The organism is Acetobacter sp. DmW_136 (genome assembly GCF_008690365.1).
GTDB classification, from domain to species: Bacteria; Pseudomonadota; Alphaproteobacteria; order Acetobacterales; family Acetobacteraceae; genus Acetobacter; species Acetobacter oryzifermentans.
This window is the reverse complement of the sequence record NZ_VHON01000001.1, coordinates 1-55,986: the sequence shown is the minus strand read 5'-3', so window position 1 is coordinate 55,986 and position 55,986 is coordinate 1. Positions and strand designations below refer to the sequence as shown.

Below are 55,986 nucleotides of genomic sequence, written 5' to 3'. Positions count from 1 at the left end.
TTATAGCTTACGAAAATTTCTTTTGTGCAAAACAGACTTTTTCATAATCTAACCCGATGTACAACCCTTCTGTGAGATTTCCGCGTCGATATTTCCTTGCCTCCAAGATGAGCCTTCAATTTCTGATCGTGCAATTTGCAACGACACCCCACAGCCCATTTTCTGCAAGAGACGTTCAGGCGAGACAGCACCAGCCAATGTCGCCCGGCATTTGCGAATATAGGTTTCAGCAGACGTATCAGAAGCACCACTGAAGCGCATACCGCCGCCTTCACAAGAAGCGGAAAACGTGACGAGTTGACGCATGACTTCCCAGTCAGATCCCATTGCAATCAAAGACCAGTCTCTTACACGTCTTTGCATCGTGCGGTTGTTCGTGGAGTAGGATTCATAAAGGTTGTTATCACCACCCAGTTCGAAAAAAAGATACTGGTCGATATAAAATCCATGTTCAGGGAAAGCAGTGTTCAGACTGTGTGCAGAAAACCGCGTGGCTGCGAGATCGTAGACAATGCGATAGGACATATCCGATATTTCCTTCTTCGGAGTTTTGAACCCCTTCAGGACAGACCGGAGCGGCCTAGCGGGTCATGCGCGGCGCGCGGCACCGGCACCGCAGGCCGGCAGGCGCAGCCTGGTGGCCGAGGAGCCTCCGCTTGACGCGCTAGGCCGCTTCGGTCAGCGACTTCTTCTGCGTCAGAAGGGGATTTCCTGCACCTCATCTTCTCCCATTGCTTTTTCTGTTAAAAAGGCGCTTCTCCCATTTTTATGACGTGAAGCCTTCTTACGCTGAAGTTGTCACCATCTTCTGTTACGTCTGCGCTGCGTTTTTCGTGTCCGCCAATACGTGCGTTGCAGAGGCCGCAACTCTGGCCACCGTGCTGTCACATCGGCATAAGCAACAAGCTGTTCCGAGGCACAGCATCCATAGCGATCAATGCCTCGCACAATCGCAACGCGCCCTGTTTGCGGTGTCATCTGAACAAAAATTCCATCCTTTTGTTCAGGATCAGAGGGCAAACGGAAAAGAACATTATTATAGGAATTATGCAGCGCACGCCACCTGCCCGCCAGAGTTGGACAGTCCATGAGCGACATCAGATCGTAACGGGGGAAGACATGCTATATGGCCAAGGGTAAATCCGGGACATCATGCCAGAACCTGATCCTGTTGTCGGGGATTGGCCAGTTCAACCCGCCGGGAACCTCACAAGAAACAATTTCGGTCATCTCGCAAAGATAAATGCGACGACCGCCTTTCCAATGGGCAAGACTGACACCTTCAAAGCAGTCAAACCATTCTGTACTCTGGATCTCAAGTGTTGGATATTTTCCAGCCAGCGCATCTCCAAGATAAAGCAAGGATGACCCAGAGCCACTATACATGGTGGTCTGCAAGGTTGTTTCATCAACAAACACGATGTCGTCGGGATCTTGGCATTCCGCGCGATACTTTTGAACAAGCTCTTTAAGGAGCACGGACGGTCCGGTTAATGTCTGTACCGTCATGGTCGAGATGCTCATATTCGGGATCCTTTATGTGTGATCCCTTTTCCGCACTGCACAGACAACTGGCCGGGGCAATGGCGCGCCCGTAGGCGCGGGCCGCCTGAGGCCGAACCATTGCGGCGGACATGTTGCTCTGTGCAGTCCCGTTAATTATTCACGGCCTGTTCAACGGCTTATGCCGTGATTCCAGCATATGAGGATTGGAATCAGCGACAAAACACTCTCAATAACGATCCCAAGTGCCTGCTTTACATTCCAGCCGAAGAACCTTGCGATAAGAAAAACCACCAGAATGAACGCTGTCCATCTCAGGCCTTTCATAATCCGGTCATGTATTTGTTGTCTTTTTTCCTGAGCCAGTTCTTTCTGAGTCTTACGTCTATGATACAGCGTCATGGTGCCGTTTGGAGCTCTACGAACCCACACGACACGCCCTCTTTCGAACTGTTCAAAACATTTAGTGAATGAATCTCTGAAACTGAGACCCGGTTGCACTATGACTGACGGATCTGTCTGCGGTTCGAGACGTTGATTGTCGGGCATGGTTTCAATGATCCATTACTTCCGTTTTCTTCGATCACCCATACCCAAACATTATGCGACGAAAAAACGCTCACGCCGAAACCGCAGCACAAATGACGGCTCTAAAGCAAAAAGGGATTTTTCGTCGCATCAGCGCGCTCCAAGATAATCCGCGATAACGGAGGAGTATGTAATGCCACCAAAATCACGAAACAATCACAGGGCCGGTAAGAGCAAAACAACGAACGAGCTGACAATAAAATCCCCTTTGGAGATTACAAACATCGTCATCGCACCAAACGGCTCACCTCACAAAACAACGCATTACCCGCGCACGTCAGGCGACAACATGTCCAAACATCAACGGTATTATGCTCGGAACCGGGAATTGGTCTGCGCACGTCAGCGCGAAGCAAGACGCCGTAAACAGGCCCTGCGTGGTGCCAAAAAACAGAGTGACACATAATGCGCCGACGTTATCGATCTTCCCTGAGAACTGCCAGAGAACACTCTCTCTTAAAAGCTTTCAAATCTGACATTCAAGGGCGTAAGGGCGAGACTGATGTCCGGAACATTCTGGCGCACTCCCACCTTGCCTGTCTCCATGATATTGTGCTGCCAACCCGAAGTGGTCGCCCAACACAGATTGATCACGTCGCTTTGACCGCTTCTGGCATACTCGTCATTGAAACCAAACACTTACGGGGCAAATTGACGAGGGATGTTCGGAACGATTATTGGCGCCAAACACTGCCTGGAGGCTGGTCTGAACAGATCTACAGCCCACTGCGACAGAATGCCGGTCATTGTGCTGCGGTCTACGAGATTGTCCGGCACATAGATCCTGGCATTCAGACACTCAACAGAGTTGTCATGACTGGATCTGCTGAAATTGCCCCGGAGCTGTCTACCGTTGTGCACACAACCGACACGTTTACAGAGGAACTGGAGCACTTACGGAACAGCTCTGTATCAGAGCTGCTCCTGCACGCATGGAAGCGACTATGTGAAGCCGCAAGAACTTATGAGGACTTACGAAACGGAACAACACGATCCCCATTTGACTGATCTGCATCGGGGTCATCTTCACGCACAAGAATAACTTTTTCCGCCGGACGTCCAAAATTTCGCCGCATGTAATCCATGAACTCTGCCCGATCCGCCTCGTTCAATGGAAACTCTGCTTCGTAAGAGTCAAACCCGCTACCCTGATAGAGACCACAATCGATCTCCAGCGTTTCCATATAATCAAGGCCATCACATGTCGCGTTGACAAAACCGAGTCTGGACGGCTCGTAACCGTCATATCCAAGCTGCACGATCCAGCTCTCCCCCAGATAGATCACGTCTATCATCCCGTCCTCGGCATTGATCGGGGGCCACAGGCCGATTTCTACGCCTTTGAACTGGCCAGGGAACATCTCGCTCAAAGCCTTTGCCAGCCGTGCTGTCTGCGGGCGCATGACAGTAAAATCATGCACGACAGGAATGGGTGCGTCTTCGCGTTCGGCTCGAAAATAAGCTTCCACTTTATCCTCTGGCCACGCTTGTTCGATGAGCGCGTCCATTTCCTCTTCCGTATAACGATGGCGCGCCGGATCCTCTGGAGCTTTAGGGACTATTGGTTTTTTGGTGCGAGATGTTTTCTTGGATGTCATAACGTGCCTGTTATGGTTGACTAAAAACGAGGGTTTGAATACCGCAAGACGTCTGGTCTTCTCAGTTCAAATTGCGACAGTCTGATGTGACTCTATAGCTCGAACGCAACACGACGTTGCCGTTGTTGTCGCCAATCAATTCACACCTTACCCATGATGGCTTCCGGTCTGGCAGGGGCGGACGGAAAAGAATCAGGGATGAGCCTGTTTCACTACTGGCGCTGGAACGGATTTCATATCCAGAATCCAGTAACTGCTCCAAAGAAGCGGATTGTTCAGAGAAGAGAGTTGGAACCGCGTGTGGCGCATTTTTTCTGGCAAACTGGCTTGTGCCACTGCTGATCATATTTTGTGCTGAAGCATGCTGTGACAACGTCACCAAACCAGCAAAAGCCGCCAGAGTGAGGCTATAGGAGAATAATTTCACGTATCAGTTTTCCTTCACAGACAGAATTTCACCACAGGAGATGGGGGCGCCATCTCCCCAACCCGCCTCTTCACTTCCTGCATGAGGACAGCGGCAATTTCGTGGATCAGTTCCATCATATGCAGAGCTTCAGATGGACGCGGTCCATACGGCCTGTTTGAAATCAGGGGAATATAATAATCTTTCTATATCAACATGTTATACGGTAAATCGCAACCAAATAAGCTTGTTATATTTCAATGGTTTATGATGAATTTGTAAAAACATTCAATTGGATAGAAATATTCTTTTCATCTTTCGAGCAGATTGATCCACGTAGCTTATGTGGAAACCATCTATATAAAAAACAGACCTTACTCATAGAATAAGGTCTGTCCAAATATAATATGAAATTTGAGAATACTAAGCAGAATATGCTTTCAACTTAGTTATCTGCAATTTGTCCGCGCAGTAAGGTCCAGCGGCACGAATGGTCAGGGAAAGGATGCCCATTTTTCCATGCGTCAGATGGTCTCCAAGAGGCAGCACCGCATCACCCTTGGTCCATGCACAATCTGTCCAATCCGTATCGTGCCAGCCTTCTGGTTTTTCGTCCTGAAGATGGGTCGTAATGTTGTGTGGTTTTTTGGCGCAGAGCAGGCGCACATCCGCAACGGCTACACCCATGTAACGGCGGTCATCCACAAACGGGCCAATGGCATCTGCCGGGCGACTGGCGCGGGAGACAATGCGCACAGATTTTGTATTAGGCGGCAGCATGAAGCTGTATTGCTGGCCGTTATGCCGCATTGGGCGAATGGTAGCACCTGTTTGCGTAATCAGGCGCAGATCTGGATCATTGGTTGTTTCAATTTTTTCTGCAGAAGGTAAGCAACCAACAACGCTGTTTTCACGCCATTCAAGGGCACGGAACAGAGGCTCAACAAAAGAACGCTCAACGCATAGCGGCGCTGCAGCATCGTCTTCCCAGCTTTTAGCAATGCTATGGAGTGTGACAATCTTGCCTTCCTGGCGAAAGGAAGAGCGGTTACCTGTATCCAGATAGCTTTCTGTCAGCATGCCATCTGCGGTGATCACGGAATGCTGTTCTGTTTCCACATGATAGTAGTCGTACGAACTGATGGATTTGTCATAGAAAATAGACACGCCATTCACCAGCATACGTGCAGGCACAAAGCTGTCTTTAAAGAACAGGCAATGTTCTGATGTAATCAGCATATCCTTGTAAGGCACACCATCAGCAATGGCGTCTTTAAGAATACGCACAGGCCAGCCAGCTTCATCATCTGGTAGATCGGAGCGAACGTTAACGTGTGCTTTGCCAACCCACACAACTGAACGTGTAATATCCTTGTAGTTGCGCCAGTCAAATGTCACAACTTCATCACCAATCTGAATGTCTTCTACAGCTACATCACCTTTCGGCGTGCTGATCATGCTGCCAGCAAGAAAACAGGCACCAATGTAGGTGTTGCCATCAGAAACAGTGATTTTCAGGGGGTTTGTATCATTGGTTGATGCATTAACAATGTAAGCACCGTTGTTAAGTGTAACACCTGATGCAGGAGAAACAGCGAACTGTCCAATTACATGGCCATTTGCATCTTTAAGTGTAACAATTTTTTCTGAACTATCTGTTCCAAAAAGACCACCATTTTCAATGGTGTAAGATGCAATCGTGCTTGTCGTATTCTGGAGCTCAATCGTATCCTTGGAAGGATCATAATTTTGGAAAGTCGTTGCGTGTACTGAACCAGACGAGAGAAGACTGATAAGCGTTCCTCCACCGTTAATAATAACAGTGCCGCCACCAGTGCCGAAATTAACAGTGGCACCCTCTAAAACACTAGCCAATGCAGAGCCAGTATTTAATGTTCCTCCATATTCAACATTAATTGTTGAACCATTTAAAACACCAGCAAGAGCGCCCCCGCTTGTTCCTGTGAGTGTGGCATTGCCACCAATAACATTGATGGTTGAACCCGTAACAAGGTTTACCAAGCCAGAGATGGCGGTAGTTCCACCAATATAATATGTGGAGAGTTCAGCTGCACCTGCACCAATAATAAAGTTTCCTGTTGAACCTGGAGTACTTACAAAAGTTTGGGCACTTAATGCGCTAATGAGAACAGTAAAATCCCCAGATCCTGGTGTAAGAACGTAACCACTTCCAAGAAGCTGCACTACGCCAAGAATATCAAGGCCTGGATTAATGTCTTTCTGATCTAATATGACGTTTCCGCTGGAATCTGTAATTTTCACATCCCAGTCAGAGATTAAAGACCCATATGGCTGAGAAACTGTCCATGTTGTTTCGACAATCTTGTTGCCGCTGGCGTCAAGAGCGGGATTGCCCTGATCATCCAGTTCATAGGTATAATAAGTACCTGAGCTGCTCATAGTATAAATCTCCGAAAATCTTGAGTTTTGACAGTCTGGTATAGACATTAGGGGATATACACATAGGAGGCCCTTATGCCAGTTCCTGAAGTGACCCCCAGATCGCGCGAAGTAAAACTCTTTCGGAATAATCGCAGTCAGGCCGTGCGGATTCCGGTCGAATTTGAAATGCCGGGAGATCGTGTAATGATCCGCCGTGACGGTGACAAACTCGTTCTGGAGCCTGTGAAGACGCCTTCCACGCTGAAGGAGCTTCTCATGGCATGGCGTGAAGAGCCGCAGCTGCCTCCCGAAGACGATTTTCCCGATATTCAGGATGTTGCCGCCAGACCAGAAGGTATCCTGTGAGCATCTACCTTCTTGATACAAACATCAGCAGCGATTTCGTGCGCAACCCTTCCGGCTCCTGTGCACAACGCATTGAGCTTATTGACCCAGATGATCTTTGCACCAGCATCATCGTGGCCGCAGAATTACGCTATGGATGCGCCAAAAAAGGCTCCGAAAAGCTCTTGAACCGGGTCGAAAGCGTGTTGGCGTTTATCCCTGTGCTGATACTCGATATTCCTGCCGACTGTGAATACGGTGGCATCCGCGCCGAACTCGAAGCAGCAGGGCGGACAATCGGCATGCTGGAGAAGTTTTTTGCGTGATTGATAGATAAGGTTAAGGGATCCAAATAAAGAATGATGTTGATACGAAGTTGACACATTAAATCCCACTCATATAGTATCGACCGAGTTGATTTGGTATGGAGGACGCAATGAAGGCTGTGGTAAAAAAATGGGGGAATAGCGCATCCATTCGTATCCCAGCTTCAGTATTAGCCGCGGCTGGATTGAAGTTGGATCAGCCAGTGGATGTGCGCGAGGAAAGCGGACGCATTGTCATTGAGCCGGTCACAGTCGTAGAATATGATCTAGCGGATTTGTTGGCTGGGATTACCCCGGAGAATATTCATCCTGAAGTGGACTTCGGAGCGCCTGTTGGCCGCGAACTCCTCTGACATGGTTGCCTACGTACCCGATGCTGGCGAAATCGTGTGGCTCGATTTTTCGCCACAAACCGGACACGAGCAGGCGGGACATCGACCCGCAGTCGTTTTGTCATCGGCGGCTTATAATCGGATTGGTCTGATGCTGTGCTGTCCACTGACGACCAAGCTGAAGGGCTATCCTTTTGAAGTTGCAATCGACACTGATCGACCGAGCGCGGCGCTCGCGGATCAGGTGAAGTCTTTCGATTGGCGGGCGCGGGGTGCGAAGAGCAAAGGGCGTGTGTCTGAGGTAGAGCTATCGGAAATTCGGGCAAAAGCCCGTGCACTGATAGGCAGATAAGAAAATCGCCATGGATCACAACAAAAACAATGCCTTAGGTTGAAAGATAACAACCCATGAATCTTGCCCGCGCGATTATGATCCGCAAAGAACGGAAGCGCCAGCGTCGAGAGGGGGCGAGCCGAAGGGAGAAGCTGTCCGTTTTTCCTTTGCTGTGGGACACCCTTGCAGCCGATCGGCAGCTTCAGCGTACATGGAAGGCTGAAGGTGTGCCCTTTTGGAAGCGGCTGCTGCGGGCCTTTCTAATTCAGGGATAAAATCCATTTGAATGTGCGCTCGTCGCATCATGGACAGGCAACATCCATGTATGACAACGAGCAAAAATACCTTATCTTCTGATCGCCCGGAAATACGCCTTTCCGGGCGCCGTCTGTCCCAGTGCCTTATGGTGTTGGGTTGGTCAGAACGTCTCGCGGCCGAAAGATGTGACACACATCGCACCCAGTTACGCCGTGCCCTCGCCGGGACATCCGCATTGCCCCCAGACATTTCCGCCTGGCTGCTTGATCTGGAAGCGGCTTTTCTGGCAAGGCCTACACCTCGCAGGCGGATCAATGATCCGATATTTCGGGAATTCGTGAAAGAAAAGTCAGAATTTCAAGCATAAAGAAAGCCGCCAACTGGCGGCTTCCCTGTATCTATCAGAATGATGAAACGTTGTCCTTAATGTCCAAATTTGAAACCGAGCTTTCCATCATTCATGATATATGGTGCGCAAGTATTTCCAGGATGGACCTCTGAATATTCTTTAAGCCATTTCGTTGGTACCCAGCCTGGTTTGAATGCGAAATTCATGCTTTTCACATAACCATTATCTAATTGTTCTGGGTCATTAACAGCAAGAATTGCTGCCGCTGGGGCAATAACTGGAGCATGATCATTGGGCGCTGAGCGAAGAGGAATTGGATTATTGAAATCCATCATCACGCTATCAGGCGCATCAATTGCTAAGCATTTGTAGCCTTGCAAAGGTTTTACCGGTTTAGGGCCGGCAGCGAGAGCGTGTGAAGATACACAGGCCAGACTCATTCCAGCGAATGCAACAAATGACAATTTACGAAAAAACATCTGTTTTCCTTTTTATGAGCTTAATATTGGAGATGAAGCTGCCGAACCCATTTTCGAAGCCACATTAGCCCGCCATTGGCCGACGGTCTCGTTTGATGAAATGCCGTTGCTGGCCATGTGTGAAGCGGAGACAAATTCTGACATCGGCGTATCGTCAGTTGCACGTGCGATTGCTTGTCCAGCAGTAGGACCAAAATTGTAATACGCACGTGCGTCAAGAGCTGTCGGGTTGCTAATTCCCGCGTTTTGTAGCGTGGTTGCCGCATCCTTGAGATACTGTGCTGCTGCAACTGCCTGCGCGGCAGGATCCTGCTGGCCAGATATTCCCGTGTTGGTGATGGTGGAGGCTAGACTAGGGTTGGAAGCCAACGCTTTCTGAAGAGCTTCATTGTAGGTGCCATTCGACATTTGAAACGCACCAGTAATGGATGAATTACTGTTTGCTGTATAAACGTTGCGGCATCCTGACTCCACGACGCAGGTTGCCGCCAGAGCGTCAGGATTAACACCAAGGGCGCTGGCATTCTGGGCGGCAGCATATCCCCATGACTGGGAATACATTGATTGGAGCGCGTCTGTGCCGCTACCAGACGATGTTGTGGTTGTTGAGACCACGGAGCCGCTTCCACTGATCTGCTGGGTGGTAGAAGAGGTTGGCGGTGTCCAGCCACCCATACCAACTTCCTGATAGGTTGCATTGACCGTGGGCGGGAGGCCAGCCGGGACATTGACGGTTTGCGCCAATGCAGGATAAATAAGAAAGGAACAGCCAAGCGCTGGCAGGACCTTCCATCTGTGAAGAGTGGATCGTCTCTTTTTCACGAGCATCTCCCTTGATTGCGATGCAGTGATTTTCCCAGACCATCATGCGACGGAATTGAAAAAAGAGCGGGCAGGGCAGGTGTGTCCATTATGGTCACACTTTCATGGAAGCCGGCCAAGCACGAAACCGATGACGACCAGCAACATGGCCCAGAAGATGATGAGGCCAGTGGAACGCCATTGATATCGGTCACCGATCAGTTTTGCCCGCCGCCCGATCTCGGGTTCCAGAGACTGAAAAACCCTGCTGACCACTTCCAGAATGCGCTGTTCAACCATTCGTTCGTTGATCTGGCTCAGCGCCTTCGCGGCATCAACGCCATCCTGCAACGTCAGTTCGATGGAACGACGCTCCGCCTGAAGCAGTACAAGAGCCTCATTCAGGCACCGGGGCATCGCATCGAGCGTCCGGTTTTGTGCTTCCAGCACAGCAAGAATTGCCAGAAAGAAACGCCCGTTGGGTGTCTCCGGTCTGACAGTGAAGTGCTGAAGCGCGTGCTTCAGCTCCTCAATAGCCTGTGTTGGAGTTGGCGCGTTCTCGGTCTGCTTGTCGCTTGGCAGGCTCATGGTCACTCGAAGTCTCTCGGAACGGGTAGACCTTTAGGCATGTCGGGAAGAAGACTGGGATCAATTTGCGCCAGAAACTCAGGGAAGGAGCGATAGAACCAGACTTCGGCTCGCATCCGATCGAAAAGACCGCTGGGAGGATGTCCCGCGACATTCTTGTCATCAATGAAATCCGCATAGGACAGACGACGATCCGTGATTTCGTCCATCCCATCCAGTTCAGGAAGGAAATAGATCCCACCATCCTCATCGGATTTATCAACCGTGGCGTTCATGACAGCCTGTGTCTGACGGATTTTATCGAAATGACTGTTGTTGGTGTAACCTAGCGGAAGCAACCCACGGTTCATCACGATGATACTATTTCCGGGCAGGAAGCGCCGTTTCTCCTGAAGATCCTGCAGGTAGTCAGCATCAGCCAGTTCAGTGCCAAGCATATATACCACGACAACCTTAATCCCCAGTTTGGCCAGTTGCGGCACAAGAGGGGTGCTGTTGATGATTTCGTGGAAGGCCGTCCATCCGCCCCCGATGTCCAGAATTACGTCCTTCTGTCGCTTCACCATGCCTTCGATCTGCTGTTCCAGCCAGGATTTCTGTTCCTTGAGATTGCCGGTAGCGGGTTTCTTTGCATTGGGATGGAAGTGCGAGATGGAGTGGGAGACATTCAGGTGGTCCGTGTTCCAGACCTCCACATCGCCCCCTTGACGTGTAACGGTTTCCGTCAACGCATTCAGGAAAACAGTCTTGCCGGTGCGTTGCCGACCAACCGCAGTCAGGAGCACGGGGGGTTTTGTACGGGCAGGCTTGGCGGGTTTGGCCTGAGCTGGGTCCACTTTGGTTGCAGTCATTGAATTGTCCTCTTTTGGTAAGGCTCTTCTCAGTAAGGAGTGTGCCGTTCAGAAGGATTTCATCGTGTCATCATGCGACCAGATAGGATTTCTGGAAAAAATTCAAAAAGCCCGCTCAGTCAGAATATTGTTCTTCTTCTCTCTCGCGAGGCGATTTGAATTTCAGCTCTTCGTCGGGAACATCCTCACCAGCAAGGAGGCGGTCATAAATGGCCCGTCTTTGCTTGATGATCTCCCGTAGCCCTGGGAGTTTTGCTTCCCCTTCCTTTGCAAGCATTGGAGCCCCTTGACTGTCGTTCAGCCGGATCTGTTCTTTTGCCATCGTGAGGTCGAATTTCGCCTGACCAAGGGTGAAGCGGGCTTTGTCAATTTTCTCCTTCATAGTCTTGGAGGCGTATGCCGGCAGTTTGTCGCGCTTGACCGTCAAAGCCTGACTTTGTGGAGCTTGCTGGATGGGTTGAGCGTCAGGTTGGGGTATCTCAACGAACTCGGGTGTCCAGTCAGCAGGTAGTCTGCTGGGCATGATGGGTCTGTCGTTATTTTCATTATTCTTTGACTTTTCCATGCCTGCGGTAGCAAGGGCTTGAGCCCGTTTAGCTTTGGCTCGACAAACGAGGTGCCATGTTTTTCGCACACGTTGTATCGACTTGGTATCAGTCTTGATTGGCACGCCGTCCTCAATGGCGAGTTCTATGTAAGGCAACCACATTTCACCTGGTAGCCGCATTTCCAACAGTTCTGCGTGGTTTTCAAACAGCCACTGATAGAGTTTTCCTGTCGTGCGTTTGCGCGGTTGCGTTTTGAGCCGTTCTTTCAGTTTTGCGAACTTCATGGGTCTCTCTCTTGGCCTCAGTGTCCTCTGAGGGTGCGCTTCCAAGATGCGACCGAAAACGATATCCGCTTTTCCGTTCCACGATTGTGAGGCTTTCTGTTCCATTTCCGTGGGGGTTCCGTTCCTCGTGGCGTCCCCTATCTGTGGGGTTTTCGTTCCGTTTCCGCCCTATATGAGTCCCACGTCCGTTCCACCAAATTTAGGGCCTTCATACACCATTGCACCCTTAGTGCGGCGGCTACGCCGCCAGGATTGGGCAGGCGGAGAAAGGGTATGATTAGTAATCACACCCTTTGAGAGCTGAATTATTTGAGTGAAACTTGGTGACGTTCTTTTTTATGAGGTTCGTCGCATCATGCTTCGTCAGATTTCCTCATGTTAAGTCATGAGGGAGCTAAGCTATGAGCGGATCAAATGATGTCAAACTGGCATTCGAAGGCAAAATTTTAAAACCACAAGAACACCGTGGCCAACGATGGTTCTTAGCCAAAGACGTATGTCAGATTCTTGAGCTGCGGAGTGCCAAAGGCGCGACCAGACTATTAGACGACGATGAGGTGTGCTTGTTGCCAACTGCGACAGCAGGAGGAACACAAAACCTTATAGCTGTGAATGAAAGCGGTGCGTATCATCTTACATTTACGTCTCGGAAACCTGTAGCCAAGAGATTTCGGCGCTGGGTTTTTTGGTCCTGGTACGGGATCATTTCTAACAACTGTCTTGGTTGCTTTTGCTGGCCTTGGATTAGTTCGTGCAATTGCAAATACCAAATTTATCAATTTTTTAACCAATGTCGCGGGTCTTACGGCCATGATTGTTGGCGGAAAGGTATTATGGATGGTCGGATTTGGAATGGCAGGAGCAAATATTCTTGGAAACCAGGTCGGAGCATGGTTGGCAATCAGATATGGCGGCAAAGGTATCCGATCTCTGCTGGTTATTATGTCCTTGGCCCTTACCGTCAAGCTTCTAGCCAATCCCGATAATCCATTGTGGAAAATGTTTTAACCTTAATGGTGAATGAATATTGAGAATATCCCCTCTCGTATCCCGTTCGCCCTTCAGCATCGGTAAGATGCGATATGAAGATGTTTGCGAGTTCAGAGTTCACAGCGAAGATAGAATAGATATCAGACCAAGAGCCGCCATAGGTAGCGGACAGGCTCTTGGCTTATGATATTATAACAAATTCTCCAATAAACTTAAATCCCAAGTTGTGCTGAAATCGGGCATTAAAGGGAATGATCAAAAGCAAGGCATTTATGATCCAATATCAATCAAAAAAAATGGTGATATTGGAAGAAATCAGGTTCTTAATTTCTTTATGAGTTATGTTTCAAGGCATGTGAGGCAATCCGAGAGACCGTTCCCGAACTTATGCCAAAAGCTTTTGCAATTTGTTCCAATTTTTCGCCATTTTTTCTTTTTTTGATAATTTCAAGTCGTTGTGATGGTGTGACAAGACTTGGTCGCCCCATCTTTTTCCCTTGCGCGATGGCTCTGGCGCGTCCTTCGGAAGTGCGCGTTCGTATTAAATCTCTTTCGACATCAGCTAAACCTCCAAGGACAGCAAGCATAAGCCGACCCGTGCTGGTAGTTGTATCGGTCCATGGTTCTGCCAAAGAGTAAAACTGAGCTTTTTTTTCGGTAATACTTTTAACTATAGCGAATAAATCAAACGTACTGCGTGCCAGCCGATCAAGGCGAGTGACCACAAATGATTGTCCCTCTTTCAGATTACCGATGAGTTTCTGAAGTTCTGCACGGTTTGCGTCTGCCCCACTAGCTTTTTCACGATAGATTCGACGGCATCCGTAATCTTTGAGTGTTTTAACCTGATGTTCCAGAGTCTGCCCTATCGTACTGACGCGAGCATACCCAATTTTACAACGTGATTTGGATGTGATCATGCAAGTCTAAACTCCTGAAAATACAGAGGAGTTTCTTGCTTTAATCCTGATTTATGCAAGTTACCAAATGGTAGCTTAGTCAGTTGTTATTACGCGAGAATTACTACGCGACAAAAGTCGTTAATGCAACAAAAACCTCAAAATGATTGAAACATTTTAACACAAATATTTACAGAAATCAGGAATAATGGAAATGTCATATACATGGGTAGGTGGTGCTTCAAAGAACTGGGGTGACGCAGCGAATTGGGAGGTAGATGGTTCATCTGCTTCGTCCCCGCCAAATTCCGGTGATACTGTTGATATTAACTCAGATACCAACCCCGTCATTTCGCTTACAGCAGGAAGTAAAGGATGGGTTCAGAGTGGTACGTTGAATGTCACAGGATCAGGCACAGTTACTTTTGATGGAGGCGCAAGTAGCACCGATAGTTTTGGCTCCGTAAATATTGCCAGTGGAGCCACGATAAAACTTGAAAATGGTGCCGATCTCCAGACTAATACCGGGAAAGAAGTGTCTGGTGGCACTGTCATTATTTCCGGTGGTTCTACGCTGGAATGCGGTATAAGCGGGACAACAATACAGTTTGGTCCAGCCGATGCGAGTGGCTCCACGAAAAATCAATTAACCATTCTTGATAATGGTAGCAGTGTCTCCAAGATCGAAAATCTTTCTCCTGGTGATATTATTAATTTCCCAAATGCAAGTTGGAACAATGGTATTCAATTTAAGGATACAGGTGAGAAAGATAGTGGTGGAAACACTATTTATGAAATACTTGATGGGTATGGAGATACCTCTCCGCTTATCTCTTATGTAACTTTAGCAACTGGCATTACGACATCTGATTTCCAATGGGATAATAGTACTTCTTCCATTGTTTGTTTCTTGCCAGGTAGCATGATTCGCACATCCCAGAGGGATGTCGCTATTGAGGATATGCAGATCGGAGATCATGTGACTGTTTTCGATTGGCAAAGAAATGAAGAAGTTTCTCGGCCAGTCGTCTGGGTCGGTAAAGGGCATGCAACAGTACGTCCCGAACTTCCCGATGATGAAGCTGGATATCCTGTTCGCATTTTAAAAGATGCTATTGCTGACGGTGTTCCCTATAAGGATATGCTGATCACCGCCGAGCATTGCCTCTTTTTCAAGAATAGATTTGTTCCGGTCCGTATGCTGGTCAATGGAATGTCTATTTATTACGACAAATCTATTCTTTCTTACGACTACTATCATCTGGAAACAGAGCAGCATTCTGTCATTACTGCTGACGGTATGTTGACAGAAAGTTATTTGGATACCGGTAATCGTTCATCCTTCCGACAGGAAGGGAAAATTGCAACTCTCCGTGGTATTGTAAAAAATTGGAAAGATCACGCTGCGGCACCTCTGGACGTAAATCGTTCGTTTGTGGAGCCTCTATTCCACGCTCTTGAATGGCGTGAAAACAACGTTGTGGGCTGCCTGGTCGCTCCACAAACTTCTGAAATGACCAATGATCCCGATTTGCGTCTTATTACAAAAACAGGCGCGGTAATACGTCCAATGCGTAAGACAGAACATCATTACAGCTTCATGTTGCCACCAAATACAGATGCTGTAAGGGTTATCTCTCATACAAGCCGTCCCTGTGACGTAATTGGTCCGTTTGTGGATGATCGTCGAAATATGGGCGTGGCAATCGGAGAAATACAGCTTCAGTGTGCCAAACAGCAGATCAACATTACAAGTCACCTCCAGTCAAATAAGCCAGCAGGCTGGCATGATACAGATTGGAAAGATTGTGCCTGGACAAACGGTGATGCAGATCTTCCTCTTGAGGATTTTCTCTCGCATGGAAAAATGGGCATTCTATCCATAACTGTACGTGCCGCAGGTCCTTATCTGATCAACACCCAGACAAATTCTGACATGAAGGAAGTGTCAGCTTAATCATTATTATTAAGCAGGATATGATTGGGGCTTTCTCTTATGTGGGAAAGTCCCTTTTTCGTCGCATGATCATTGATGATCCTGTTCATCCGTTTTGAGGAACAGGACATACTGGAATGACAGGCTCTGACGAACCCACCCATGCCGCGTGGCGTGCTCATGTGGATGAGCAGTTTGATGCAATCCATGAATCACTTCGCGCACTTCATCAACGCCAGACACTTATTCTCGAACTACTGACCCCAGAAGAGCGGGAAGGCCCAACTCTGGATGACCTGCTCGCACGCATTGTCACCTTGATTGCCGATCAAAGGCCCGTTCTGCGTCGCATTGACCACACTACAGGCACGGCTCTGGATCTTCTTGAAGGACGTTCACCTCGCACATCCCCGGATACAAATGCGGATGAGGGTGCCGAAGAATGATGACATTCCGGAAAATCTCTGCGGGCTGTAGAGGTCAGGTTATTTCGAATTATTACCTACAAGACATTCCTGACCCTGATATTGATTTTCGTCTGGATCCGACCAAAGCACCAGATAGCGATGGCGCACGTCTGACAAATTACTATACAGGCCGCGACGGGCGTGCGTCATGGCGTCCGGATATGTCGTGGCGGGCGGCTGAGGCACTAGGCATTGATCGCTTCAAGCCACCAACCCGAGAGCAGCTTTCCCAGCTCTATGAAGCTAGACGGGCCGATAATGGGGAGGAATGGTCAGCACACCAGCGTAAAATCAGCGCATATGATCTGACATTGGCCCCTCATAAGTCTGTGACTCTGGCGGCAGAGTTTGCGGAAACAGACGCAGAGCGTGCCGCTATCTGGCATGCCATGCAGGTCGCGAACGACGAGACTATGCGGTATGTCGCCCGTGAACTGGGACTGGCCAGACGGGGCCGGGGAGGGAAGGACGGCGCCGAAGAAGGACATGTTGCGTGGGTAACTTACCGTCATACGACAGCACGACCAACAGTCGAGGCGTTAGACCCCGAGAGCAATCAGACCTACCTGATTGATATGCCGACCGGTGGTGATCCTCATGCTCATTTTCACAACACGATGTTCAATATGGTTGTCACAGATGACGGTCATGTTGGATCCTTGGATACAAAACAGCTCCGATCTCGTGTCCACGAGTTTGGTGCTTACTTCCAGGCTATTCTTGCCCAGGAATTGCGTAAAATTGGTATTGCCCAGACGTATGACGCCAATGAACAGGCAACCGTCATCTCAGCGGTGCCACAGGAAATTTCCGATTTTTTCAGCAAAGGTCGCCGCAACGTCCTGAAAGCCGCTCAGTCCTATGCCTCTGAACAGGGGCTGGAATGGGATAAACTGTCCATCGAGCGGAAGCAGAAAATGCTTTCCATGGCAGGATTAGCTGCCCGATTGGGTAAGGATCTGGACGCTGACGACCACGATATTTGGAAGCGTCAGGCGAAGGAGCTTGGTTGGGTTGAGCAAAGCCTGATGGGTCCAGAGATTGATCCGGGCTTAGATCGACAGCAACGACTTGATCAGGCATGGCGTTTTGTTGCCAGACATCTGGAAAAGGAATTTGAGACGGCTGCGGTCATAGATAATCAGAAACTCCGAACCTATGCCGCGCGAGGGCTCATAGCGACAGGTATTGAGGGTGGAATTTCTGATATAGATGACGTCGTTGACTTGACGGAAAAGCGCGGGATCGAAGTGCGTGGCCAGAAAGTGCAGCTTGTTATCAAGATGAAGGGCGACCGCGAACGGGTCACACATACCGAGCAGATCAGACTGGAGGAAGATCTGGCCATTCATATTGCTCGTGCCGCGGCTGACAGAAGTGGGGCTCTCGGAAAGAAAGCCATTGAGGCTGCCATTGCGCGCTCAGGGCTGGACTTTACCACGGAGCATGGCCAGACACAGCGTCAGGCCATTCATACTTTGGGACAGAGCGGCAGGATAGCCATGCTGACAGGTGTAGCAGGAGCTGGGAAGACTACCCTTCTGAAGCCACTGGTGGACGCGTGGCGCAATGATACACAGGCTAACACAGCAGGAAGGCGCATAATTGGTGTGGCCAATGCATGGCGTCAGGCTGACACCATGAAAGACGCAGGTATTGAGGAAACATATGCCCTTTCTCCTTTTCTGGCCCGTATTGACCGTGGCGATCTCAAGTTGGATGAGCATACCGTCATAGCCCTTGATGAAGTCGGGCAGGTGGCACCGCGTCAGATGTTGCGGCTTCTGGAGCTGCAACGTGATACGGGACTGACCTTACGTATGATGGGTGACAGAGAACAGGCACAGGCTATCGAGGCTGGTGATGCTCTGGAGATCATCAAGCGGGTTCTGGAGCCAGAAGATCAGGCCGAGTTGCTTTCAACCGTACGTCAGAAAACAAAGCGCAATCGTGAAATTGCAGCGCTCTTTCGTGGTGAAGAGCCTAGTGATGAGCAGCTTAAAGCGCTTGAGACCAAGGGCAAAGCCGTCGCCGCCGAGACTGATGCGGATCGTGACGATGACATCAGAAACCGTTTTCATACTGAGGAGGTCAGGCAGGCCATCGAGATGAAGCGCCAGGACGGCAGCATCAGTTTGGTCACCGGAGACCATCAGAATGTTCTGGAGACCATCGCTCAACATTATGTTTCTCGTAGAGATGCCCTGAAGGCTGAAGGTCCTAAGGCTGATGGATCATTCAAGACGATCACTATGTCAGCGCTGACGAACAAGGATGCTGCTGATCTCAGTCTTGCGGTACGTCTGGTACTGCAAAAGCGCGGTGAGATCGGTGCAGACCAAAAGATCATCAAAGCCATAGATCAGCGTGGCGAAGAATATGACATGGCTCTTGCTGTTGGAGATAAAGTGCGTCTGTATCGTCGGGTCTGGGGTGTTGTTGGAGATAAATGCACTTGGGTTGGGAATAACGGAGATATCTGTGAGGTTCTCAGCGCATCTGACAAGGGGCTGAAATTGAGGCTTTCTGATGGGCAGGAAGCACAAGTGGAATGGCGCCGTTTATCAGATCCGCGCTCTCATCGCGTTCTGTTGGGATTTGGTCATGCCATGACAATTGATGCGGCACAGGGGCTTACCTCTGATGAGCATATCAACGCCATGCCACGCGGTGTCGATCTGGCGACAGGGTTCACGTCCTATGTTGCGGAAAGTCGTGCCCGAGGAACAACCTGGACGATGATATCTGATGGTGCGACCTTTGAGGCAGTCAGGAACGGTCGGGCTCTGGGAGATCAGGAACCTATCACGAGTGACCAGTTGTGGAATTATGTTGCCAAGAAGATGGCACATAAGCCCTACAAGGCTCTGGGTATGGATCTGCCTTTTCGGAAGAAAAAAGATCGAGACAAGAGAGTCCGTGAACTCATTGAGATCGGCCGGAAAATAGAGAAGGCCCGTATTGAGGGCCGGGATATTGGGCGTGAGAACCAGATGGCACTAAGAGGCCGCCAGATTAACGCTGCACATCCCGACTTGATTAGTCGGCTTGATAGTGAATTGAAGAAAATACTGGAACAAGCTTCCGAAGTGATGAGCCGTCAGGAAAAAGATATTCGTCATCAATACGCAAAGATCGTGACCATGAAACCTTCCGGCCAATCATCTCCCTCTGTGTCCTGAAACTTGCAACAGGATTTGCTGATGTCATAAGACTTAGAACGTGTAATTCAGGTTCCTATGAATGTGAGCCATAGTCCGAAATTCAGACTTGCTTTCACGGACGTAGAGAATGTGTTTGCATGACAAAGAGGTGAACTGTTGGACGCTCTGCATCAGATCAGGAATTTGCAACAATGATGTACAACTGTCCTTGCCGATCACGATGGGGCAGGTATTCCTAAATAATTTTGACTCATGAAAGGTTTGAGGATGTTGAAAAAAAATATTCCCGTTGCCTTGGCTCTAGCAACCTTGGTTTGTGCGACGATACCAAATGCAATGGCTGATCAGCCAACAACGGAAGCACCAAAAGTTCCAACGAAAAATGAACCGGTCAGCACGCCGATGTCTGACTTGTTGAAAGACGGCCGGGTAGAGGCTGCGATGATGGACATAACTGGGGGAATTTATATCATTGAAACTAATAAAGGTCGTTTCCGATGTGAAGTCGAAAACATGAAGGGAAAACCCGCTACGTCTCAATGCTACGCCATCAGCTGATCGTTTGCTTCATTGATTCAAAGCAAGATCTGGTAATGATGGTATGGGGTCTCCGTCTGCGGCATTCCATGACCACCAGTTGTCAGAACCAAATACTCGCGCGTAGTAGATTTCTTTCTCAGCTTTACGTGCGAGATATTTTTCATCCGTTCGCCCGAATACTTCCATTGGACAGCCCTCCCTTTCTCTGACATCTGTCAAAATGAAGTCTGGCCGGACAAGGTCTCTTGTCGCATCGAAGCGGAGAGGCTTAATGAAGCTCCGTTTCTGATTGACGAGTAGATCTGCGATCTTTGCCTCGAAACGGCTTTCGACAGGAATGAGTTGGTCAGTTGTTGTCATCAGAGCCGCATCAACAACCTGAACGGTACTGAAATTAGTGTATTTTCCCTTTTTTATCGGGTCTATGGTGACGAGGAACAAGCCAAAGACGGACAGCCCTTCCTCATTACGAGAAAATTCTGCCAGTTCCCGTGGATATGATCTTTCCACTCGCTCCCACCTCGACTGTGAAATCGTCATGAACATACGGTAACCGTCACGAATTCCAGCTAATTCGATATTCTGTCCTTTGCCATAAGGATTGGCCTGAGCGCTGCTCAAACGCCCAATCACATACAGTCTTAATTTTTCTGAATGATTTCTAATTGTCCTGTGAGTAGAGTGCAAAATATTCCGATCATCTGATACGACTGGACACAGTACCTAATCCAGCCTGATGCCATGTTGGATCTTGATGTTTCGAGATGTTGCGTAGGCTCGTCTGAGGGCTTTGGAATCAGTTCGGTGTCCATTAAACTGCGGTCGCCAATAGTGCAGGCCGGCACGCTCCCACACGAGGTGCAGCAAACCAAGAGTGGTCATGCGTCTCTGCGTTTTGCCGCCAGATCTTGTTCCTACAGGCGTGGAAGACGGAGCTTGCGAATTCACAGGACTGTTGCGTTTCAAAGAACTGATCAGTTTAACACTGACTTCATGCTCTGTGTCCTCTTTGACTACGCCTTCCACATAAGCAGCCTGCCCGCTTTTTTCGGGGTTTGGTTTATAAAATGGACAGGTTGGCTGGTGATACGGCCCCGTATTTTGCATGCATGCAAAATGATACGTTTCACCACGTTGTTTTATCTGTAGCTCCAGATAACGTCCCTGATGGACGCACAGGCAATGTGCCTTTTCTCCGGGACCTGCTTTGCTATTGTCAGCATGCTTTGCCTTGAGTCGGCGCTGATATCGCTCTGGGTCTGTCTGTTTCCATTCCAGAGACAGTTTCTCTCTACCAGGGAGAACAACAATATCATTCATGCAACGAGCCTTTTTGAAAGTGTGTGTATCTGACGGGCTAGTTCTGTATGGTCAATAGTTTGCGGAATATCGTCCTCAAATCGCTTTTGGGCATCCTTCACGAGATCGTAAACACCCAGCAGAAGCAGCGCCTGCTTACGCGCGATGCCAGGGCGTGGATCAATCGCGCGTTCTATCGCGTCCAGTGTCCCAAGAAGCACACCATCCAGGGGCGGGCGGGGAGAAGGAATTTTTTCATAGCCGGGTTTTGGATTCATGGCCGCGTCACGCAGCATCAGCGAGAAGGGGGTTCTTTCCTCTTCCGGTCGTCGAGAAGGGAAGTTGACCAACGTATTGTCATTCCCTGGAATAGCTTCGACGGAGAGACCGACAGTCGCCTGCGCAATGATCGGAAATCTCCTTCCAATAGCTGCGGGTGTGTTGCCTGCCGATTTGACCTCTGCAACCAGACGCTCAAAGGCAGGTTCCGTTACTGGCGCATGGAGCTCCGAACGATAACTGCCGTTTTCGATGGTTTCCAGCACAGCTCGGGTTTCATCGTCCGGTGCACTGCCATCCAGCACCAGCGGAGCGGACAACATAACAGGTTGCGCTGTACGGATGACGCCTGTTCGTCCGTTGACGGCCGCGAAGAATGTCTTGGAATGGACGACCTTGCCACCAAACATGGTGATCGCCTCGCCTTCAAGAAGGGATTGTAGATCTGCCCATGGAATTCGTGCGACTTCGCGGATTTCTGCACCGCGACCTTCGCGATAACTGCCTGCCGAATTGCCCTCATAGTGAGTGGCTTGTGTGACTTCCACACGGTCTGCCTGCTTTTCGATCCACTCGCGCGTCCTCATGGCGTCCTGCAGACGCATGGCATGGGTCAGATTGGCATTTCCCAAAAGCGTAAATGCCTTATCTCCAATCCGGCTGGTCAGGCCCGGCAGATCCTGAAATCCCAACCAGAACATGCAGTTCAGGCCGCGTCCCATAGCGAGCATCCGGTCCATGCCATCTGTGGCGTAGGCACTCAGTTCGTCGAAGAAAAACTGGTAAGGCGCATCCCCTGATCCGGCCTTGAGTTTGAAGATCTCGGAAGCAGGACCATTGAGGCGGGCACCAAGGAGTTGAGCCATAACAGCCCGCACTGATGCTACGATGATCTTCCCCAGTCCTGCCAGCGTGTCAGAAGAGTTCTCCAGTGACGGCAGGATCACGACCAGAACACGACGGTTGAGCACCACATCACGCATGTCGATATCGCCGTTTTCACATTTGAAAATATGCCCAAGCGAAACAGCGAACTGGGTGAAGATTTTGGAGAAATACATGGTCGCAAAGCCATGTTGCTCAGAAGGACGGCTTTCTTTCTGCTGATTCCATTCCAGCCCGATATCGTAGCCGGGAAGCTCACCCAGATAGGCCTGAAAAGGATAGAGTACATCATCAGGAATGTCTGGAACCGGGATCTTGATGGGCTGTGGCTGACCGGGGCTGCGGACAAGGAAGATCTTGTGTCGGGCCAAGGTTGCCAGCCAACGCAATTCCGTTGCGAAACGGATGGTTTCAATGTTGATGGAGATACCATGCCGATCGCGCATCCAGACCAATGCAGGCGTCAGTGTTCCGATCAGATTGACGGCACGGTCGCGGAAGACGCCGTTGGCATCGTTGGAAACAGGTTCACCCAACTGACTGACCAGCATTTCGCGGATGGCGTCAGCATTGCCTGTCGCAAACGGATTAAACGTATTTGATTCCCGGATGGAGCTGGCGGTCAGAAGATTGAGGGTCAGGAGTTGATCATCCAGCCCGAAGCGTCTGAGGAGTGCTGCGACATCACCATAGACCGTATTGTCGCCTTTCCCATCTATCAGCAGAAACCCAGACCCATGAGAGAGGGGATTGGCCATCAGGGAGAGCGCCGAGGTTGTTTTGCCGGCCCCTGTTGTTCCAGGCATGGCGGCATGCTGGCGGCCGGCATCAGAGGAGAACCAGAGTTGCTGGCCTGTATGCGCATCAGTGCCCAGATAGATGATCCCGCCCGCTTTCTTGGGTTTGCGTGTGCTGGGATCGAGATCATGTGCATCAGGAAGTTCTGAATATCGCGGCAGATGAAAAGGAAGCAACGGCTTGCGGGTAACAACCCAACACGTCAGGAGAAGAGCTAGAGGAAGGGTGAGACCGACCAGGGCGGGGATAAACCAACTCAGCCCGGCCACAATCAGGAGCACAAAGCCTGACGAGGATGTCCGCATTTCCGCTGTAAAACGCTCGAACAGCGGGCGGGTATCACGGTAGGTCGCACCCCGCTTGATTTGTTGATGGCCAAGTGGACCACCAATCTGACGTTTCACCATCGATCAGGGCTCCAGACCGAACGGAGAGTTGCTTTTGGAACTGGTGTCAGATGAGCCGGGTTGGGGCAGACCCACGACTGGCGCGCCTTTTATGGTCGGTGCAACGCCAGCTGTTGGGGCACCCCCTTGATTCAGCCCGGCTCCAGTTGGGCCTGTTCCATCAGGTCTTTGTTGGGGAAGCCCTATACGGTCTGATGCTATTGCCCGTTGCGTATCTCTGACGGTTTCGTTAACGCTTCGCGGTCCTTCTTGACCGTCTGGACCGTACCCGCCTGAGGGAGATGAGGCCCCGATCGGCCCACCGGAGAGCGGCGGTAGCATGGGTTGCTGGGGTATCGTATTTCCGGGATCCTGCATCATGGGCGTAGGTATCTGTGCTGGTCGGGAACCGATGATCACAATGGCAGCAATGACCCCGAGCGCGACACCTGGCGCATAGTTTCTGAGGCAGTTTTTCCATCCAGATGGTGACGCAGCAGTTGGGGACGTGGACGGTAAGGCATGGGCTGGCGGAGAAAGAGGATGGGGCTGAGGGTGTGTCAGATAATCCTTTTTGCTGACAGTCATGGTGTTGGAGTGTCCAACGGTGATGACGATAGGGGGCTGACCTTCGGTTTCAATGGTGATCGTGGTCATCTTGGTTGTCCTTCAGCTCTGATCTGAATTTTTCTGGAGTGTTGCGACAGCAACCGAAACGGTTGGCGTGTAGATCGGGCGACGTGCCTTGCGTTCGGCTTCCCAGTGGGCACGTGCACCGGCTGCTTCAACACGGGGATTGGGGTGGACGTCTTCCTCAGGCCGCTCGTGAGGGAAACCCAGTGAATGCAGAGCGTACCAGAGAGATCGATCTATCAGCTTGACGATTGCAAAGGCTGGTGGCGCCAGAACGCCTGCCTTGCGCCGTGCTTCGGTCAGAAGGGTCATAAGCGCAGTCGTGGTCCATCCATTGCGAGCGCAAATCGTATCGATTTTCGCACTTACACCGGGAACACTCAGCTTTTCGTCGGCAATGGAGATAATTTCGCTGGGAACAGAAAGGGCTGATTTGGGACCCTCTGGTCCATCCAGTCCGGCCTTGCGCAGACTTTCGGATAGCCGACCAAGCAGATCCATCGCCTCAGCCCGATCCTGGCTATGATGAGCGATGAAGGCAGCGAACAGAACGCGTTCAACGGGCGTGGCCGCGTCAAGTCCGGTCCAGTGCATGCCAAGTTGCGCCGTAAACGCCGAAATGGCGCCTGCCTCGCTGAAATGACCGTTCCGATCTGTAGCGAACCGAGCCCGCCATTCATGGGCGTGGAGCGCAGGATCCGCAGGGCGGGGCATTCCTTGGGCTGGAGCCACCAATTTGCTCAGGCGCCGCTCGGCGAAACCACGCAGTGTCGGAAACATACGGGCCTGGACTTCAATCAGTCCCTCAAGGTCAAGGGCTTTAGCGAAGCGACCAGGCGCTGCTCTGAAGATGCATGTGATCCCCAGCGCAGCAATGATGATGGCAACAGGCCAGCGCAATGCGCTGCCCAGTATCATCAAACCGTACCAGAGTTGAATGGCCCGCACATGCTCTGGCGACCACGAGGCTGTTACGAGCTGCTGGCGTAACTGAACGATCGGCTGTGAATGCAGGTGCAGGAAGTCAATCTGCCAGACGAGTGCTCGGATATACAGCAGGGAGATCTCGGCGTGCCAGTTGGACCACACCATGTAGGAAAGTCCGGCTCCGCCAACAATAATGGCAATGATGGAGAACAGGGCATAGTCATCGCTGGATGACCAGGGAGTGCTACTGCTGCTCATGACGCACGTCCTTTGCGGGCACGTACCATCATATCCGTTGCGATGTGGTAGAAACGTCTGAGATACGCTTCTCCGTAACGTGGAGTATGTGAGTGGTAATAGGCGACAGCCTGCCAGAGATCTCCATGCGTCTCGGACAGAGCCTGTCCCAGGATCCAGCTTCCAGCCTCGATATTGGCGCAAACATTGTCTCGTAATGCCGTGTAGGTACGGAGCGGCGTGCTGTGCCAATGCGCTGCGACCTTGCGAACCCAGGTCGAATTGACCTGCATGGGCCCCAGATCCACCGTGCCATTGGAATTGGTGCTCACTATCCCTGGACGCCCGTCTTCGACATAAAGCAGAACGAGGAGAACGCCAGCAGGCACGCGCGCATTGGATGCTGCAGCCGTGAGACAGGCCTGTACACGTTGTCCCTGCACAAAGGCATCGTCCTGTGCTGTCTGGGCGTGCGAGATGCGCGTAAGTCCGAGTGCCAGAAATGTGGCAGTAAGAAGCGAGAGGCTTTTCATCAGCTTGCCTCCTGAAGTGGTACGGGAACAGTCTGTAGACGGGATCGGGCGTTGCCCCAGAGCTCGACTAGATCGTTCAGACGCAGCGTCTCTTCGTTCAGGGCAAGTGTTTCGAAAAGGTCTATGACGCACAGCATCAGTACAGACCATGATCCGGCCCGTATGCCGTGGAGACAGTAGCCCAGTGTGGCCTCAGCATTTTCGCGCACATCCAGCGCAAAACCGGTGCCTGTCAGGTCAAACCAGAGCGCTTCGGCTGCCACGACAATGACAGGAAGATAACCATCGGCACGGGCGATTTCCTCGTGACTGACCGAGGCCTCTTGTCCGGTAGCACGATCGACCACAATGGCTGGACGTTCAATTTCTGACAGAAGAGTAAGGACACCATGTGCGACATCATCAACCCGCACGATGGAAGCAGATATGTTCATGAGTATCTCCGTCGCTTCCATGTCGGGACTGCCGTGCGTCTCCTGCCAATGAGCCAGCGGCGCGCCGTCCGCAGGGCAGCAGGCAAGGTGAGCCCAAAAAACGAAATGGTGCCAAAAAAGACTGTGCCCAGCACTCCGATGATCAATGTTGTCCAACTCCAGTGAACAACTGCCAGCAAAATGGGCAGACAGCTTCTGGCGTCCAGAATAAGAAACTTTACGGGTAAGCCTGTTCCGCGCCACATCAGTCATCTCTCCTTTTTGCCATGAGTGCGGTTTCTTCGGTGATCAGGCCCTGTTCGAGGCGGGCATCGATGGCACGCGCATAGCTTTGGCCATCCGTTTTCAAGACATCATTGATGAACTCGGGCCAGCATTGTGGATCGGTGCGCATCAGCCTGAAGCGCAGGTCGCGGTCAAAGGTCAGGAATTCGCGGATCGCCACACGACCTCCTCCTTTGCGTGGGAGAAGACGCTGGTTCAGACAGAAGCGCATTGATTGGGCCAGAGCGGAGACAAGATTGTCACGTTCTTCACGGGCACAGAGTGAGACAGCCCGTTGCATCATGAGACCCACATTGTCTGCATGGATTGTTGTGCCCAAAATGCTTCCGGTGATCGCGCAGTTGATCGCGGCATCCATGGTCTCGTGATCGCGGCACTCACCGACAATCAGTTCTGTCATCTCCCGACGGGTCGTTCCGCGCACGAATTTCGCAAACGTCATGTGGGGCGGCCGGATCTCGGTCTGGGTGATTTTTGATCCCGTGGGAGACCGGATATAGTCCATCAGGAATTCGACTGGAGATTCTCCGGTTGCAATGTTGCAGTTTGCATCAGGCCGCATGACTTTTTCTTCGGCCAAAGCAAAGGTGAGAGATGACTTTCCTTGCCCGGTTGCGCCACCGATGAGTTTCATGCCCGACGGAATGTCGTTGCTGGCCAAAACTTCAGGTTCGACATTCTGAGAAGCCAGACTGGGCGGTCGGGAAGGAATAGGGCGCATGACGATGTTCACACCCTGTCCACGCATGACTTCGCACGGGGTGAAGTTCACTCGAAAACGCAGGGTTTCTCGCCGGTTGAGTGAAACGGAATATGCGCTATCCAGATCATGGTAGATGGCGAGCATGGACATCCCGTCCTGCGCATACATATGGCTGACAATGTCGGCAATTGCGAAGTCATCTGTCGCGCCACGTGTCGCACAGCGAACTTTCCCATGCACCAGAATGGTGACGGGATGGCCTGTCTTGAAATCGATACGGGAGGCGCCCAGCCGGTAGGCCCATTTCAGAAGGTCATCCAGTCCTGGCGCATATTTGCGGCGTTCAACCACCCATGTGTAGCCGGAACGCCCTTCGTTTTCCCAGGTTTCGCGTTCTTCAGGGGGAGTAATGATGACGTTCATCGGCAGCGCTCCGGGTAAAGAGGGGCAGAGAAGCCATATCCACGATCACGACGTAGCCCGCGAAGACCAGGTTGGCTGGTGATGCGCACAACACGATCCCCAACATGCAGGGTGTCGCCACCACCGACCGATGCCTTTTGTTCAAACACCACATGGGGTTCTTCAACTCTGCCGCTGGCCAGAAGAACCCGATAGCGGGCCATACCTACGATATCGCGCTGAAGGCGGGACAGGTCGGAGAGAAAAATCTCCGTGGCCTGCTTTTCTCCGGCAGCCCAGCCTTCCGCAACCCAGTCGTTCCAGTATCCCACTTCCTTTCTGTTCATGGGAAGAGCGGCTGCGGCAGGATGTTGTGGCTTGCGCCATGATCTGACCAGATAGGTTCGCCAGTTGGGCGGAGCTGATGTCAGCTGTGCTTCTCGGGTAATTTCAAAAACACATTGAGTTTCATGCGCGACCTGACCTGTGCCGTTGAGGGCGAATGCCATCTGGGCCTCGGTGACGATTGGGGGCTGCATAAGCGTCTGACCGCCCCCGATGGGCAGGACAAGGGAGCGAAAATCAAATGTCGCATCCAGTGTATCTTCATAGCGGCGCAGCATTTCATTGATGGCGAAACTTCGTGCTGCAAGCCCACCCTGAGCGCCATAGATGTGAGCCGCTTCCTGCAACGCCTCCTTGCGTCCGGGTTTTAAGCCGTCAGATCCTTCATCATTGGGGCGCGTGTTTTGCAGGGCTTCAAGAGACAGTGGCCGATCACCTCCAACAATCTTGTCGAGTTCCTGAGCGCCAGTAATCGGCTTGTTGGTCGGATTAGCCAATGCCGGCTCAGCCTGTTCAATGTCGTCGGCCGCTGGTTCTGGGGGCTGAGGCATTGGAACAAGAGTGCCATTGGGAGCTGGAGGTGGTGCGCTTGTCTTGAAAGGAATAAGGCGCCCGTCGATATGCGGTGCCTCCTCAGCCAGACCGGGCCGAACGAAGGTTGCCAGCATCGTGCAGGCCATAAGTGTGTAGTGGACAGTCTTACGCATGATAGACCACCGCAATCTGATGATGGAGGGGATCGACCTGAACTGTGGCCGCATCACCGGCCTGATCACCGAATGATCGGAGAATATCGAGTACCGCAGCTACACTGTTTGTTTGGACGGGAATATCATGGCTTTTGCCAAATATGGTTACAGTATAACCGATTTCCTTACCGAGCTTACGGACACCAGCATTCAGTGGTCCTTTCCAGACAAACCATATCCGACGATTGATATCATCAGGAGTGCTGGACTGGTCTGCGACGGGGACAGATGGTGAGGCATGAATCGTACCCAGTTCACGCAGATCCGCAGTGGTACTCGAATTGGCGCGTTGCAGCGCCAATTCCGGATTGGGCATGCCGGTCGTTTCAATAAGGCCGGATTTTATGTGCCCTGAACAGGCTGTAAGCCCGATAGTGAGGGTTGCGAATAGAAAGGAGGTCTTTTTCATGGTCAACTCCGTTTATGAAAACAGAGTGAGCCTTCATGATGCGACCAGTTTAAAAAAAATGGGTTCCAGAGGATTTAATCCCGCAAAAAAAGGCGTTAGAGCCTGTTAGCACTTAAAATTCTTTCTATCTTTTATAGATGGAAGGAGGAGACGGAACAGTCACTTTTACAGACAAGACATGGTCGTTCTGTGAACCTCTAATTGAGGCTGTTCGGCCGAGGGGTAAGACACTGCCACGGGATCTGCGGCGCACGATAGCAGCGATTTTCTGGCATCATGAGAACGGTGCGAAATAGCGGACTATCCCTGCTGAACTGGGTCCGTGGTGGCGGGCGGCACAACTTTTTATCCGCTGGCTCCAGATATGCTCGATATCCTTCCCGCCGTTCCTTAGTGGGTGGGGGCGGACAAGGCACATTTAAGGGGAGAGAGCGTTGTCTTCTCTCCCATTTTCTATGAGCCTGAAATAAGAGCTTTACAAATGGTAGATTTTAGCTATATTTTGAACGATGAAACAGATAAGGAGACCAGATTTCTCATCCCTCTAACGCCTGCCACATAAGGCTGTGAACAGCCTGCAAGACATCCATTTAAAGATGGACCCCAGATCAAAAGCAAATCCTAATGTGATTAGCTAAAAACAATCATATAATCGAATTGTTTTCTGTAGTGGATACAGGAGGCAAGGAAACATCATGACATCTTCAAATGCAATCTCTCAGGTCAACCTGAAAGTTAATACCCAACTAAAGGAAAACGCTTATGCGACATTAAAAGAACTGGGAACAACACCAAGCGATTTCTTCAGAGATATTCTCGAATACGTTGTGAGGGAAAAAAAATTGCCGATAAAACGGCTGACGGTATCCGACGAGGATGCCGAGTTTTACGCGCTTGTCCGTGAACGATTGAAGAATCCGGGCAAGATTCATAGGAATGTTGATCTTGAGTCTCTACTCCGTTGATATGTTGGATGCGGCCAAAAAAGAACTGGCCGCACTTCCTAAGACAGAAAACAATCAGATTATTAAACGTCTCATTAAGCTACAACATAACCCTCATATCCCGGCTTTAGCCCTGAGCGGCAATTTAGCTGGATGCTATGAAATCAAGCTGAGGACCGCTGGAATACGCGCCGTTTACAGTGTTGATGATGGAAAGATGACTTTGTTGGTCATAGCCATTGGTAAACGAGAGCGGAAACAGGTTTATAAGACAGCATCAGATCGATTTAACGAATGACATAACAGAAAAGCCGGTAGGAAATCCTACCGGCTTTTCTGCGAAAAAAAACATGAGTTCACACGTCTATTTAGTACATAATACCGGAGACGCATTTACCGGATACAGCTGAATAGGACCTAGATTTCTGGACGCTTATACACATCGCTGCAGCGAGAAATTGGATCAAGTGCTAACAGGCCCTAAGGAAAAGATATAATCATCCCCGTAGAGCCAGTGTTTTTATTCGGCAGCAATAGGTATATCGTTATCATGATCCATTGAACGAACTCTATCGTGAACGCCAACGGCAATCCTGCGGCCTTCAAGAATTTCCTTGGCGAGATCATCAATCACGCCTAACTCTGCTTCTTCTGCCGACAGACCTGTTTCGTTAATGCGAGCATGCCGTCGTCGCGTGATTTCGCCTATCGCGGATCCATCGGGAAATACTACAGCGAGATACCGCAATGCCATTTGGGAGCCTATGGCGTTGAACAATCGTGATCTAAGTGCTGTATCTCCAGGGGTGGAACTAAAACTCCACAACTCAATAGGGCCGAGAACGTTGATTAGCTGAACTTCATACATCCCTTCAGCGGCATTGAGCTGCAAAAAGAAGGGAGCGCCATTCCGACCCGGGCCAGGGAGTGCATTTCTGACGATCCATGCACTGGCCGTGGTTAATTCCCATCGTGATATCAGTTGCTCAGCGTCTTTCCCATCGCCCTTTTTAAGCACCCAACGCCCCGTACTCTGTCCCATAAGATCATCAGAAAAATCTCGTGGACGTTGCGAAATAAACCCAAGCTGGACGCCGTGTTTTCGGCCTTCACGTGCGTCTCTTACTGCCTGTGCATTAACTTGTGGTGCCGATTCAGCACGATGCCATTCGTCGTAATCAAGGCGTTTGACCGCCTCCTTCATTTCCGTGAAACGCGCGAGGTGATAATCTCGCATTTTGGAGGGCATCACGGGTTCATCGGCATATTCTGGATGAAGGAAAAAGTTTCGCGCAATGAGATGTCGGGCAAGCATATACATCAAAGCCGTCTGACGATCGGCTGCCGCTGAGCCTTTGGGAGCAACTTCTGCTAGATCAATCATGATCACACGGGCATCGCCCAGATCGAGTTGGGTTGGGGCCGCTAATGTCGGAAAGTTCTTGATGACATTCATGATATAACGATCAAAAACATCAATTAGGCTTTCCCCTGTTTCAATCCTGATTTTTTCGTAACGCTTGGAAATTTCGGGTGTTCTGGCGGCTCGCAGCAGATCCTGCAGGACTGGCACGGCATGACGTTGAGCAATCCCGGCCATTCTGTAGTCGCCAACGTCAATCAAGGCGTCAACGACATCTCGCCACCAGGTTGGATCCTCTTCTCCACCGTGATGTGGCAATGTCAGGTTATGATGCTGGATGGCAGCATCAACCATAGGCTCAGTTCCGGGTCGGTAGAGTTTGGGTTCACCTCCCGAAACGTCCGTGCACAGGCGGTATGCCTCATCAATCACGTCCTGTACAAGATGATCCATCCCTTCAAAGGGGGGCTTGCCCAGCGGAGTTGCAAGCAGGGAAATAAAGTTTTCAAGGAACACGCGCTCCAATGGGAGCGGGTATTCAAGTCCCAATTGAAGGTCAAAGACGTTGACTTCATAACCTTGGGTTTTCTGCATTTTCAGGTAAGCCGCTTCATGAGCGCGTTCTTGTCCCAGCGCAGCTTGCAGCAGTGAGACAAAACCCTGACCGCCGGGGCCAATATCCACTTTCCCGATGAACGGCAGTTTGGCACCGTTTCCCGAAAGAGCTTCTGAACTTAACACAAGACCAAGATTGATTGTGTTGCTCATCACGGTCTTTCCCCCACCGGGCGGCGCAACAATGATATCAACAATTGCCTCTCGCAGTCCTCCCCCAGTCGGATCGAAAGACCAGATTGACCCATCGGGCCTGCGGAAAAGAATACTCCCCCGTTGCCATGGCGATGCGCTTCGCACCCATGGCATCATGGTAAAAGCCTCGCCTAAAGGTGCGAGTGAGGGATTGGCGGTACTGCCCAGAGAAAGTGTTGGCACCGAGCCCATCGCTGCCTCCAAGGGGTCGCCACTAACCCGTGTTGTCTTACAGTTGCCCCATCCTTCAATCGCCTGTGATAAAGCTGAGGCCTGACGGCGCAATTTGGCATCCTCACCTATGGGAGCCCATGTTGCGGTCGTCATGCGTAGGCGAACGGAATTGTGGTTTTTCTTTTCCCGCATTGTCCTCAACGCGGCAAATGAACGGCGGATATCTTCGTTTCCCGGTAACATTGCCAGAAAACCTGCGCCGACCTCCTTCAGGGCGAAGGCGGCTCCACCACCGCTTTCCAAAATCATCGCACTGCGCCACGGGATACGCTTGCGTCCAAGGGTCGCTGACAATTCCGAAAATGGACGCGGATCTTCAGGTCCGAGTTCCATATCGACCGGCGCGTAGCAATAATCTCCGATGTTGACCAGTTGACCGCCTATGGTATCGGCATCCGCATTGAATATCTGGTCACGGATGGCAGGCCAGAGTTCCCCCTCAGGCAGAGGACCTTCCGCATCAGGGGTATCAGGCAGACGTGGCATAACACGGTCGCCTATCAGGCAGGGCTTCCACTTTGAAGCTGCTGTTTCGCGATAAACAATTTCACGCGTGATGCGCAGAGCTTCATGCGGGTTGATGAGAGTGCAGGATATATCCAGACCATTCAAAGCGCCTTCAATGCGATGCACAGCTGCGGTGTGCCGTGCCAGCATGATTTCGCTGCGCAGGGCAAAGCGTTGGGTATCTCCAATATTGGGAAACGCTTTTGCTGTTGCGGCCTGTTCTTCGGAAACCTGTTTGCGTTCTTCACGGCTCAATACACCCTTGCGTGTCCAGAGCACATAATACGCCACTTCTGAGCGCATGACATTTGGCCAACGCTTGCTTCGTTCACCAAGGAGGTCATTAAGATCCAGGCCCTGTCTGGCGGCAATGGCACGGCAGGATCGGAGACAGAGTTGATCAATTTCCTGCAGAGCTGTGTCAGGGTCAGACAAGTACCATCCGACCAGTGCATGTCCTTTTTCTTCAAGCACACCCTGGAGTTCGATCCGCTGTTGCTCTGCCAACTCGGCAATTTCCTGTCGGGTGCACATCCGACGTAAACCGTTAATACGCAGCACAGAAATATATTCACCACGTTTGGTAACCAGATGATCATCGTGGGTCGTTTCAACGTCACAAAAAGACTGCAACGGTTGACGGAGTGAGAGGCTGAGGCCTGCAAGAAGGGTGGAGATGTAGCCTGCCATTATCTGAACCTGTCAGGAGTTTTGAGGAAGAAGGCGTAAGCGCGCTTCCAAAATATCGGGATAGATGTCATCAGCACCTTCGTAGAGACGACCCAGCGGTAAAAGCCTGAGATTTTGGCTCAGATAAGTCAGTCCTTGGGTCACCCCTTTACAGGATGTATCTGCCATTTGAAGTGCGATACTGACGTGGGATGGTGCTGAGGACTGCAGACGCCGGAATGTCTCATCCGACCTTGCCAGCAAGGTGCGAAATGTTTGTGCTGCGGCGATACCTTCGGGAGATAACATTCCTGGCTCACGCCCCATGGCCAGAGTTGTGACGATCTGCGTCCATTCACGCAATTTTTTACCGCATGCCCTATAGAGAGCGAGATGAGCATAAGCTGTCAGGGCCAGGATCTGTCTTTGCTCGAATTCGGGACACCAGATCAGGATGCTCTCCCGATCTATGGAGGGACGGTTCAGGGATTGTAACAGGTTGCAGGGATGGCATACGTGCACGCCTGAACCGCCCCATGAAAAGCTGGCCCCGCCCAATGGGAGGCCACAGCATGCGCAAGTCGTGGTGCCAGCTTCTGCCTTTACGGGCTGAAGTCCTACAAAGGGATGGACGCAAAGGCAGAAGTCCGGCTGTGTCATGACCCTGTGCCTCAGTTACCGCCAGTGAACTGGTAGGCCTGCGCCTGGGTGCCGACTGTTGCCTGACCGCCAGAAGCAGTATTGGCAGCTTTGTTGACCCACTTGGGTCCGGTTGCAAACAGACCGCAAAGAACCAGTCCGGCAATCCCCATGCCAATCTTGCCAGGGGTACGGGTCTGCTGGTTGCGGCTTTCCCACAAAGCCCAGACGCCAGCGATAAAGCAGACAAAAGCAAGCACGTACATCACTGCGGCGGCAACCGTCCCACCGGTTGTCAGCCCTTCTTGAGACATGCTTTGAATCTGCTTGCCCAGTCCATCACCAGATGACTCCACCGCCTGTGCGAAGGCATGATTGGCTGCCAGTGCCAATGTCACGCCACTGACGGCTGCCAGTCTCGATGTGCGACCGATCAGAGTGCGAGTGGACGGTGTTGGTTTTTCAATGAGTGCGTTCATTTGTTTTGCTCCGATTGTCATGACTCTGGGGTGATCCCCACGATTGAGAAAAGCTGTTCATCATGCGACGGAAAACAGGTTCTTTTCTCCGTCAGCTTGGCCAGTAGCTAAGCAGCCAGTTTGCTTCCTTGACCGGGTTGAGAAGAACCACTCCCAAAGCAAACTGACAAACAAGACCCAGCTTGCTTCGGTTGTTCTTGCCGGTCATGGCGCCTTGCCAGGAGAGAAGGGCGAAAAAGGCGACCCACGCACCGAATGTTTCGAAAAACAACGAGAAATCTTTGACAATTTCTATGATGGCGTCGTGTGGTCCTGCCCCTGCGATCGGTGACGTGCCGTCTGTATATCCCGTGGGGGATGCAGATTTCAGGCTGACCTGAACATTCAGTTTTGCGGATGTCGCGGATTTCGTCAGTATCCGATCGAAGGCTGCAAAGGCACCTGAGAGGACAAGAGACAGGTAGGGCGCCCATGGTTTGCCAACGAAAGGATTCTGAGGCTGGCTCTGCTGCCACATTCCCCATACGGCGACAATGAAGCAGTAGCATGCTGCGATATAGCAGGCCGTGGGGAGAAGCCACGATGCACCGATGGCAATATCATTGAGAAAATTGACGAGCCCTTCCACGTCATTCTCCTCAGTTGATCAGACCATGATCAGTCTTGATCACCCAATTGGTGCCAACCTGATAGATGGATTTCACTATCCCATACCCCCTCAGGTTGGTTCCTGGTTCAACTTCAAGCTGACTTTGTTCTCCTGCGGGTGCGTTGTCGTCCTGGACCATCCCCAATAACGGAGAGGCAGAAACAATCCGGTAGTGCGGTATCCAGTTATGCGGCGGACGTGGCGCAACCGGGAGTGTCTGAGCTTGCTGTGTGTGGGCAAGTGGGCCTGCGGAAGAAGGAGAGGGTGGTCGTTCAGGTTGAGACATGGCGGCAGCGAGTGCACATTTGGCCTGATCTGCGGCGTCTTCTCGCGCAGTATTGGGAAGATCAGTGGCATCTGCCACGGCTTTGCGGGCTTCCAGCAGGGCAAGGCGGCGCAGGAAATCGGCGCGGGCTTTCTGTGCCTCATCACGTTCGAGCTGCAATTCCTTCCGCAGGGCGGCAATTTCTGTTCGAGTGTTTTGAACGAGGGCTGCTTCCATTGTTACAAGCTGCAGCACATCGACCTGGTCTTTGGGGCTCATGGGAGCGGCAACCAGATGACGTGCGGTCTCAGTCGCAGTCTGAGGCGTCAGAGACTCAGGAGGCGCCTCGTCGGCATGAGTTCTCGCGGCCTGCAGTCCAGACGGCGATGGCACAGACGGGGAGGCCTGGTTGCTATTTTCTGGGCTTTTATGGCGCGGGCCAGCCGCGAGCATTGCGCTGAGGTCATCAGATGGAGCCGCGTGCTGAATGCTATCTGATGCCTGCGGTGTGGGGATGTCCTGTGACTGGGGAGGTGCAGCAGATTGTATTTTTTTGGGCACAGGTCGGGACTGTGGGGAAGCCACCATGCCGACTTCCTGTCCTGCTTGCTGCATGACGGGAGATGTGGAATGGAATGCCCACCAGCCTGTGAGCAGCATGATGAAAGCGCCAGCTGCCCCGCCTGCCAAAAGAACTCTTTTGTCTGAGAGCTTTTCCCCTATTGCTGTCAGCCCCTGTTTCTCGACAACGTCTTCCGTTTTTGGCTGAGGTGGGTTCTCTGGTTCAGGTGATGTCTCTACCTGCTCTGGTGCCTGAACCAGGTTATTGGGGCGGAGATGGCGGATTGTGCCTGTATCATCCTGCGGAAATGCAAAATGACGGGGTTCTGCTGACATGATCCTGTCCTTTGTGTTTGAAACTGGGGACAGGATCACGGATCATGATGCGACAGGATTGAAAAAAATCATGGCTACTGTTTAGCTGTCACATTAGCGGTAAACACGACACCAACACTGACATTGGCGGCGAGATTAACCCTGGGCTGGGTTGGCATCTGTTGCATCAGGGCACTGTTGATCTGGCTTGCGGCCTGACCCGCGGCGACACCTAACTGTTGAGGAAAATTAAGGCGCTCAACATAATTGACGTTCCCCAGACCTCCAATTGAGCCAACCGTGTTGGATGTGGTCTCAAGTGCGGATCCAAGTCCCTGTACGAATGCTGCTGCTCCGGGAAGCAGAAAGCGTTCGACATAAAGTTGATCGACGCTTGATGCCACAGCCGCTTCCATTGTCTTGGGCGCGACAACCATACCTGTCACCGAGAGGGTTTGGCCCTTATGCATCACGGAACGCACGGCGAGGACAAGGCGATTCATATGACCTCCCGCACGTGAAACTGAAGCAATCATTCGGTCTCCGGCAATAGGTCCGGAATCAGCTTCCAGAATGACATCCCCGTTCAGATCACTGTTTGTCGCGGTGACAGTATGGGCATAAATGCCCCGACCGGCTGGAATCAGAATCTTATTCTGGGCGGAAGTGGAATTGCTCGCAGCTTGGGAGAGTGAATTTTCAGGAGATTTGGATGTGTTGGCCTTAGATCTTGCCGATGGTTCATCTTTGGGGGTCAGCTCGTCTTGTGTGTACATGACGGACGTAACCGGCATATGAGGTGACAGGGTTTTACGTAGATCAGCAATAGCGTCAGCATAGAGTTTGTTTTTGGGGTTTCCCCCTTGCCCATCTGCAGGTGCAACAGCATAGGCAGGAGAGGTCTGAACTGGAGGTTGTGCGGGGATTTCCGCAACCTGTGGAGAAGGCGGGGATGGAAGACGCTTTGCCATTGAAGGATCTTCGTCTTGCCCGACTTCCCCCACTTCATGAACGGGCTCAGGCGGGTTGGCTGATTTGCCAGGAGCAAGATCAGGCGTGTAGGACTGTCCGGTATTTTGGGCCGTGGTTGCGCCTTCCTCTAAGTCTTGTTTACGTAGTTCTTCCTGTTTTGGCGTCGCGTTCAGCCCACCGGGGAGTGGATTGACTGCCTGAGTAACGCCGGCATTTGACTGGGGCATCTCTCGATGATGGATGGAACTCAGAGCGAGTACGCCAATCACCAATGTGCCGACCACACCGCCGATCATGAACAGCCGACGGTTGCCTCCTTCACCCGCACGGCTGAAGATCTGTTTGAATTTGAACGCCATTATTGCGCCTCCCGGATGCTGGCGGATACGGTGCGACCTGAATCAGATAAAAGGACATAGGGTGTTTCATGAAAAGCATAGATGGTGTAGCCACCTTCGCCATGTTCAGAACTGTCCCAGGCGGGCGTCATGAGGACGAGTTTCGTGCGCAGATACATTTCATTGCCAATTTTCCAGGCACGCACATCATCTGGTGAGACACCTTCAACACTCAATGGAACAGCGGCAGCTGGTGCAATGCCGCTGAGCATTGCGTTGAGATAAGGATCTCCTGTTGCTGGAGCACCGGGACGTGTATCAATTTCTACCTTGGCGTTTGGACCATCACCGGCAACGCGGACGGTCAGGTTGTCATCATAAGATCCTCTTCCTGCCAGCAAGAGGAAAGAGATGGGCTTGGGAGCATCCTTTAGCGTTACCAACAGACCGCCACGTGGTTGCAGTGAGAGCGGTTGAATGTTGATTGTATTGCTCCCTTTGTAAGGAACGCAGACATAAAAGCCTGATGTCTGCACGGCTGGAGACCCGTTTTTATCAGAATTGCCATTTGCCGAAGCACCACAATTGGTCCCGCCTGTAGCATTGGCTGTCATGCTTCCGATATTCCACGCAATCGGCCATGGCTGGCCCGTCCGATCGACGAAAGACAGCGCAGTAGGGTAGCCTTTGGCAGTGAAAATAATGCTCGTCTGTTGACCGGGTTGGAAAGATACACGGATGGCCGGGCGTACATTGGGAGAAGCCATTTCTGTTTGAACCGCTTCCTGAGCGCGATCAACCTCCTTGAGACGTTTGCCCAGGCGGAGAATTTCTTCTGGTGTCAGAGGGATAGCGTCGTGTTCCGCCTGCTGGCGCGCGATCTGGTCAGGATCGGGCATGCCGGTCATCTGTGTACCGGGTCCAGTTGGTTGCGTCTGGGCATGAGCCACAACTGACATAAGGGCAAACGGAAAGAAAAAGAGGGATTTCAGTATTTTCATGGCCTTAATTCCCCATAGGACCAACAACAAGTTGGCTGATGGCCAGACCATCGGGATGGTCCATATCGTCAACACGATCTATGACCATGGTCGCCATGAGCGTCTGGGTGTTTTGTTGGTTCACGTTTTCACAAGTCTGGATGAAAGGAAACTGAACCACGTAGTGAACATGACCGTTCACAACCTTCTGGTCACGAATGGTTGCCGCACGTGTAGGCTGAGCAAAACACAGAAGTTTTGCCTGTTTCAGTTTATCAAGATTACCCGCTTTGATGAATGAACGTGCAAAACTGTTCCATCCATCAATGGTGTAATGCGCTCCAGAAGTATTCAACTGCGACGGATAGTCGCGATAGTTGATGTTATAGGGCGCTATACCCCAACGTACAACCCACGACAGCAGTTGATCCTGTCCAAGAATGGGACTGTCCAGTGGTACAGCAGGCCGTGGCGGGTTCTGCCCGTCAACATAAAAGAATTTCGGTCGTGGCGGATTTGCCCAGATATAAACATCATGAATCACAAATACGCACAAAAGTGCAGACAACGTAATATTGACCCAAAGGGATCTCTCGACAACACGCCCCTGAAAATCCGGGTCACTTAAACGCCGGAGAACGTCTGGTTTCTGCCGTTTCATCGTGCGCCTCCAAGGAAGACGCTGACAGCCCCTTTATAACCTTCCATCGATCTGTCCTTTGCAAAAGTTGATAAGGACAACGTGAAGGTTTCAGATGCGACCAGATGTTTTTATTTTCAGATCAACGTTATTTTTTTATGCTGTAAGATCATACGCGGCGACCAGACCACGCAAGCGCCGTGATTTGCGTGCACGGCGGCTGAGCCGACGCAGTTTACTGTTCGTCCAGAAGCGTGCCCCTTCCATAACACTGCAGTGACGGCGGAAAATTCCACGAGATGTAATATACTCAATTGCATTTTCATAGATAAAATAAACAAGTTTTTTGCGTCGGGATTCAGGAATGCACTCTTCCAGACTGGCGTGTGAGCGAATGGCATCTGACGTCAGGAGGAAATCCTGCGCGATGACATGATGGCTTTGAAGTGCGAAATAACGATAAGCGCATTCAATATTCGCTGCCTCATTCCAACGGATCTTATCAGATCGTTCCATGCAGGTAATTGTCACAAGATTTCTGCAGCACCGCACTCGGTAAGTGCGTCCCCGTAACTCTTCGCGTGTGAGCACACTGGCCTGTGCCCATGTCAGTATTGTCTTTTTGTTAGACTTGAGAGCGCTGTTTCGTAATTCTGTTTTATGTTTTTCTGCTGTCTCACGTGAGACTTGTGTTCGGGCAGGGAGCCCTAATGCTCGACGCTTACCAGAAACACTGGAGCGGGAGCGCTTAAGTTCTTTTGCGATCTCATCAGCTTGTTCGCCTCTAGTCCACATTTGACCGAGGATAATCAGTTCTTCTCGTTGCCAAGCCTTTTCCCGATTTGGCACACGATAACCATGCATGACGGGCGCTTTGTCCCAGTCTTCATAAGCAGCTTGCGCCTCCTCAATTGTGACCCCAAGCAGTTCTGAAGTGAGAGTAAAATCTCGTGTCAGACGCATGACCTTTCTGATCATCGGAATGGAAACAGACTGAGGAATCCAGAATCGATCTTTTCTCGTGATGACAGCGCAATCAAGCATGACCTTATTCCGTCGTTTGATGAGTGATCACCACGAAATAACACTGCAGCTGCCTATGAGGTCAACAGATATAAACGGAGTCATAAGATCCTATCACAACAGCAAACGTGTACAGGGTCGCAAAAATCATGATGATATACTTTGGCGTTCAACGTTGCGGCTGAGCGTTGCAGTTAACTATCCAAATGAGATAGTTCTATTAAGTTGTTGTTTATTCATGGGAATATATTTTGCTGTGCATAGACGAGTATCGTTGCAGACAAAAAGTAAGGGCCACTTTTGGGGATATAAAAACACGATAGGAGATCGTGTGAACGCACATAAACGTGATTGTTATGGCTCGTAATTAATTATTCATAGTCGTGAGGACAACGGCAATCATCCTGAAAGGACTACGTTGTGGTCCAGCCTATAGCCAGCCCATGATTGAAATGGATGCACAAAAAACTCTAAAGATCACCCGAGAGAGTACAGATCTATCCTGAATACTAATTGTTTCCAGATAAGAATTCTGCCAGTGACTTGTAAACACTGGCAGAATCTATAACAGCCCAACGACATCATGATGATTCAAATGGAGATGTACCTGACGCTGTGCGAAATAAATATTCCACTGTCGAAAGCATCTCGTTAACAGAGCTAATCTGACCACACGCAATTATGGACGCAGCTCGCCGCTCAAGATCAATTTGGTCTTTTTCAGTTTCTGGGTCTGTTTTGAAGAAGAACGAAATCGGTGCCTGTAATGCTTCCGCGAGTTGATATAACGTTTGCATTGAAGGGTTTTGTAGACCTGCTTCAATAGCAAAAATCGAAGAAAATGGTACGCCGGAAATACCTCTCAGTTCAGATCTTCCCAATCCTCTAACTATTCTAAGGCTCCGGACACGTCGGCCAATCATGATGAGAATTTCAAGCGATCCCGGTACTTTAAACCCTGATTCTGCAGCAAAAACGGCAGCCGTTTCTTCAATAGCTGGATTCGTTGGCTTTCCCATCTCCGACAATGTTTTCATTAATCTCAGCAGGTCGGGCTTGGACGTCTCTAATGCTTTAGCGGCTACTGCAAGCGAATCAACATCTTCTTGTGTCAAAGGGGGAGGAAACGGTTCCAATGCTCCACCATGCGGGGGCAGCACATGGTCGAAATCAAGTTGTAATGCTTTTGCAAGTCCGAAAAAAGTGCCAACGGAAAATGGTTTGCCAGTTTTCTGACTTGTCCTGAAATACTTGATTGTACTTGTATGGATACCAGATAATTTCGACAGGGTCGTGGGGGTTATACCAATACGTTTGCACTGTTCAGTTAAAGTTGCGCTGATGTTTCGGTACAAAAGCCCATCTTTAAACAGTTTCGTGTTGGCCTGCGTCTCTTTCGGTTTCTTAGACATTCCATAACTCTTTCTCGGCAGGCGTCCCGACCGCCATAAGATCGGGAACAAAACACCACGCTCATGGTGCTTTCTAGTAATGCGTAACGTCCTTTCGTTCGTTAAACTCCATGTCAGTCAATACCAGTCAATATGTATATATTGATGGTTAATTCGTCGTCATACAGTTTCTGGTCGCATCTTAACGATTTTCATATGGTTTCGAAGGAGAGAAACCTATGATTATCCCTGCTATCTGTCTTGCGATCAGCGTAACGACACCAAATAATCCCCGTCATTCGATGTTCCATAACGCTGCATTCCAGCTGGTGCAGCCAAATCAATCGAAAAATAAGGACGAGCAAGTCCATTCTATTCCATCAAACCGTGATCAACCGACTGAAGAGACTGTTGAAAAGCCCTTAGCCGAAACTGGAACCGGGGAAATTAAGTCTCATCGTAGTCATTTTCGTCGTGTCAGCGGCTTTGGAAATGAGGTGCCTCTAGGCTTTGCCGTTCGTCAGATTGTCCCATCTGGTGTGCGCGTGAGTTTTGGAGGGGATATTGATACGACCCGACTGGTTAGTTGGGCAGGCGGAGACACATGGAACCGGGTGCTGGCCGCGACAGTTGCGCAACTCGGATACTCCATCGATGTTGGCCATAACTCAGTCAGGATTATCACAAAAAAAACTGTTTCGTCGCATGATGAACGGTGACGCTGGCCTCATTCAGGAGGCAGATCATGGCACAAGCGTCATTACAGAAGACCCAACGCGACCAAACTCAGCACGGCGATGTGCTGATGGCAATCGAGAATCTGGCAAGGGATATCGCGCAACAAGGACGTGATTATACTCTGCAGCGCCTGCAGCAACCAGATATCCGGACATTATGGGGCAAGACACTGGATGTTGTCCCACCCGAATACTGGAATGAACTTCGTCAGGCGCTGGATGAACTTGCCGGTCCACATGGCAGTCTCTCTGGTTTATTGACGCCTGAATCCCAGTTTACCAGAGGCGTATTTGGCCGTGCCCGTGTTGAAACACTCGTGCGACTGCTTGCTCCTGAACGCTTGCAGACTTTGGCCAATCTTATTCCCTCTCACGCAAAGATAATCCCATGAAAGCAAGGTCTTTATGCTTTCCTATGGTCCTTTGTCTGGGACTGTTGGCTACCCCTGCGTTTGCTCAACAGACCGAGCAGGGAAGTGTCGGATGCGCCGAGTTAACTCAGGCGGCCGCAAATGCAATCAACCAGCGTGTACAGGCCAATGATGCTTACGAAAAACAGCCAGATAGTATTGGTCCTCTCTCCTGCCTTGATGGTTTCCTTCATGGGCAGGGTTTGAACGTCATCACAAGCGGCCTGGACCCAATGTCCCTGATCCAGAACCTTGAAAGCCAGTTGGGTTCCCAGATCTGTCAGGCAGCCCAGAGTGCGTGGGGGAATGCCATGGGAGGCACACAATGCAGCCTGAGCCTGTCAGGTATCAATCTGGGGCTTGGGTTCGGAAATGTCGGGAGCGGCACCATGTGCCCGTCTCTGAATTTTGGCGGCGGCGGACCGCCTTTAGCCTCTGGCGGGTTTGAGACTACTGGAGGATCTGGCGGTCTTTATGTGGAAAGCAACCCGCTTCTTCCGTCGGGATACAGCGCAGATAGCGCTATGGATGGGGTGTTCTGATGTCGAAGCAAAACAGGCGAATTACGCGCACTGCACTGCTTGCTGCAGGGGTTTGCCTCTTGACTGTCAGCATCCAGCCTCAACGCGCTTATGGCTTCATGGGTGAGGCTGCTGTTGTCGGGGCCATTCATGCTCTGCAGTCTTTTATGGGCAAGCAGATGGATAAGGTCGGGGAAAACATCACCAATAGCCTCAACGACATGACGAACCCAAACTCGGTGTCATCCATGATCCGCGATGCCGCCACCCAAGAAGCAAATTACGCCAAGGGACAGGTTGCGGCACAAAGTCGGATAGCGGATGCACAAAATACAGCAATGGCGGCATTTCTTCGGCGTCAGCAGGAAACCGGTATTCGCGACGAGCACATGATGTCCCCGGAATTTTGCGGTGGTCTGGACAGTCAGCAGGCTACGATGGCGGCTGCGAAAGCCTCACGATCTGCATTGGGAGCGATTACCACAATTGTCGAACCACGCGGAGAAGCTGGCAAAGGTACGCCCTCATATTACGGGCGGGCTCAGGGGGTGGACGCAAACACCAACTTTCATTTGAGACGGTATTGTTCCCAGGAAGATGTTGACGCAGGACTATGTAGCGCTGTCTCCCGCCTGCCCAATGCTGACCAGCGTGCCAGCACCCTGTTCATCGCCGATACCCTTTCTGATGAGGGTGGTGTGGATGCCGCCAATGACTATTCGACGACACTCATCCAGCCGGTTGCTCCTGCAGCGATCCGCGGCGAGCAAGCAAGCAGCACCATGGGGCGTGAGCAGATGCTCCAGCGCCGGTCATACAATGCGCGTATGTCACTGGCGAGGTTTGTCATGGCGTTCATAACGTCATTGGAAACGCCTTCCGTCTCCCTCACGTCCGAGCAAAAAAAGGAAATGCAGGCTGAGGGTCTGCAACCGCTCGATCGCGCATCGTGGCTGCAGGCCATGAGCCTTGAGGTCAATCGTCGCGTTTCAAGCGTCAGTTGGAATGCAGCCCTTCAGGCAATGCCAACGGCCAGCACCCTGCGGGAAATTGCGACGGAACTGGCTCAGTCAAACTATCTCGCCATGCAGAATTATCGCCTTGGACTCTACCAGGCATCCATAGGGGCGACAGGTATCGCCCAGAACGAGGAAGCACGTTTGCAGCATGCCTCGAACAAGATGCCGTCTCCAACCATCAATCCTTGAACCAAGAGGCCACTATGTCAGAAACCCTTACCCAGACTGCCGATCTGGCAAATGTCATGGATTATCTTGATCGCACGAAAGATGTGGTGCGAGAACATGCCCCGGATATTGTTCAGCGCTTTGAGCGCCTGAAGGAACGGGCATCGAGAGCGCCTGAAGATGATCTATTTCTTCGGACAGAGATTGCCTACGCAGTCCAGGATTTTTCGCGGGTAGCTGGCCCCGTTCTTCCTGATACGCACCCTTTGGCAACCGAAATGGCAGAACTGGCAACATCTGCTCCCGATGTGCAATCCAAGGATGTCCAGAAGCTGATTGCTAAAACTGCAAACCTGACTGATCAACGTCTTGTGGATCAAATTAGAGATGTTGTTGATCACATATCGTCTGGAACAGCAGATCCAGAGCATCCCGATGTACTATTCTCAATTGATAAGCTGAACCGGGCTATAGGCACAAAGTCGATTGTTAATGACGTGCAAAACGAATCCGGGCCACAATCGACAGATGAGAACAGGCCTGGTCTACATCCTTCTCCGGGAGGCGGGCACGCGGAAGAAAACAAACCATCTGCAGATCAGACCACACCACAGAAGGAAGAGGGCCGAGCAGGTCCTCAGAATGCCGAACCAACCACGAAAGAGCCTGTAGGGACTGATAAAGAACAGAACACGGTTGATAAAGAACCGGAAGCACAAAAGGATCCTGACGCTCAGGTTGTTCAGAAGATGAGCATGGGTGCTGCGCTTGTCGGCGGCTTCTCTCGTTTGGCCGGTGCCTTGGCGACAAAACTTGAAGCAGAGCCCAGTTCAGTATCTCCCGGCTGGCTCGATAGGGCGAGAGAGAAAAGCCAAAGGCATGATGCCGCCCGAGCAGAGAAGGACATGGACCATACCGCCCATCTAGGTTCTGAAGCAATTGAGGCCATGCAAGCTCTTCGACAGGGGCCAGGATCAAGTATTCTTGCTGCAATTTCAGAGGCCGCTGCCAGTGACCCGGGCGGAATGTCAGCAGTGCTATCCGAAATGAAACCCGGTGGAAAATATGCGTCTCTGCATGGTCAGTTTGAGGCTGAAAAACAGAATAATCAGGCATTCGCCAGCAACCTTGAAAATGCGGCCAGTAAACTTGATGCCTACGGGAAGGGACGGGAAGCGGCCCAGAAGGTCGGTGAAACCATGAGCACGACAACGCGGGTGGAGCAACGCTTTGCACAGATAGATGCACAGATCGGTAAGGAGGCCGAAAGCCTCCCAGGAAGCAAAGCTGGGACGTCCATGGTGGAGGAGCTCGGGGAAAAGACCAAAGAGTTGGTAAAAAAAGCCGTTGAAACCCTCGCACGTCTCTTTCGCGCCGCACCGTCCAGCGGCCCGACAATGTCACCGGGCTGAGGGAGCAACGGCCATGACACTTAGAGGATTTCTGGCATCGGTGCTCATGGTGCTGGGGTTAGCGATATATGTTCCGTCCGCGATGGCGCAGTCTGGATCAGTAACTGGAGGCACTACCCAAAGCACGATGTCAGACTCATCATCTGATGCTTCCGGTTCTCATACCGTGACGTGGGATCTGCTTGATCCTGGAGATGATTGGACTGCGGTTGTGGTTCGCTCGATCTTTCCCGTGTTTTCGTCAGGAGATTCCTCCATAGGGTCCGAAAATACGGTTATTGGCACCATGCTGGCCTGGCTGTCCGCTTTTGCCGGGGTGATTGCTGCTGGTTGGGTGACTTATCTGTGGTTCAATACCAATTTTCGTGGTGCCGAGACAGCCAAGCTGCTTGGTGATAATCAGTCCCAGATGTCGATCGTCAAGATCGGTCTGGCGGCACTGATGATGTTTCCCACGATATCCGGCTTCAACGGTGGGCAGGCTGTTGTTGTCCAAGGCTCGCTTTGGGGCATCGGGATGGCAAAGACTATCTATCATTACGCGGTAAAGGCCATTGGTCCGGATGGTAAAGCCATTGCGACACCGATCGTACCGGGAACCAAAGGAATTGTTCTCAACCTGGTGAAGGATGAATTCTGTCGGTCCCTGTTAAATGTCGCTTCAAATAACCCCAATCTGATTCCTGTGCCAGTCGGGCGAACGGTACAGGGCATTTCAGGACAATCCATAGGTCTGGTGGTGAACTATGCCTACAACATGACATTGGGGGATGGCACACCGACTTGTGGCGCAATCAATCTGGAAACGCCCGCAATGGGCAAAACCAACCTGGCCGGCGTGTCTGTCGATACGGCTACAATGCAGAAAAATGTGCTTGATGCAGTGCTGGCATCCGACATCCGGGGGCCCGTGGAGACTGTTGCCCGAAATTTCTGGATGTCAAAGAAGACACAGGATCTTGCGCCTCTACTGCAAGTTGTGACGACGGCGACAAATGACTACACGTCCAGACTGACCGAACAGGCGGCTCAGATGCGCTCCCAACTCGAAAAGGCTGTCAGTGATCGATCAACAACCTTAAACCAATGGGGTCTCGGCACAAACGGAGATGCAACAAATACCACCAACCGTCTGGATAGCCTCGGCTGGTCTGGTGCTGGCGCGTATTATCTCGAATTTGCCCGACTGAACGGGCAGACGCTCTCTCTGATGACTGCCACCCCTAACGTCACAACGCCGAGTTACAGTGGTATTGGTTCTGCTCTTGCGTCGGATGTCGCTCCTCTCATCCAGTCAGCGCATACCTTTCTAGGCAATATTGACGCCATGGTTGCAACGACTGATGGCATGAGCGCGCCGGGTGGGAATGGTGACCTCTATTCAGGCGCCATGCCCGGTGGCGATGGGTCCAGTGTTGTGACACAACTCTTTCGTGCCTTGCACCTCAACGATTATGCGTTGCAAATGCTGGTCGGGTTTATGGAACCTTCTGGCACAGGGGGATATTGGATTGATCCCTTTGGAAACCTTATGTCTCTTGGGCACTGGCTTATTACTCTTTCTGTCACGACCATGGGCACAGCGTCAGTTCTGTCTTCAAATTCTGGAACGATCAGTACGGGTATTCTTTCCTTGCTGGCAGGTCAGCCCGAAGGGACCGTTGCGGCTGGGCTTGGCCATATGGCGATGCAATTTTTCTCTACACCGATCATGGCAGGATGTATGGCCATGCTCGTGCCAGGACTTACCATCGCGTTTGTTCTTCCCATGGTCCCGTATGTCATGTGGATGGCAGGTATCGCCAGCTGGTTGATCCTTGTCTGTGAGGCGGTTGTGGCAGCACCTCTATGGATGCTTGCGCATATGACGCTGAATGGTGAAGGGCTGCATGGCAACGCCCGGCAGGGTTATGCGTTATTGTTTGACGTGTTGTTTCGGCCAACACTCATGCTGTTTGGTCTTTTTTTCGGGTATTTCGTGTTTGATGCAATGTCTTGGCTTGTGCACCAGACATTTGGGGTCGCGGCCGGATTTGCTCTTTCACATGGTTGGCTGGTCAGCAATTTTCTGGGCATGTTGCTTCTGGTATGGATGTTTGTGTTGCTCCATATGATTCTCGCACTTGCATCGTTCAGGTTGATTGCGATTGTGCCAAACCGTGTCCCGCAGATACTTGGTTTCGGCGGTGGAGAACGGATTGATATCGATGCGTTTAGTCGAGATGTTGCAGCAGTAGGCATGGCTGGAGCAATGCAGAAAATGCAGCAATCTTTGGCACCCGATAGAAATCTTGGTGTTGGTAACGATGGTCAGCCACAAAAAACGATTGAGAATAAAATAGGAGGAAGTTTAGATACAACTATGAAAAAGAACTCGACATAAGAGAGGAAGGGCTGAGATGTCTGAAAGCGGCCTCGGATCATTTGGCGCATTTATGCTAGGGCAAATTTCGGCAGAATCATCTGCCGCCTTTCAGCAGCAGGTTGCCATTCTGCGGAATCGTGGGCGTTCTGCAGCCAATGAAGACTATAATCGTGTTTTAAAGCTCGCCCTTCGAGGGGAGGAAGTTGCAAAATTTCTCGATAAAAAGCTAGATACTCTTAAAGCTGAGCTTGCTACAGAACGTGAGAAATCTGCCGCTCTTGAAGAGCAGTTGGCAACGGCCAACGAAGCCAATGCGGAACTACAGAGACGCCTGGAAGCTGAAAAGGCCCATGCCGTCATGCTTGATGATCGCCTGTTCGATTTGACGATGCGTCACGCCAAGCTTTGCAAACAAACCGGCACGACGGAAACGTCTTCGACATAAACGTTTTTGATCGCATGATGCGGCCGCATTGTTTGATCCATCACAATGGAGATGACAATGCGGCCTTTCTTTTATCTTCCGCTCGCCCTCATGTTGGCTTTGTCAGCCTGCGATGGGGGTAATGTTGAGTCAGCGTCCCATGCTCATGGACCGAAACCACCTCGCCTGCACAATCTGTATTATGAACCCAATGGAGCTTATGGTTCTGCGCGAGCCATATGGGCACCCCCCGTCTACAATCGTGAGGGTACCATCGTAAAACCCACAGACTCACGCAACGATACGGGTCGTGAAGATTATGAGCATTCACCGTGGGCAACGGGAGCGAGTGGCGGGGATCAGAACGCGCCTCCCGGCACTTGGTGAAATAACGAATGGGTCGCCTTTTATTGGGCGGCCCAATCTTTAGGGGAGGCGGGGAAGCAGGCTATCCGCTCTGTCCAGAAATTCTCGGAAAGTCGCGATCTGGCGTGTCCTAAGCTGCCAGTTTACAGAGCAGTTCCATAAAGATACGGAACCCAGAAGAGCCAGAAAAGGCAGAAATGCCACGGATGAAAGCAGGCGGCTGCTTGTCCAGGGAAAGAATATCATTTCTGTTGACCACATTATAAACAAGACAATGGTCAGAAGACCCGCACATAAAGCGCGGAAAAAAGTCTCACGCTGGCATTTTCTGATCACATTATACAAATCATCATCTGTCAGATAACGATAGGGAATAGCACTCCGAATGGCAGGCAATGGCTTCTTTCCAACAATGTCATTGCGTGCGTCTTCGATGAGTTCATGATCATCGTCTTGTAAGGAAGGTGGATTTGGCACTTTACCCTCATCCTTATGTGGCTCAAGCTTTGCTGAGAGTTTAAGGATGGTCCAGAGCAGACGGATGACATTAAAATTCCCGCTAATTTGACGCCAACCTACGGCGTCACTTGGCGAGCCTGTCACGTGCTTTGCCAGTTTGGCCGTCGTTTTTATGACGCCTTTTTTCTGAGAGGCTTGGGAAGAATTGTCGTGTTCGCTCATCGCGCCAACTCCCCCAGAAAAGAAGACACATCGGTCGGATTTCCCTCTAACCTTCCCAATGAACCGTCTGTGCGGATCCAGAGGAACGTCGGCGTGCCCTTGAGTGCAATGCTTTTAGCAAACGTTCCATTCTCTGCGAGTTGACTGGCAGCGTTAGAGGCTGGTGTGTCGGCCCGTTCATGAAGGTGTCCCCCAAGCCATGCCCGCACCATATCTGTTTCAGGATATGATAACATGGCTTGAGCATTGCGCGTGCTTTCTCCGCGATCTTCGTAATCCAGGACTGAAAGCGGAACCACTTTCAGGCGAAGTTTTCCAGCTTGTACAAGCGGCATCAGATTTTGAGCCGCCTTGATGGAATACATGCACTGCGGATCTATCAGCATGACGGCCGACGGCGCAGAAAAAGATCCTACCGTCCCACCATGCAGAGATGCCAGAACAGTTTTTGTGATCTGGGCACCATCCATCCGAACAGATGGAACAGCTCCAGGAATATGCTGGATTTGCTGGCGGGTGACATCTCGACCAGATGCGTCCCAAAGAGATCCTGACACCGCGGCTTGTCCATCTGGCGTTGCGTAGATTACCTGAAAATGGGAACCATTTTGCAAAAACATCCCTCGAATACCATGCCACGGGGCAAGATCAGTTGCGCGTTTACCAGAAAGCGAACGCAGAGTGTCATAGGGAACGGGGATTGCTGTTCCACCAAGCACTCCACGATGATCTTTAGGCAAGAAATAGACAAACACGCGATCTGGGGTATAGGCGGCGCCAGTTTCAAAGCCATGAAACTGACCTTGGCTTGCGAGATGAGCACCAGAACCAGTCAGACGATTCAGAGCATCGTATGAGTCAGAAGGGTTTGACCGGCGCTCAGGTGGTAAGGATGGAGAGGGAGTGGATGATGTTCCGTTACTAGCGATAGAGCATTGTTGAGCCTGAGTGACCGTCGGTGCGAGCAGGATAAGGGTAAGGGCCAGCGGATAAAAACGTAACACGGTTTTCTCCCTACATAATGTTGGGAGAAAATTTATCGGGTCAGGATGCGACAGAATGTTTTTTTTTGTTGCTTCTGCAATTTGTCAAAGATGCTGGCGGTACCCAATGGAGTGGTTCTGGGGTTGCCTCTGGAAGAAAGGGCCTTACGTTTTTCAAAAAACGGCTAATAAGACGTCGCTCTGATGGTGTTGCAGTGCGTCTGTACCATTTAATCGCCTCAATAAGATGAACCCATTGCTCTCTTGGAAAAGACAAAGTTAACACGAGTGACGATCTTAATATGGGATGCGGGCAATCAGGGATAACGCGGCAAATATGTTTCTCCCAAAAAACAATTGCCTCTCGAACACATATCGGCAAATCTTCTTTTGCCAGCAATGCAAGGGAAGAAAAACCCCGATAGAATTCCTCGTGCATTCAAATAATCCCTTTATGCCACCAGAGGTTGCTGACCACCTCTATTTCCGTATTTCCTTGTTTGTTAAGTTATTACGGATAGTTACTGACTGTGTCTTCAAATAAACCATTTCACGGAACCGGGAGAAACCCCTGTACACGCATCCGTGAAGAACAAATGTTCCTCAATCTTGGCTATGTGTCATTTTGGTCGCATGACGCCTTGTTAAAGTCATCATTCAGGCCTGTTCGGTCGCATCATCACTCAGCATTTTCGACCTAGGCTTTTGAAGGAGGCATCATGCTCGCTACGATTGAAACTCAAGAAACTGAAACAGAGGCTCAGGTCGGTGGTATTGCCGCTGATCGCTTGCGCTCGATTATTGAGAGGGTCGAACGTCTCGAAGAAGAGCGCAAAGCGCTCGCCTCGGACATCAAGGATATTTTCACTGAAGCCAAATCGGCCGGGTTTGATGTCCGAACCATCAAACAGATCATTCGCTTGCGCAAGCAGGAACCTGCAGAGATAGAAGAGCAGGAAACACTGCTGGATATCTATCGGCGTGCGCTTGGAATGTAAGAACGCAACCTGGCTGGTGCCTGCTGTCTATTTCGCAAGACATAGCAACCTGCCCCCCTGATACCGCTTAATCGGATCGAAAAGGCGGCCAAACCTACAAAATAAGGAGAAGGCATTCGGCAGACAACAAGCGGAAAAACCGCCATTTCCAAGGCATATCAGGCGAGGATAATATGGAGATCATAGGATTTCAGAGCGAGAAGATGACAAGCTTAAATGACTAAGTAAGATGTCCTAATTCGACTCGTTTCCCATGGGACAACATGACCTTCTTAGGCAGCTTAAACGCCTGTTTTTGCAGAAATAATAGGGTCGTTCATTGTGGAATCAGTCTCAAGCATTTAAGCCCTTGTGGTTGGTCGCATCATGAGTGTGCATTCTGTCGCATGACGAGCACGTTTCAGGAGCGCCAACCAGAGACACTCGTTCGCATCGCATTTTCCTATGAAAGGAAGATACGGAGCGTTGAGAGACCCAAGAATGACGATGGCCATGCCCCAAGTGCGGCGTGATCCGTCGGTAAGAGCGAGAAGGAAGAGAGAGCCATGACATAGTTTCCCCCCAAAACGACTGAGGCCCCGCTTTCGCGAGGCCTGCAGACACAAAATACATTCCCTGAGGGGGATGTCGGAAGAAAAATAGTTTGGCGACAGTTTTTCTCCGACATATCCCGCAAAATTGCAAGCTTTTTCTTGCCACAGGGGGCGTTTGTCCTGCGGGTCAGCATCGCAATGGGGGAGGTATTCCCATTCGTCGGACAAAAAGAATAATGTTATCAGAAGGTTATTCCCGCTCTGCGGGCATAAGGAAAATCACGCCTGCCATGGTCGCGGCGCGAACAACAGCTGAGGCTCTGCCTCTCCAGGCCGTGGAAATGAGCGACCTCTATCGCTATCTACGCCAGGGGCGGTCGATTCTCGGCCTGACATGCCAGCAGACGGAACTGCTCTGTTATCTGATTGCATTCACCCAACCAGCCGACTGGTCGGGTGAAGACGATATCCTGCCGGTCTCCACCGCATCCAATCTGGATATCCAGCAACGCTTTGATCTAGGGCGAACCCGCGTTAAAAACCTGTTGCGCGAGCTGGCCGAAGCAGGGTGGCTCCTTCACCGGGATAGTCCCAACGGACAGCGTTACCGTCGTTCCAACCCTTTTACTCCGCGAAGCCAGCAGGCCTACGGTTTTGATCTTTCTCCGCTTGCCCGCCGATTTGATGATCTCAAACGTGCGGCTGAAACGGCTCTTTGGCGCCAACAGGAAGGTCGTCGCCTCCATCGGGAGGTTACAACACTCTCCCGCACCATCTACGCCCTGTTTCAAACCGCAGAAGAAGCAGGGGTCACGGTGAAAGACGGAAAACAGATACTTGCCCGTACCTCTGCTCTGGTCAGTCAGCGGGGGAGTGAACGTGATCCGAAATGGCTTGACCCCATCTGTCAGGAACTTCGTCAGATTTATGAGCAGGTTGAGCGGAAGATCGCCTTTGCCAAGGAGATGACCGTCTCTTCAGACACCTCTGATTCAGTTCCTTTATCTGTGGAAAGTGCCCCCATTATACTAATACAAACTCAACCAATTTAGCTAAAGCTACTGTAAAAGCGGCCGGCTTCGCCGAAAATTGCAATGAAGCTTCGCGTAGTCGGTCGTCCTCGTCCTCCCGTGCCGCTCAAACCCAACCTGTCCCCTCGGCTGTTACAGATCCGCTTCGTGGTTTCCGGGCTAAGCCATCTTTTGTCCTGCATATCGCCCCGATTTTCCGGCAATATTGCAGTTCCGACAGACCGGCAGAAACCGAAATCATTCAGGCCGCACTCTTTGCGTGCGAGCAGCTTGGAATATCCCGACATGCCTGGGCCCAAGGGCAGGCGGTTTTTGGGGATTACCCGAATGCCGTGGTGATTGCGGCAATTGCTGCACGGACAGACGCAGGTGAAGTGCGCTCACCAGGAGGCCTGTTGCGCGCCATGATCGCACGGTTTCTTGCGGGACAACTCGCACTGGATCGCACCCTTTATGGGCTGGCGGAAAAGCTGAAACGCGGACCGACTACAGTGCAGTAATCACGGGAGCGGGTCTCGGGTAAGTGGAAATCGGAAATGCTTTCTGGTCGCATAATTGTCTGGCTGACTCCTGATTGTAGGAGATCATACGATGCAGACGATAAGGGATACGTATCCCCATTCGCTCGGCACAACCGGGAGGACTGAGGGCAACATGAATGAACCAACGTGCTTTCCACGGGTCGAGCGTTATCGAGAGGAATTGGCCAAACTGACGTTTGAGCCCGTATCTCCGGAGATGACGTCTTTCTACAAGGTGCTGATTCAGGATGCGATGAGCGCCATGACCGAACATGACAGGCCAGAACGTAACCTGATGGCTGAAATTTGCTCCATCACAACATTACTGATTGAGGCGCGTGTGCCGGCTGAAATTCTCATGGATTATCTTGAACGCCTTCATGAGGAACTGGATGAACCGATCCGTCCAATGGAAGGAGATGAATGATGCCTGTCACTGACCCCTATCTCTATCCAGACACCGATGTTCTCGTGAACAAGAAGGGCTATCAGAACGCAGATCGCCTGCGCATTTTTGAAACAACCCGTTATCTGAGCCGGGCGATCACCATGCCGACCGCAACCAACTCACCATCTGCATTGAAGAATCTGCATCATCATCTGTTTCAGGACGTCTACGATTGGGCAGGACAATACCGGACATGCAACCTGTCAGTTGACGGCCGGAAAGGTCTTCACCCACAGAGTATTCATCAATCCGTTAATGCTGTTTTCCAAAACCTGAATGCGAATAATGGTCTGCAGGATCTGTCATCCGATCGTTTTGTACGGGCAGCAGCCACGCATATTGCCTCTTTGGATAAAATCCTGCCCTTCCGGCATGGGAACCAGCAGGTCACGTTGTTGCATCTTGCCCACCTTGCCAGAAATGCGGGGCATACCTTTGATCTTAGCCAACTGGATCACGACCAATGGAACAGGGCAAGCAGCCAGGCGGCAGTCAATGACGAGCGTCTCATGACGCATGCCATCGCCTCATTGTTTAAGTCTGGTCGTACCATGACGCCTGACCAGGCGCGCCGTGAAACTCTCTCGCTGCGTGATCCAGCACGCCATGAAATACAGTCCCGGATTGAGGGGGCCACCAGAACACTTGATGCAGGCCGAGCTGACAGCATCACGTTGAAAGAACTGAGGGGCTTACGGGAAGAACTGAAAGCTCTTGAGAGTGATACACAGGTTGGCACAGTTCTGCGTCATATTGATCAGGCCCAAAAGACCGGCATTGAAAAACTGATCGTTCTACCCGGACGGGACGGATCGGCGCGTGACGCCATCTATGCCATCGGTCGGGCAGCCGTTCGCAGTTTTGATCTGCGTGAGGATCAGCGTGCAGCGCAGGGGATAAAAGCTGAACAGGCACACTCATCTTCTTCCTGGTTTGCTCGGGCCAGTCAGAAACTGTCTGCGTCAGAAGGAACTGCCCCGCAATCAAATGGGCTAAAATCGCGAGGCCCTCAGATTGGATAGAACACTCTGTGCCTAATCAGCGCGATAACGGCGTATGATGCGTTCTGCGTTATCTATTGCATGCTCCAGATCCTCATAATTTATGGGTGCAAACGTGGGCACTGGTCCTAGGGGCCGGATGTCCACGTCCTCCTCTAGAGGATTGGTCTCCTGACTTTCGCTTTTTCTCGGTCGCCCGCGTTTCCTGCCTGGTTGGGGCCTTCTGGGTGGCCGCACGATCTCGCGGAGAGGTTCAAGCTCTTTCAGGGCGAACAATCGCCGTGCTGCCCGATGCG

At 51.2% G+C, this 55,986-nt stretch carries 61 protein-coding genes and 3 pseudogenes; 28 read left to right on the top strand and 36 right to left on the bottom strand.

All coding sequences use genetic code 11. The features are described 5' to 3' along the window. Positions 1 to 48: 48 nt before the first annotated feature. From FKW31_RS00340 to FKW31_RS00325, 4 genes are all read right to left on the bottom strand, one after another. Entirely contained in the window at positions 49 to 525 is a 477-nt protein-coding gene (locus tag FKW31_RS00340) for a hypothetical protein (RefSeq protein ID WP_150177076.1), read from the bottom strand. Positions 526 to 798: 273 nt separating this feature from the next. Then, positions 799 to 978, bottom strand: coding sequence for a hypothetical protein (locus tag FKW31_RS00335; RefSeq protein ID WP_150177074.1), 180 nt, complete (start codon positions 976 to 978; stop codon positions 799 to 801). A 144-nt stretch (positions 979 to 1,122) separates the two neighbouring features. After that, positions 1,123 to 1,524, bottom strand: coding sequence for a hypothetical protein (locus tag FKW31_RS00330; RefSeq protein ID WP_087636459.1), 402 nt, complete (start codon positions 1,522 to 1,524; stop codon positions 1,123 to 1,125). A gap of 150 nt (positions 1,525 to 1,674) precedes the next feature. Further along, positions 1,675 to 2,052, bottom strand: a complete 378-nt coding sequence (locus FKW31_RS00325; RefSeq protein WP_087636460.1) for a hypothetical protein — start codon at positions 2,050 to 2,052, stop codon at positions 1,675 to 1,677. Positions 2,053 to 2,496: 444 nt separating this feature from the next. Between FKW31_RS00325 and FKW31_RS16625 the strand changes: the two genes are divergently transcribed. Beyond that, the gene (locus FKW31_RS16625) at positions 2,497 to 3,099 is read left to right on the top strand and encodes a nuclease-related domain-containing protein (RefSeq protein ID WP_087636541.1); all 603 of its coding nucleotides are present in this window, start codon (positions 2,497 to 2,499) and stop codon (positions 3,097 to 3,099) included. On the opposite strand, the gene FKW31_RS00315 is transcribed toward FKW31_RS16625, so the two are convergent. The 3 genes from FKW31_RS00315 to FKW31_RS00305 all read right to left on the bottom strand — a co-directional run bounded on the left by FKW31_RS00315 (position 3,054) and on the right by FKW31_RS00305 (position 6,516). Further along, a complete protein-coding gene (locus FKW31_RS00315; RefSeq protein WP_087636542.1) occupies positions 3,054 to 3,689 on the bottom strand; it encodes a hypothetical protein in 636 nt (211 codons plus the stop codon). The genes FKW31_RS16625 and FKW31_RS00315 overlap by 46 nt on opposite strands. Positions 3,690 to 3,750: 61 nt before the next feature. Further along, positions 3,751 to 4,116 (bottom strand): hypothetical protein, encoded by a 366-nt coding sequence (locus FKW31_RS00310; protein WP_087636543.1) that lies wholly within the window; start codon positions 4,114 to 4,116, stop codon positions 3,751 to 3,753. A 402-nt stretch (positions 4,117 to 4,518) separates the two neighbouring features. Beyond that, positions 4,519 to 6,516, bottom strand: a complete 1,998-nt coding sequence (locus FKW31_RS00305; protein ID WP_166443352.1) for a Hint domain-containing protein — start codon at positions 6,514 to 6,516, stop codon at positions 4,519 to 4,521. Positions 6,517 to 6,591: 75 nt separating this feature from the next. On the opposite strand from FKW31_RS00305, the gene FKW31_RS00300 reads away from it, so the two are divergent. The 6 genes from FKW31_RS00300 (at position 6,592) to FKW31_RS00275 (ending at position 8,460) form a co-directional block, all read left to right on the top strand. Then, entirely contained in the window at positions 6,592 to 6,864 is a 273-nt protein-coding gene (locus FKW31_RS00300; protein ID WP_019089357.1) for an antitoxin, read from the top strand. Beyond that, positions 6,861 to 7,169, top strand: coding sequence for a PIN domain-containing protein (locus FKW31_RS00295; protein ID WP_019089356.1), 309 nt, complete (start codon positions 6,861 to 6,863; stop codon positions 7,167 to 7,169). Before FKW31_RS00300 ends, FKW31_RS00295 begins: the two co-directional genes overlap by 4 nt. Before the next feature lie 98 nt (positions 7,170 to 7,267). Then, positions 7,268 to 7,522, top strand: coding sequence for an AbrB/MazE/SpoVT family DNA-binding domain-containing protein (locus tag FKW31_RS00290; RefSeq protein ID WP_019089355.1), 255 nt, complete (start codon positions 7,268 to 7,270; stop codon positions 7,520 to 7,522). 1 nt (position 7,523) lies between these two features. Further along, a complete protein-coding gene (gene mazF / locus FKW31_RS00285) occupies positions 7,524 to 7,853 on the top strand; it encodes an endoribonuclease MazF (protein WP_019089354.1) in 330 nt (109 codons plus the stop codon). Between the two features lie 56 nt (positions 7,854 to 7,909). Next, positions 7,910 to 8,110, top strand: coding sequence for a hypothetical protein (locus tag FKW31_RS00280; RefSeq protein ID WP_019089353.1), 201 nt, complete (start codon positions 7,910 to 7,912; stop codon positions 8,108 to 8,110). A gap of 50 nt (positions 8,111 to 8,160) precedes the next feature. Next, entirely contained in the window at positions 8,161 to 8,460 is a 300-nt protein-coding gene (locus tag FKW31_RS00275; protein ID WP_019089352.1) for a hypothetical protein, read from the top strand. A gap of 56 nt (positions 8,461 to 8,516) precedes the next feature. On the opposite strand, the gene FKW31_RS00270 is transcribed toward FKW31_RS00275, so the two are convergent. From FKW31_RS00270 to FKW31_RS00250, 5 genes are all read right to left on the bottom strand, one after another. Continuing rightward, positions 8,517 to 8,921, bottom strand: coding sequence for a hypothetical protein (locus tag FKW31_RS00270; protein ID WP_019089351.1), 405 nt, complete (start codon positions 8,919 to 8,921; stop codon positions 8,517 to 8,519). A 12-nt stretch (positions 8,922 to 8,933) separates the two neighbouring features. Further along, complete coding sequence (locus FKW31_RS00265) at positions 8,934 to 9,749, bottom strand: hypothetical protein (protein ID WP_019089350.1); 816 nt, start codon at positions 9,747 to 9,749, stop codon at positions 8,934 to 8,936. A 96-nt stretch (positions 9,750 to 9,845) separates the two neighbouring features. Continuing rightward, complete coding sequence (locus FKW31_RS00260; RefSeq protein WP_019089349.1) at positions 9,846 to 10,310, bottom strand: hypothetical protein; 465 nt, start codon at positions 10,308 to 10,310, stop codon at positions 9,846 to 9,848. A gap of 2 nt (positions 10,311 to 10,312) precedes the next feature. Continuing rightward, positions 10,313 to 11,161 carry a hypothetical protein gene (locus FKW31_RS00255; protein WP_087636537.1) on the bottom strand — a complete coding sequence of 283 codons (849 nt, stop codon included), beginning with the start codon at positions 11,159 to 11,161 and terminating at the stop codon, positions 10,313 to 10,315. A gap of 115 nt (positions 11,162 to 11,276) precedes the next feature. Continuing rightward, complete coding sequence (locus FKW31_RS00250; protein ID WP_238332694.1) at positions 11,277 to 11,993, bottom strand: hypothetical protein; 717 nt, start codon at positions 11,991 to 11,993, stop codon at positions 11,277 to 11,279. Between the two features lie 401 nt (positions 11,994 to 12,394). Here FKW31_RS00250 and FKW31_RS00245 point away from each other — a divergent pair. Continuing rightward, positions 12,395 to 12,619 (top strand): annotated as a pseudogene (locus FKW31_RS00245) (Bro-N domain-containing protein); the annotation flags it as partial. Between the two features lie 61 nt (positions 12,620 to 12,680). Beyond that, positions 12,681 to 13,001: pseudogene (locus FKW31_RS00240) on the top strand (TSUP family transporter); the annotation flags it as partial. Positions 13,002 to 13,315: 314 nt separating this feature from the next. On the opposite strand, the gene FKW31_RS00235 reads toward FKW31_RS00240, so the two are convergent. Further along, positions 13,316 to 13,903 carry a recombinase family protein gene (locus FKW31_RS00235; RefSeq protein ID WP_150177070.1) on the bottom strand — a complete coding sequence of 196 codons (588 nt, stop codon included), beginning with the start codon at positions 13,901 to 13,903 and terminating at the stop codon, positions 13,316 to 13,318. A gap of 193 nt (positions 13,904 to 14,096) precedes the next feature. On the opposite strand from FKW31_RS00235, the gene FKW31_RS00230 reads away from it, so the two are divergent. The 4 genes from FKW31_RS00230 to FKW31_RS00215 all read left to right on the top strand — a co-directional run bounded on the left by FKW31_RS00230 (position 14,097) and on the right by FKW31_RS00215 (position 20,007). Continuing rightward, complete coding sequence (locus FKW31_RS00230) at positions 14,097 to 15,839, top strand: Hint domain-containing protein (RefSeq protein WP_238332693.1); 1,743 nt, start codon at positions 14,097 to 14,099, stop codon at positions 15,837 to 15,839. 116 nt (positions 15,840 to 15,955) lie between these two features. Further along, positions 15,956 to 16,264: a hypothetical protein gene (locus FKW31_RS00225; RefSeq protein ID WP_087636533.1), complete on the top strand. Its 309-nt coding sequence runs from the start codon at positions 15,956 to 15,958 to the stop codon at positions 16,262 to 16,264. Beyond that, positions 16,261 to 19,467 carry a MobF family relaxase gene (gene mobF, locus FKW31_RS00220; protein WP_238332692.1) on the top strand — a complete coding sequence of 1,069 codons (3,207 nt, stop codon included), beginning with the start codon at positions 16,261 to 16,263 and terminating at the stop codon, positions 19,465 to 19,467. Before FKW31_RS00225 ends, mobF begins: the two co-directional genes overlap by 4 nt. 249 nt (positions 19,468 to 19,716) lie before the next feature. Further along, the gene (locus tag FKW31_RS00215) at positions 19,717 to 20,007 is read left to right on the top strand and encodes a hypothetical protein (RefSeq protein WP_087636532.1); all 291 of its coding nucleotides are present in this window, start codon (positions 19,717 to 19,719) and stop codon (positions 20,005 to 20,007) included. Positions 20,008 to 20,016: 9 nt separating this feature from the next. Here the strand turns inward: FKW31_RS00215 and FKW31_RS00210 are convergent, their stop codons facing one another. The 11 genes from FKW31_RS00210 to FKW31_RS00160 all read right to left on the bottom strand — a co-directional run bounded on the left by FKW31_RS00210 (position 20,017) and on the right by FKW31_RS00160 (position 29,293). Next, positions 20,017 to 20,610: a DUF1173 family protein gene (locus FKW31_RS00210; protein ID WP_157894001.1), complete on the bottom strand. Its 594-nt coding sequence runs from the start codon at positions 20,608 to 20,610 to the stop codon at positions 20,017 to 20,019. A gap of 102 nt (positions 20,611 to 20,712) precedes the next feature. Beyond that, the gene (locus FKW31_RS00205) at positions 20,713 to 21,309 is read right to left on the bottom strand and encodes a DUF1173 family protein (RefSeq protein WP_087636530.1); all 597 of its coding nucleotides are present in this window, start codon (positions 21,307 to 21,309) and stop codon (positions 20,713 to 20,715) included. Next, positions 21,306 to 23,657, bottom strand: coding sequence for a type IV secretory system conjugative DNA transfer family protein (locus FKW31_RS00200; RefSeq protein WP_238332691.1), 2,352 nt, complete (start codon positions 23,655 to 23,657; stop codon positions 21,306 to 21,308). Before FKW31_RS00200 ends, FKW31_RS00205 begins: the two co-directional genes overlap by 4 nt. Before the next feature lie 3 nt (positions 23,658 to 23,660). Beyond that, complete coding sequence (locus FKW31_RS00195; protein ID WP_012813300.1) at positions 23,661 to 24,293, bottom strand: hypothetical protein; 633 nt, start codon at positions 24,291 to 24,293, stop codon at positions 23,661 to 23,663. A gap of 12 nt (positions 24,294 to 24,305) precedes the next feature. Next, a complete protein-coding gene (locus tag FKW31_RS00190; RefSeq protein WP_064776518.1) occupies positions 24,306 to 25,454 on the bottom strand; it encodes a hypothetical protein in 1,149 nt (382 codons plus the stop codon). After that, the gene (locus FKW31_RS00185; RefSeq protein WP_150177068.1) at positions 25,451 to 25,966 is read right to left on the bottom strand and encodes a lytic transglycosylase domain-containing protein; all 516 of its coding nucleotides are present in this window, start codon (positions 25,964 to 25,966) and stop codon (positions 25,451 to 25,453) included. Before FKW31_RS00185 ends, FKW31_RS00190 begins: the two co-directional genes overlap by 4 nt. Continuing rightward, positions 25,966 to 26,400, bottom strand: a complete 435-nt coding sequence (locus FKW31_RS00180) for a hypothetical protein (RefSeq protein WP_087636529.1) — start codon at positions 26,398 to 26,400, stop codon at positions 25,966 to 25,968. Before FKW31_RS00180 ends, FKW31_RS00185 begins: the two co-directional genes overlap by 1 nt. Further along, complete coding sequence (gene icmT, locus FKW31_RS00175; RefSeq protein WP_087636528.1) at positions 26,397 to 26,645, bottom strand: IcmT/TraK family protein; 249 nt, start codon at positions 26,643 to 26,645, stop codon at positions 26,397 to 26,399. The genes FKW31_RS00180 and icmT overlap by 4 nt, the downstream gene beginning before the upstream one ends. Continuing rightward, on the bottom strand, positions 26,645 to 27,811 hold the full coding sequence (locus tag FKW31_RS00170) for a type IV pilus twitching motility protein PilT (protein ID WP_042788877.1): 1,167 nt from the start codon (positions 27,809 to 27,811) through the stop codon (positions 26,645 to 26,647). The genes icmT and FKW31_RS00170 overlap by 1 nt, the downstream gene beginning before the upstream one ends. After that, the gene (locus FKW31_RS00165) at positions 27,808 to 28,842 is read right to left on the bottom strand and encodes a type IV secretory system conjugative DNA transfer family protein (RefSeq protein ID WP_019089369.1); all 1,035 of its coding nucleotides are present in this window, start codon (positions 28,840 to 28,842) and stop codon (positions 27,808 to 27,810) included. Before FKW31_RS00165 ends, FKW31_RS00170 begins: the two co-directional genes overlap by 4 nt. Next, entirely contained in the window at positions 28,835 to 29,293 is a 459-nt protein-coding gene (locus FKW31_RS00160; RefSeq protein WP_150177066.1) for a DotD/TraH family lipoprotein, read from the bottom strand. The genes FKW31_RS00165 and FKW31_RS00160 overlap by 8 nt, the downstream gene beginning before the upstream one ends. Positions 29,294 to 29,430: 137 nt before the next feature. Between FKW31_RS00160 and FKW31_RS00155 the strand changes: the two are divergent. The 3 genes and pseudogenes from FKW31_RS00155 to FKW31_RS00145 all read left to right on the top strand — a co-directional run. Next, positions 29,431 to 29,649: pseudogene (locus tag FKW31_RS00155) on the top strand (transposase); the annotation flags it as partial. 339 nt (positions 29,650 to 29,988) lie between these two features. Next, complete coding sequence (locus FKW31_RS00150) at positions 29,989 to 30,258, top strand: type II toxin-antitoxin system RelB/DinJ family antitoxin (protein ID WP_012813307.1); 270 nt, start codon at positions 29,989 to 29,991, stop codon at positions 30,256 to 30,258. After that, positions 30,230 to 30,535, top strand: a complete 306-nt coding sequence (locus FKW31_RS00145) for a type II toxin-antitoxin system RelE/ParE family toxin (protein ID WP_019089371.1) — start codon at positions 30,230 to 30,232, stop codon at positions 30,533 to 30,535. The genes FKW31_RS00150 and FKW31_RS00145 overlap by 29 nt, the downstream gene beginning before the upstream one ends. Before the next feature lie 222 nt (positions 30,536 to 30,757). Here FKW31_RS00145 and FKW31_RS00140 read toward each other — a convergent pair whose 3' ends face one another. The 10 genes from FKW31_RS00140 to FKW31_RS00095 all read right to left on the bottom strand — a co-directional run bounded on the left by FKW31_RS00140 (position 30,758) and on the right by FKW31_RS00095 (position 42,093). Next, a complete protein-coding gene (locus FKW31_RS00140; protein WP_150177064.1) occupies positions 30,758 to 33,841 on the bottom strand; it encodes an ATP-binding protein in 3,084 nt (1,027 codons plus the stop codon). Positions 33,842 to 33,853: 12 nt separating this feature from the next. Beyond that, a complete protein-coding gene (locus FKW31_RS00135; RefSeq protein ID WP_019089372.1) occupies positions 33,854 to 34,480 on the bottom strand; it encodes a hypothetical protein in 627 nt (208 codons plus the stop codon). 11 nt (positions 34,481 to 34,491) lie between these two features. Continuing rightward, positions 34,492 to 34,938: a hypothetical protein gene (locus FKW31_RS00130; protein ID WP_042788886.1), complete on the bottom strand. Its 447-nt coding sequence runs from the start codon at positions 34,936 to 34,938 to the stop codon at positions 34,492 to 34,494. A gap of 91 nt (positions 34,939 to 35,029) precedes the next feature. Continuing rightward, entirely contained in the window at positions 35,030 to 35,566 is a 537-nt protein-coding gene (locus FKW31_RS00125; RefSeq protein ID WP_019089374.1) for a hypothetical protein, read from the bottom strand. Positions 35,567 to 35,576: 10 nt separating this feature from the next. After that, entirely contained in the window at positions 35,577 to 36,749 is a 1,173-nt protein-coding gene (locus FKW31_RS00120) for a hypothetical protein (protein ID WP_150177062.1), read from the bottom strand. 74 nt (positions 36,750 to 36,823) lie between these two features. After that, positions 36,824 to 38,059 (bottom strand): DotG/IcmE/VirB10 family protein, encoded by a 1,236-nt coding sequence (locus tag FKW31_RS00115; RefSeq protein ID WP_087636603.1) that lies wholly within the window; start codon positions 38,057 to 38,059, stop codon positions 36,824 to 36,826. After that, positions 38,059 to 39,039 carry a DotH/IcmK family type IV secretion protein gene (locus FKW31_RS00110; protein WP_019088692.1) on the bottom strand — a complete coding sequence of 327 codons (981 nt, stop codon included), beginning with the start codon at positions 39,037 to 39,039 and terminating at the stop codon, positions 38,059 to 38,061. Before FKW31_RS00110 ends, FKW31_RS00115 begins: the two co-directional genes overlap by 1 nt. Before the next feature lie 4 nt (positions 39,040 to 39,043). Further along, a complete protein-coding gene (locus FKW31_RS00105; protein ID WP_019088693.1) occupies positions 39,044 to 39,679 on the bottom strand; it encodes a DotI/IcmL/TraM family protein in 636 nt (211 codons plus the stop codon). 135 nt (positions 39,680 to 39,814) lie between these two features. Next, entirely contained in the window at positions 39,815 to 40,702 is an 888-nt protein-coding gene (locus FKW31_RS00100) for a hypothetical protein (protein ID WP_150177060.1), read from the bottom strand. 560 nt (positions 40,703 to 41,262) lie between these two features. Continuing rightward, the gene (locus FKW31_RS00095; RefSeq protein ID WP_019088695.1) at positions 41,263 to 42,093 is read right to left on the bottom strand and encodes a helix-turn-helix domain-containing protein; all 831 of its coding nucleotides are present in this window, start codon (positions 42,091 to 42,093) and stop codon (positions 41,263 to 41,265) included. Between the two features lie 218 nt (positions 42,094 to 42,311). Here FKW31_RS00095 and FKW31_RS16245 point away from each other — a divergent pair, with 218 nt between their 5' ends. Genes FKW31_RS16245 through FKW31_RS00055 form a run of 7 tightly spaced genes read left to right on the top strand, consistent with a single transcriptional unit; the run spans position 42,312 to position 49,149 of the window. After that, positions 42,312 to 42,791 (top strand): hypothetical protein, encoded by a 480-nt coding sequence (locus FKW31_RS16245; protein ID WP_019088696.1) that lies wholly within the window; start codon positions 42,312 to 42,314, stop codon positions 42,789 to 42,791. A gap of 26 nt (positions 42,792 to 42,817) precedes the next feature. Next, complete coding sequence (locus FKW31_RS00085; RefSeq protein ID WP_019088697.1) at positions 42,818 to 43,201, top strand: hypothetical protein; 384 nt, start codon at positions 42,818 to 42,820, stop codon at positions 43,199 to 43,201. A gap of 23 nt (positions 43,202 to 43,224) precedes the next feature. Then, positions 43,225 to 43,761, top strand: coding sequence for a hypothetical protein (locus FKW31_RS00080; RefSeq protein WP_150177057.1), 537 nt, complete (start codon positions 43,225 to 43,227; stop codon positions 43,759 to 43,761). Then, complete coding sequence (locus FKW31_RS00075) at positions 43,761 to 44,948, top strand: hypothetical protein (protein ID WP_019088699.1); 1,188 nt, start codon at positions 43,761 to 43,763, stop codon at positions 44,946 to 44,948. The genes FKW31_RS00080 and FKW31_RS00075 overlap by 1 nt, the downstream gene beginning before the upstream one ends. Before the next feature lie 56 nt (positions 44,949 to 45,004). After that, positions 45,005 to 46,339: a hypothetical protein gene (locus FKW31_RS16240; RefSeq protein WP_238332689.1), complete on the top strand. Its 1,335-nt coding sequence runs from the start codon at positions 45,005 to 45,007 to the stop codon at positions 46,337 to 46,339. Between the two features lie 13 nt (positions 46,340 to 46,352). Beyond that, a complete protein-coding gene (locus FKW31_RS00060) occupies positions 46,353 to 48,722 on the top strand; it encodes a DotA/TraY family protein (RefSeq protein ID WP_019088701.1) in 2,370 nt (789 codons plus the stop codon). Between the two features lie 16 nt (positions 48,723 to 48,738). Beyond that, positions 48,739 to 49,149 carry a hypothetical protein gene (locus tag FKW31_RS00055; RefSeq protein ID WP_019088702.1) on the top strand — a complete coding sequence of 137 codons (411 nt, stop codon included), beginning with the start codon at positions 48,739 to 48,741 and terminating at the stop codon, positions 49,147 to 49,149. A 405-nt stretch (positions 49,150 to 49,554) separates the two neighbouring features. Here FKW31_RS00055 and FKW31_RS00045 read toward each other — a convergent pair whose 3' ends face one another. Beyond that, a complete protein-coding gene (locus FKW31_RS00045; protein WP_019088703.1) occupies positions 49,555 to 50,175 on the bottom strand; it encodes a hypothetical protein in 621 nt (206 codons plus the stop codon). Then, complete coding sequence (locus tag FKW31_RS00040; protein ID WP_026019309.1) at positions 50,172 to 51,179, bottom strand: thiol:disulfide interchange protein; 1,008 nt, start codon at positions 51,177 to 51,179, stop codon at positions 50,172 to 50,174. The genes FKW31_RS00045 and FKW31_RS00040 overlap by 4 nt, the downstream gene beginning before the upstream one ends. 698 nt (positions 51,180 to 51,877) lie before the next feature. On the opposite strand from FKW31_RS00040, the gene FKW31_RS00030 reads away from it, so the two are divergent. From FKW31_RS00030 to FKW31_RS00010, 5 genes are all read left to right on the top strand, one after another. Then, positions 51,878 to 52,156 carry a DUF2312 domain-containing protein gene (locus FKW31_RS00030; RefSeq protein WP_019088706.1) on the top strand — a complete coding sequence of 93 codons (279 nt, stop codon included), beginning with the start codon at positions 51,878 to 51,880 and terminating at the stop codon, positions 52,154 to 52,156. A gap of 769 nt (positions 52,157 to 52,925) precedes the next feature. Continuing rightward, positions 52,926 to 53,741 (top strand): helix-turn-helix domain-containing protein, encoded by an 816-nt coding sequence (locus FKW31_RS16235; protein ID WP_338028355.1) that lies wholly within the window; start codon positions 52,926 to 52,928, stop codon positions 53,739 to 53,741. Next, positions 53,693 to 54,220, top strand: coding sequence for a replication initiation protein RepC (gene repC, locus FKW31_RS16620; protein ID WP_338028356.1), 528 nt, complete (start codon positions 53,693 to 53,695; stop codon positions 54,218 to 54,220). The genes FKW31_RS16235 and repC overlap by 49 nt, the downstream gene beginning before the upstream one ends. Before the next feature lie 154 nt (positions 54,221 to 54,374). After that, positions 54,375 to 54,668 carry a hypothetical protein gene (locus FKW31_RS00015; RefSeq protein WP_087636601.1) on the top strand — a complete coding sequence of 98 codons (294 nt, stop codon included), beginning with the start codon at positions 54,375 to 54,377 and terminating at the stop codon, positions 54,666 to 54,668. Continuing rightward, positions 54,665 to 55,711, top strand: coding sequence for a Fic family protein (locus FKW31_RS00010; RefSeq protein ID WP_087636600.1), 1,047 nt, complete (start codon positions 54,665 to 54,667; stop codon positions 55,709 to 55,711). The genes FKW31_RS00015 and FKW31_RS00010 overlap by 4 nt, the downstream gene beginning before the upstream one ends. The last annotated feature ends 275 nt before the right edge of the window (positions 55,712 to 55,986 follow it).

Coding starts and splice junctions, on each gene's coding strand:
- FKW31_RS00340 (WP_150177076.1), bottom strand. CDS start 525: ATGTCCTATCGCATTGTCTACGATCTCGCAGCCACGCGGTTTTCTGCA.
- FKW31_RS00335 (WP_150177074.1), bottom strand. CDS start 978: ATGACACCGCAAACAGGGCGCGTTGCGATTGTGCGAGGCATTGATCGC.
- FKW31_RS00330 (WP_087636459.1), bottom strand. CDS start 1,524: ATGAGCATCTCGACCATGACGGTACAGACATTAACCGGACCGTCCGTG.
- FKW31_RS00325 (WP_087636460.1), bottom strand. CDS start 2,052: ATGCCCGACAATCAACGTCTCGAACCGCAGACAGATCCGTCAGTCATA.
- FKW31_RS16625 (WP_087636541.1), top strand. CDS start 2,497: ATGCGCCGACGTTATCGATCTTCCCTGAGAACTGCCAGAGAACACTCT.
- FKW31_RS00315 (WP_087636542.1), bottom strand. CDS start 3,689: ATGACATCCAAGAAAACATCTCGCACCAAAAAACCAATAGTCCCTAAA.
- FKW31_RS00305 (WP_166443352.1), bottom strand. CDS start 6,516: ATGAGCAGCTCAGGTACTTATTATACCTATGAACTGGATGATCAGGGC.
- FKW31_RS00300 (WP_019089357.1), top strand. CDS start 6,592: ATGCCAGTTCCTGAAGTGACCCCCAGATCGCGCGAAGTAAAACTCTTT.
- FKW31_RS00290 (WP_019089355.1), top strand. CDS start 7,268: ATGGAGGACGCAATGAAGGCTGTGGTAAAAAAATGGGGGAATAGCGCA.
- mazF (WP_019089354.1), top strand. CDS start 7,524: ATGGTTGCCTACGTACCCGATGCTGGCGAAATCGTGTGGCTCGATTTT.
- FKW31_RS00280 (WP_019089353.1), top strand. CDS start 7,910: ATGAATCTTGCCCGCGCGATTATGATCCGCAAAGAACGGAAGCGCCAG.
- FKW31_RS00275 (WP_019089352.1), top strand. CDS start 8,161: ATGACAACGAGCAAAAATACCTTATCTTCTGATCGCCCGGAAATACGC.
- FKW31_RS00270 (WP_019089351.1), bottom strand. CDS start 8,921: ATGTTTTTTCGTAAATTGTCATTTGTTGCATTCGCTGGAATGAGTCTG.
- FKW31_RS00265 (WP_019089350.1), bottom strand. CDS start 9,749: ATGCTCGTGAAAAAGAGACGATCCACTCTTCACAGATGGAAGGTCCTG.
- FKW31_RS00260 (WP_019089349.1), bottom strand. CDS start 10,310: ATGAGCCTGCCAAGCGACAAGCAGACCGAGAACGCGCCAACTCCAACA.
- FKW31_RS00255 (WP_087636537.1), bottom strand. CDS start 11,161: ATGACTGCAACCAAAGTGGACCCAGCTCAGGCCAAACCCGCCAAGCCT.
- FKW31_RS00250 (WP_238332694.1), bottom strand. CDS start 11,993: ATGAAGTTCGCAAAACTGAAAGAACGGCTCAAAACGCAACCGCGCAAA.
- FKW31_RS00235 (WP_150177070.1), bottom strand. CDS start 13,903: ATGATCACATCCAAATCACGTTGTAAAATTGGGTATGCTCGCGTCAGT.
- FKW31_RS00230 (WP_238332693.1), top strand. CDS start 14,097: ATGTCATATACATGGGTAGGTGGTGCTTCAAAGAACTGGGGTGACGCA.
- FKW31_RS00225 (WP_087636533.1), top strand. CDS start 15,956: ATGACAGGCTCTGACGAACCCACCCATGCCGCGTGGCGTGCTCATGTG.
- mobF (WP_238332692.1), top strand. CDS start 16,261: ATGATGACATTCCGGAAAATCTCTGCGGGCTGTAGAGGTCAGGTTATT.
- FKW31_RS00215 (WP_087636532.1), top strand. CDS start 19,717: ATGTTGAAAAAAAATATTCCCGTTGCCTTGGCTCTAGCAACCTTGGTT.
- FKW31_RS00205 (WP_087636530.1), bottom strand. CDS start 21,309: ATGAATGATATTGTTGTTCTCCCTGGTAGAGAGAAACTGTCTCTGGAA.
- FKW31_RS00200 (WP_238332691.1), bottom strand. CDS start 23,657: ATGGTGAAACGTCAGATTGGTGGTCCACTTGGCCATCAACAAATCAAG.
- FKW31_RS00195 (WP_012813300.1), bottom strand. CDS start 24,293: ATGACCACGATCACCATTGAAACCGAAGGTCAGCCCCCTATCGTCATC.
- FKW31_RS00190 (WP_064776518.1), bottom strand. CDS start 25,454: ATGAGCAGCAGTAGCACTCCCTGGTCATCCAGCGATGACTATGCCCTG.
- FKW31_RS00185 (WP_150177068.1), bottom strand. CDS start 25,966: ATGAAAAGCCTCTCGCTTCTTACTGCCACATTTCTGGCACTCGGACTT.
- FKW31_RS00180 (WP_087636529.1), bottom strand. CDS start 26,400: ATGAACATATCTGCTTCCATCGTGCGGGTTGATGATGTCGCACATGGT.
- icmT (WP_087636528.1), bottom strand. CDS start 26,645: ATGTGGCGCGGAACAGGCTTACCCGTAAAGTTTCTTATTCTGGACGCC.
- FKW31_RS00170 (WP_042788877.1), bottom strand. CDS start 27,811: ATGAACGTCATCATTACTCCCCCTGAAGAACGCGAAACCTGGGAAAAC.
- FKW31_RS00165 (WP_019089369.1), bottom strand. CDS start 28,842: ATGCGTAAGACTGTCCACTACACACTTATGGCCTGCACGATGCTGGCA.
- FKW31_RS00160 (WP_150177066.1), bottom strand. CDS start 29,293: ATGAAAAAGACCTCCTTTCTATTCGCAACCCTCACTATCGGGCTTACA.
- FKW31_RS00150 (WP_012813307.1), top strand. CDS start 29,989: ATGACATCTTCAAATGCAATCTCTCAGGTCAACCTGAAAGTTAATACC.
- FKW31_RS00145 (WP_019089371.1), top strand. CDS start 30,230: ATGTTGATCTTGAGTCTCTACTCCGTTGATATGTTGGATGCGGCCAAA.
- FKW31_RS00140 (WP_150177064.1), bottom strand. CDS start 33,841: ATGGCAGGCTACATCTCCACCCTTCTTGCAGGCCTCAGCCTCTCACTC.
- FKW31_RS00135 (WP_019089372.1), bottom strand. CDS start 34,480: ATGACACAGCCGGACTTCTGCCTTTGCGTCCATCCCTTTGTAGGACTT.
- FKW31_RS00130 (WP_042788886.1), bottom strand. CDS start 34,938: ATGAACGCACTCATTGAAAAACCAACACCGTCCACTCGCACTCTGATC.
- FKW31_RS00120 (WP_150177062.1), bottom strand. CDS start 36,749: ATGTCAGCAGAACCCCGTCATTTTGCATTTCCGCAGGATGATACAGGC.
- FKW31_RS00115 (WP_087636603.1), bottom strand. CDS start 38,059: ATGGCGTTCAAATTCAAACAGATCTTCAGCCGTGCGGGTGAAGGAGGC.
- FKW31_RS00110 (WP_019088692.1), bottom strand. CDS start 39,039: ATGAAAATACTGAAATCCCTCTTTTTCTTTCCGTTTGCCCTTATGTCA.
- FKW31_RS00105 (WP_019088693.1), bottom strand. CDS start 39,679: ATGAAACGGCAGAAACCAGACGTTCTCCGGCGTTTAAGTGACCCGGAT.
- FKW31_RS00100 (WP_150177060.1), bottom strand. CDS start 40,702: ATGCTTGATTGCGCTGTCATCACGAGAAAAGATCGATTCTGGATTCCT.
- FKW31_RS00095 (WP_019088695.1), bottom strand. CDS start 42,093: ATGTCTAAGAAACCGAAAGAGACGCAGGCCAACACGAAACTGTTTAAA.
- FKW31_RS16245 (WP_019088696.1), top strand. CDS start 42,312: ATGATTATCCCTGCTATCTGTCTTGCGATCAGCGTAACGACACCAAAT.
- FKW31_RS00085 (WP_019088697.1), top strand. CDS start 42,818: ATGGCACAAGCGTCATTACAGAAGACCCAACGCGACCAAACTCAGCAC.
- FKW31_RS00080 (WP_150177057.1), top strand. CDS start 43,225: ATGGTCCTTTGTCTGGGACTGTTGGCTACCCCTGCGTTTGCTCAACAG.
- FKW31_RS00075 (WP_019088699.1), top strand. CDS start 43,761: ATGTCGAAGCAAAACAGGCGAATTACGCGCACTGCACTGCTTGCTGCA.
- FKW31_RS16240 (WP_238332689.1), top strand. CDS start 45,005: ATGGATTATCTTGATCGCACGAAAGATGTGGTGCGAGAACATGCCCCG.
- FKW31_RS00060 (WP_019088701.1), top strand. CDS start 46,353: ATGACACTTAGAGGATTTCTGGCATCGGTGCTCATGGTGCTGGGGTTA.
- FKW31_RS00055 (WP_019088702.1), top strand. CDS start 48,739: ATGTCTGAAAGCGGCCTCGGATCATTTGGCGCATTTATGCTAGGGCAA.
- FKW31_RS00045 (WP_019088703.1), bottom strand. CDS start 50,175: ATGAGCGAACACGACAATTCTTCCCAAGCCTCTCAGAAAAAAGGCGTC.
- FKW31_RS00030 (WP_019088706.1), top strand. CDS start 51,878: ATGCTCGCTACGATTGAAACTCAAGAAACTGAAACAGAGGCTCAGGTC.
- FKW31_RS16235 (WP_338028355.1), top strand. CDS start 52,926: ATGTTATCAGAAGGTTATTCCCGCTCTGCGGGCATAAGGAAAATCACG.
- FKW31_RS00015 (WP_087636601.1), top strand. CDS start 54,375: ATGAATGAACCAACGTGCTTTCCACGGGTCGAGCGTTATCGAGAGGAA.
- FKW31_RS00010 (WP_087636600.1), top strand. CDS start 54,665: ATGATGCCTGTCACTGACCCCTATCTCTATCCAGACACCGATGTTCTC.